The 57,319-nt window shown below is 71.5% G+C and carries 50 protein-coding genes (2 of these 50 running past the window's edge); 20 read left to right on the forward strand and 30 right to left on the reverse strand.

The window, feature by feature from the left end; translation table 11 throughout:
- A protein-coding gene (locus tag IE94_RS0106850) for a heavy metal translocating P-type ATPase (protein ID WP_030179730.1) crosses the window boundary here: on the forward strand, positions 1-1,575 show its 3' portion. The gene continues 702 nt to the left of window position 1, outside the view; 1,575 of the gene's 2,277 nt are visible here — the last part of the coding sequence; its start codon lies beyond the left edge, outside the window; its stop codon occupies positions 1,573-1,575.
- 632 nt (positions 1,576-2,207) lie between these two features.
- Here the strand turns inward: IE94_RS0106850 and IE94_RS0106855 are convergent.
- The gene (locus tag IE94_RS0106855; RefSeq protein WP_030179733.1) at positions 2,208-3,524 is read right to left on the reverse strand and encodes a citrate synthase; all 1,317 of its coding nucleotides are present in this window, start codon (positions 3,522-3,524) and stop codon (positions 2,208-2,210) included.
- 219 nt (positions 3,525-3,743) lie between these two features.
- Entirely contained in the window at positions 3,744-6,005 is a 2,262-nt protein-coding gene (gene recD2, locus IE94_RS0106860; RefSeq protein ID WP_030179735.1) for an SF1B family DNA helicase RecD2, read from the reverse strand.
- 185 nt (positions 6,006-6,190) lie between these two features.
- On the opposite strand from recD2, the gene IE94_RS41680 reads away from it, so the two are divergent.
- Both IE94_RS41680 and IE94_RS0106870 read left to right on the forward strand, forming a co-directional pair.
- Positions 6,191-6,346 (forward strand): hypothetical protein, encoded by a 156-nt coding sequence (locus tag IE94_RS41680; protein ID WP_342450748.1) that lies wholly within the window; start codon positions 6,191-6,193, stop codon positions 6,344-6,346.
- Positions 6,347-6,684: 338 nt separating this feature from the next.
- On the forward strand, positions 6,685-7,236 hold the full coding sequence (locus IE94_RS0106870; RefSeq protein ID WP_037922034.1) for a hypothetical protein: 552 nt from the start codon (positions 6,685-6,687) through the stop codon (positions 7,234-7,236).
- On the opposite strand, the gene IE94_RS0106875 is transcribed toward IE94_RS0106870, so the two are convergent.
- The 3 genes from IE94_RS0106875 to IE94_RS0106885 are packed head-to-tail and all read right to left on the reverse strand — an operon-like array spanning position 7,193 to position 8,431.
- Positions 7,193-7,393: a DUF397 domain-containing protein gene (locus IE94_RS0106875; protein WP_030179741.1), complete on the reverse strand. Its 201-nt coding sequence runs from the start codon at positions 7,391-7,393 to the stop codon at positions 7,193-7,195. The genes IE94_RS0106870 and IE94_RS0106875 overlap by 44 nt on opposite strands.
- The gene (locus IE94_RS0106880) at positions 7,390-7,587 is read right to left on the reverse strand and encodes a DUF397 domain-containing protein (RefSeq protein ID WP_030179743.1); all 198 of its coding nucleotides are present in this window, start codon (positions 7,585-7,587) and stop codon (positions 7,390-7,392) included. The genes IE94_RS0106875 and IE94_RS0106880 overlap by 4 nt, the downstream gene beginning before the upstream one ends.
- Positions 7,588-7,594: 7 nt before the next feature.
- Positions 7,595-8,431: a helix-turn-helix domain-containing protein gene (locus IE94_RS0106885; protein ID WP_030179745.1), complete on the reverse strand. Its 837-nt coding sequence runs from the start codon at positions 8,429-8,431 to the stop codon at positions 7,595-7,597.
- 220 nt (positions 8,432-8,651) lie between these two features.
- Here IE94_RS0106885 and IE94_RS0106890 point away from each other — a divergent pair, with 220 nt between their 5' ends.
- Positions 8,652-9,062, forward strand: a complete 411-nt coding sequence (locus IE94_RS0106890; protein WP_030179746.1) for an ATP-binding protein — start codon at positions 8,652-8,654, stop codon at positions 9,060-9,062.
- A 12-nt stretch (positions 9,063-9,074) separates the two neighbouring features.
- Here IE94_RS0106890 and IE94_RS0106895 read toward each other — a convergent pair whose 3' ends face one another.
- On the reverse strand, positions 9,075-10,010 hold the full coding sequence (locus tag IE94_RS0106895; protein WP_245235192.1) for an RNA polymerase sigma-70 factor: 936 nt from the start codon (positions 10,008-10,010) through the stop codon (positions 9,075-9,077).
- Between the two features lie 174 nt (positions 10,011-10,184).
- Here IE94_RS0106895 and IE94_RS0106900 point away from each other — a divergent pair, with 174 nt between their 5' ends.
- Positions 10,185-10,670, forward strand: a complete 486-nt coding sequence (locus tag IE94_RS0106900; RefSeq protein ID WP_030179751.1) for a carboxymuconolactone decarboxylase family protein — start codon at positions 10,185-10,187, stop codon at positions 10,668-10,670.
- Positions 10,671-10,689: 19 nt separating this feature from the next.
- Here the strand turns inward: IE94_RS0106900 and IE94_RS0106905 are convergent, their stop codons facing one another.
- Positions 10,690-11,040, reverse strand: coding sequence for a hypothetical protein (locus tag IE94_RS0106905; protein ID WP_030179754.1), 351 nt, complete (start codon positions 11,038-11,040; stop codon positions 10,690-10,692).
- A gap of 269 nt (positions 11,041-11,309) precedes the next feature.
- On the opposite strand from IE94_RS0106905, the gene IE94_RS0106910 reads away from it, so the two are divergent.
- The 5 genes from IE94_RS0106910 to rbsD are packed head-to-tail and all read left to right on the forward strand — an operon-like array spanning position 11,310 to position 17,196.
- On the forward strand, positions 11,310-12,353 hold the full coding sequence (locus IE94_RS0106910; protein ID WP_030179757.1) for a LacI family DNA-binding transcriptional regulator: 1,044 nt from the start codon (positions 11,310-11,312) through the stop codon (positions 12,351-12,353).
- The gene (locus tag IE94_RS0106915; protein WP_030179760.1) at positions 12,350-13,885 is read left to right on the forward strand and encodes a sugar ABC transporter ATP-binding protein; all 1,536 of its coding nucleotides are present in this window, start codon (positions 12,350-12,352) and stop codon (positions 13,883-13,885) included. Before IE94_RS0106910 ends, IE94_RS0106915 begins: the two co-directional genes overlap by 4 nt.
- Positions 13,875-15,830 carry an ABC transporter permease/substrate-binding protein gene (locus tag IE94_RS0106920; protein WP_030179762.1) on the forward strand — a complete coding sequence of 652 codons (1,956 nt, stop codon included), beginning with the start codon at positions 13,875-13,877 and terminating at the stop codon, positions 15,828-15,830. The genes IE94_RS0106915 and IE94_RS0106920 overlap by 11 nt, the downstream gene beginning before the upstream one ends.
- Before the next feature lie 59 nt (positions 15,831-15,889).
- Positions 15,890-16,810 carry a ribokinase gene (locus tag IE94_RS0106925; RefSeq protein WP_030179765.1) on the forward strand — a complete coding sequence of 307 codons (921 nt, stop codon included), beginning with the start codon at positions 15,890-15,892 and terminating at the stop codon, positions 16,808-16,810.
- Entirely contained in the window at positions 16,807-17,196 is a 390-nt protein-coding gene (gene rbsD / locus IE94_RS0106930) for a D-ribose pyranase (protein ID WP_030179767.1), read from the forward strand. Before IE94_RS0106925 ends, rbsD begins: the two co-directional genes overlap by 4 nt.
- Positions 17,197-17,382: 186 nt before the next feature.
- On the opposite strand, the gene IE94_RS0106935 is transcribed toward rbsD, so the two are convergent.
- The 3 genes from IE94_RS0106935 to IE94_RS0106945 are packed head-to-tail and all read right to left on the reverse strand — an operon-like array spanning position 17,383 to position 20,557.
- A complete protein-coding gene (locus IE94_RS0106935) occupies positions 17,383-18,207 on the reverse strand; it encodes a sugar phosphate isomerase/epimerase family protein (protein WP_209441043.1) in 825 nt (274 codons plus the stop codon).
- A gap of 38 nt (positions 18,208-18,245) precedes the next feature.
- Positions 18,246-19,409 (reverse strand): dihydrodipicolinate synthase family protein, encoded by a 1,164-nt coding sequence (locus tag IE94_RS0106940; RefSeq protein WP_030179773.1) that lies wholly within the window; start codon positions 19,407-19,409, stop codon positions 18,246-18,248.
- Positions 19,406-20,557 carry a Gfo/Idh/MocA family protein gene (locus IE94_RS0106945; protein ID WP_030179776.1) on the reverse strand — a complete coding sequence of 384 codons (1,152 nt, stop codon included), beginning with the start codon at positions 20,555-20,557 and terminating at the stop codon, positions 19,406-19,408. Before IE94_RS0106945 ends, IE94_RS0106940 begins: the two co-directional genes overlap by 4 nt.
- 204 nt (positions 20,558-20,761) lie before the next feature.
- Between IE94_RS0106945 and IE94_RS0106950 the strand changes: the two genes are divergently transcribed.
- Positions 20,762-21,808, forward strand: coding sequence for a LacI family DNA-binding transcriptional regulator (locus tag IE94_RS0106950; RefSeq protein WP_030179778.1), 1,047 nt, complete (start codon positions 20,762-20,764; stop codon positions 21,806-21,808).
- Between the two features lie 457 nt (positions 21,809-22,265).
- Positions 22,266-23,066, forward strand: coding sequence for a sugar phosphate isomerase/epimerase family protein (locus IE94_RS0106955; protein WP_030179782.1), 801 nt, complete (start codon positions 22,266-22,268; stop codon positions 23,064-23,066).
- Here IE94_RS0106955 and IE94_RS0106960 read toward each other — a convergent pair.
- Entirely contained in the window at positions 23,050-23,697 is a 648-nt protein-coding gene (locus tag IE94_RS0106960) for a GNAT family N-acetyltransferase (RefSeq protein WP_030179784.1), read from the reverse strand. The genes IE94_RS0106955 and IE94_RS0106960 overlap by 17 nt on opposite strands.
- The gene (locus IE94_RS0106965; protein WP_030179789.1) at positions 23,694-24,632 is read right to left on the reverse strand and encodes an EamA family transporter; all 939 of its coding nucleotides are present in this window, start codon (positions 24,630-24,632) and stop codon (positions 23,694-23,696) included. Before IE94_RS0106965 ends, IE94_RS0106960 begins: the two co-directional genes overlap by 4 nt.
- Before the next feature lie 134 nt (positions 24,633-24,766).
- On the opposite strand from IE94_RS0106965, the gene IE94_RS0106970 reads away from it, so the two are divergent.
- The 3 genes from IE94_RS0106970 (at position 24,767) to IE94_RS0106980 (ending at position 28,575) form a co-directional block, all read left to right on the forward strand.
- Entirely contained in the window at positions 24,767-25,708 is a 942-nt protein-coding gene (locus IE94_RS0106970; RefSeq protein ID WP_030179790.1) for a LysR family transcriptional regulator, read from the forward strand.
- A gap of 225 nt (positions 25,709-25,933) precedes the next feature.
- Complete coding sequence (locus IE94_RS0106975; RefSeq protein ID WP_030179791.1) at positions 25,934-27,781, forward strand: glycoside hydrolase family 3 protein; 1,848 nt, start codon at positions 25,934-25,936, stop codon at positions 27,779-27,781.
- 152 nt (positions 27,782-27,933) lie between these two features.
- Complete coding sequence (locus IE94_RS0106980; protein WP_030179792.1) at positions 27,934-28,575, forward strand: hypothetical protein; 642 nt, start codon at positions 27,934-27,936, stop codon at positions 28,573-28,575.
- 37 nt (positions 28,576-28,612) lie between these two features.
- Here IE94_RS0106980 and IE94_RS0106985 read toward each other — a convergent pair whose 3' ends face one another.
- The 4 genes from IE94_RS0106985 to IE94_RS0107000 all read right to left on the reverse strand — a co-directional run bounded on the left by IE94_RS0106985 (position 28,613) and on the right by IE94_RS0107000 (position 35,442).
- Positions 28,613-30,037 carry a S28 family serine protease gene (locus tag IE94_RS0106985; RefSeq protein WP_030179795.1) on the reverse strand — a complete coding sequence of 475 codons (1,425 nt, stop codon included), beginning with the start codon at positions 30,035-30,037 and terminating at the stop codon, positions 28,613-28,615.
- Between the two features lie 64 nt (positions 30,038-30,101).
- Entirely contained in the window at positions 30,102-30,494 is a 393-nt protein-coding gene (locus tag IE94_RS0106990) for a hypothetical protein (protein WP_030179797.1), read from the reverse strand.
- Positions 30,495-30,578: 84 nt separating this feature from the next.
- A complete protein-coding gene (locus tag IE94_RS0106995) occupies positions 30,579-34,319 on the reverse strand; it encodes an ABC transporter ATP-binding protein (RefSeq protein ID WP_030179799.1) in 3,741 nt (1,246 codons plus the stop codon).
- A gap of 100 nt (positions 34,320-34,419) precedes the next feature.
- Positions 34,420-35,442: an esterase-like activity of phytase family protein gene (locus tag IE94_RS0107000; protein ID WP_030179801.1), complete on the reverse strand. Its 1,023-nt coding sequence runs from the start codon at positions 35,440-35,442 to the stop codon at positions 34,420-34,422.
- Positions 35,443-35,532: 90 nt separating this feature from the next.
- Here IE94_RS0107000 and IE94_RS0107005 point away from each other — a divergent pair, with 90 nt between their 5' ends.
- Both IE94_RS0107005 and IE94_RS0107010 read left to right on the forward strand, forming a co-directional pair.
- A complete protein-coding gene (locus IE94_RS0107005) occupies positions 35,533-35,907 on the forward strand; it encodes a hypothetical protein (protein ID WP_030179803.1) in 375 nt (124 codons plus the stop codon).
- Positions 35,908-36,097: 190 nt separating this feature from the next.
- Complete coding sequence (locus tag IE94_RS0107010) at positions 36,098-36,910, forward strand: endonuclease I family protein (RefSeq protein WP_030179805.1); 813 nt, start codon at positions 36,098-36,100, stop codon at positions 36,908-36,910.
- On the opposite strand, the gene IE94_RS0107015 is transcribed toward IE94_RS0107010, so the two are convergent.
- The 6 genes from IE94_RS0107015 to IE94_RS0107045 form a co-directional block, all read right to left on the reverse strand.
- Entirely contained in the window at positions 36,873-39,146 is a 2,274-nt protein-coding gene (locus IE94_RS0107015; RefSeq protein WP_051777335.1) for a tetratricopeptide repeat protein, read from the reverse strand. The genes IE94_RS0107010 and IE94_RS0107015 overlap by 38 nt on opposite strands.
- Positions 39,143-39,562: a hypothetical protein gene (locus tag IE94_RS0107020; RefSeq protein WP_030179810.1), complete on the reverse strand. Its 420-nt coding sequence runs from the start codon at positions 39,560-39,562 to the stop codon at positions 39,143-39,145. The genes IE94_RS0107015 and IE94_RS0107020 overlap by 4 nt, the downstream gene beginning before the upstream one ends.
- A 201-nt stretch (positions 39,563-39,763) precedes the next feature.
- Positions 39,764-40,597, reverse strand: coding sequence for a M48 family metallopeptidase (locus IE94_RS0107030; protein WP_051777338.1), 834 nt, complete (start codon positions 40,595-40,597; stop codon positions 39,764-39,766).
- A gap of 4 nt (positions 40,598-40,601) precedes the next feature.
- A complete protein-coding gene (locus IE94_RS0107035; RefSeq protein WP_030179815.1) occupies positions 40,602-44,162 on the reverse strand; it encodes a type I restriction endonuclease subunit R in 3,561 nt (1,186 codons plus the stop codon).
- Positions 44,163-44,321: 159 nt separating this feature from the next.
- The gene (locus IE94_RS0107040; protein ID WP_030179818.1) at positions 44,322-44,675 is read right to left on the reverse strand and encodes a hypothetical protein; all 354 of its coding nucleotides are present in this window, start codon (positions 44,673-44,675) and stop codon (positions 44,322-44,324) included.
- Positions 44,672-45,133: a hypothetical protein gene (locus tag IE94_RS0107045; RefSeq protein ID WP_030179821.1), complete on the reverse strand. Its 462-nt coding sequence runs from the start codon at positions 45,131-45,133 to the stop codon at positions 44,672-44,674. The genes IE94_RS0107040 and IE94_RS0107045 overlap by 4 nt, the downstream gene beginning before the upstream one ends.
- Positions 45,134-45,228: 95 nt before the next feature.
- On the opposite strand from IE94_RS0107045, the gene IE94_RS0107050 reads away from it, so the two are divergent.
- Positions 45,229-46,023, forward strand: a complete 795-nt coding sequence (locus IE94_RS0107050) for a helix-turn-helix domain-containing protein (RefSeq protein ID WP_030179823.1) — start codon at positions 45,229-45,231, stop codon at positions 46,021-46,023.
- The gene (locus tag IE94_RS37725; protein ID WP_078606417.1) at positions 46,016-46,237 is read left to right on the forward strand and encodes a DUF397 domain-containing protein; all 222 of its coding nucleotides are present in this window, start codon (positions 46,016-46,018) and stop codon (positions 46,235-46,237) included. The genes IE94_RS0107050 and IE94_RS37725 overlap by 8 nt, the downstream gene beginning before the upstream one ends.
- A 60-nt stretch (positions 46,238-46,297) precedes the next feature.
- On the opposite strand, the gene IE94_RS0107055 is transcribed toward IE94_RS37725, so the two are convergent.
- The 6 genes from IE94_RS0107055 to speB all read right to left on the reverse strand — a co-directional run bounded on the left by IE94_RS0107055 (position 46,298) and on the right by speB (position 54,965).
- On the reverse strand, positions 46,298-47,527 hold the full coding sequence (locus tag IE94_RS0107055) for a restriction endonuclease subunit S (RefSeq protein WP_030179826.1): 1,230 nt from the start codon (positions 47,525-47,527) through the stop codon (positions 46,298-46,300).
- On the reverse strand, positions 47,517-50,138 hold the full coding sequence (locus IE94_RS0107060) for a type I restriction-modification system subunit M (RefSeq protein ID WP_030179830.1): 2,622 nt from the start codon (positions 50,136-50,138) through the stop codon (positions 47,517-47,519). The genes IE94_RS0107055 and IE94_RS0107060 overlap by 11 nt, the downstream gene beginning before the upstream one ends.
- Positions 50,139-50,233: 95 nt before the next feature.
- Positions 50,234-50,914 (reverse strand): RloB family protein, encoded by a 681-nt coding sequence (locus tag IE94_RS0107065; protein ID WP_030179833.1) that lies wholly within the window; start codon positions 50,912-50,914, stop codon positions 50,234-50,236.
- A complete protein-coding gene (locus IE94_RS0107070) occupies positions 50,914-52,191 on the reverse strand; it encodes an AAA family ATPase (protein ID WP_030179834.1) in 1,278 nt (425 codons plus the stop codon). Before IE94_RS0107070 ends, IE94_RS0107065 begins: the two co-directional genes overlap by 1 nt.
- A gap of 117 nt (positions 52,192-52,308) precedes the next feature.
- On the reverse strand, positions 52,309-54,000 hold the full coding sequence (locus tag IE94_RS0107075) for a thiamine pyrophosphate-binding protein (RefSeq protein ID WP_030179837.1): 1,692 nt from the start codon (positions 53,998-54,000) through the stop codon (positions 52,309-52,311).
- Positions 53,997-54,965, reverse strand: coding sequence for an agmatinase (speB, locus tag IE94_RS0107080; RefSeq protein WP_030179841.1), 969 nt, complete (start codon positions 54,963-54,965; stop codon positions 53,997-53,999). Before speB ends, IE94_RS0107075 begins: the two co-directional genes overlap by 4 nt.
- A 209-nt stretch (positions 54,966-55,174) precedes the next feature.
- Between speB and IE94_RS0107085 the strand changes: the two genes are divergently transcribed.
- Positions 55,175-55,963: a phosphatase gene (locus IE94_RS0107085; protein WP_030179842.1), complete on the forward strand. Its 789-nt coding sequence runs from the start codon at positions 55,175-55,177 to the stop codon at positions 55,961-55,963.
- 11 nt (positions 55,964-55,974) lie between these two features.
- On the opposite strand, the gene IE94_RS0107090 is transcribed toward IE94_RS0107085, so the two are convergent.
- A complete protein-coding gene (locus tag IE94_RS0107090) occupies positions 55,975-56,949 on the reverse strand; it encodes a cation diffusion facilitator family transporter (RefSeq protein WP_030179845.1) in 975 nt (324 codons plus the stop codon).
- Between the two features lie 5 nt (positions 56,950-56,954).
- Positions 56,955-57,319, reverse strand: partial view of an acyl-CoA thioesterase gene (locus tag IE94_RS0107095; RefSeq protein WP_030179847.1) — the final stretch only. Its footprint extends 508 nt past the window's final position; the window shows 365 of its 873 coding nt (coding positions 509-873); the start codon falls outside the window, past its right edge; its stop codon occupies positions 56,955-56,957.

Raw genomic sequence — 57,319 nt, forward strand, 5'->3', positions numbered from 1 at the left:
CTCCTCCTCGGCCGCTGGCTGGAGGCCCGCTCCAAGCGCCGCGCCGGAGCCGCGCTGCGGGCGCTGATGGAGCTGGGCGCGAAGGACGTCGCGGTCCTGCGGGAGGGGCGCGAGGTGCGGATACCGGTGGCCCGGCTCGCGGTGGGCGACCGGTTCGTCGTACGCCCCGGCGAGAAGATCGCCACCGACGGCACGGTGACCGAGGGCGCCTCGGCCGTCGACGCCTCCCTGCTGACCGGCGAGTCCGTGCCGGTGGACGTCACCGTCGGCGACGGGGTCACCGGTGCCACGGTGAACGCCGGGGGCCGGCTGGTCGTCGAGGCGACCCGGGTCGGCGCGGACACGCAGCTGGCGCGGATGGCGAAGCTGGTGGAGGACGCGCAGAGCGGCAAGGCGCGGGTGCAGCGGCTCGCCGACCGGATCTCCGGCGTCTTCGTGCCGGTCGTCCTGCTGATCGCGGCCGCCACCTTCGGCGGGTGGCTCGGCGCGACCGGCGACACGGTCGCCGCGTTCACCGCGGCCGTAGCCGTACTGATCATCGCCTGCCCCTGCGCCCTGGGGCTCGCCACCCCGACCGCGCTGCTGGTCGGCACCGGGCGCGGCGCCCAGCTCGGCATCCTCATCAAGGGCCCCGAGGCGCTGGAGTCCACGCGGCGCGTCGACACGGTCGTCCTGGACAAGACCGGCACCGTCACCACCGGCCGCATGACCCTGCACGAGGTGTACGCCGCCGAGGGCACCGACGAGGCGGAGCTGCTGCGGCTGGCGGGCGCGGTCGAGCACGCCTCCGAGCACCCCGTGGCCCGCGCGGTCGCGGCCGGCGCCGAGGAGCGGCTGGGCGCGCTGCCGGGCGTCGAGGACTTCGAGAACGTCCCCGGGCGCGGCGTACGCGCCCGCGTGGAGGGCCGCGAGGTGGCCGTGGGGCGCCTCCACGACGTCCTGCCGCCCGAGGTGACCCGGGCCAGGGACGAGGCCGAGCAGCGGGGCCGTACGGCCGTCGTCGTCGGCTGGGACGGCGAGGCGCGCGGGGTCCTCGCCGTGGCGGACGCGGTCCGGGAGACCAGCGCCGAGGCGGTGGCCGGGCTGCGCCGGCTGGGCCTGACCCCCGTCCTGCTGACCGGAGACAACCGCCGGGTGGCCGAGTCGGTCGCGGCGGCCGTCGGCATCGACGAGGTGATCGCCGAGGTGCTGCCCGAGGACAAGGTCGCGGTGGTGCGGCGGCTGCGCGCCGAGGGCCGTACGGTCGCCGTGGTGGGCGACGGCGTCAACGACGCGGCGGCGCTCGCCACCGCCGATCTGGGCCTGGCGATGGGCACGGGGACGGACGCGGCGATCGAGGCGGGCGATCTGACGCTGGTCCGCGGCGACCTGCGGGTGGCGGTGGACGCGATCCGGCTGTCCCGGCGCACCCTGGCCACGATCAAGGGCAACCTCGTGTGGGCCTTCGGCTACAACGTGGCCGCGCTGCCGCTGGCCGCCGCCGGGCTGCTGAACCCGATGATCGCGGGGGCGGCGATGGCCTTCTCCTCGGTCTTCGTGGTCACCAACAGCCTCCGGCTGCGCGCCTTTCGCTAGCCCCGCTCGGGCCCGCCCACTGCTTCGCATTTCACGCAGGTAGAAGGGCTGTGCCTCTGGAGTCCGGCACCGGCCTCACATAAGCTCTTCACAAGGCTCGCGCATCTTCCTTACGCTTGGGTCCCGCGTCCTGCACGGGGCTCTTGCGTACTTAACGGACATTTGCAAGAGACGCAGATCACAGTGATGCGAACGTAACCATCTAAGGGGTTCGAAGGTCTAAGTTGGCGATGTCAGGCAGCGTCTTGGGGGGCGCGACCTGACATCTGGGGATGTCTTGGGGGACTTTCCCAGAGCTGCGTTGCCGGGACACGTACACCGGGAAGCTTTGAGCGGCCCTCCCGGGCGTGCGCTGTCCCGGCAGGCCGCACGGCAAGCACCATCAGCACGACACAGCGAATTCAGGCGCTGTCCTCACAGACGCCCGGCCGGATCCCGTGGGGGGAATCCGCACCGGGACATGGGAAGGCGCCCTGGATCGTCGGCCCGTGGGGGGACCGGCGCCAGGGCGCCTTCTGCTGTTCGCCTCCGCTCTCCCGGCCGCCGCGGCCCGCCGCGCCGACACGGAAAAGTCCCGTACCGCTCAAGGGGGTACGGGACTCACCAGGTGCGCCGCGGGGGTGCCGTGCGGCTCAGCGCTCCTCGACGGGGATGAAGTCGCGCTCGACGACGCCCGTGTAGATCTGGCGCGGGCGGCCGATGCGGGAACCCGGCTCCTTGATCATCTCGTGCCACTGGGCGATCCAGCCCGGCAGCCGGCCGAGGGCGAACAGGACCGTGAACATCTCGGTCGGGAAGCCCATGGCCCGGTAGATCAGGCCGGTGTAGAAGTCGACGTTCGGGTAGAGGCTGCGCGAGACGAAGTAGTCGTCGGAGAGCGCGTGCTCCTCCAGCTTCAGGGCGATGTCCAGCAGCTCGTCGGACTTGCCGAGGGCGGAGAGCACGTCGTGCGCGGCGGCCTTGATGATCTTGGCGCGCGGGTCGAAGTTCTTGTAGACCCGGTGGCCGAAGCCCATCAGGCGGACGCCGTCCTCCTTGTTCTTCACCTTGCGGATGAAGGAGTCGACGTCGCCGCCCGCGTCGCGGATGCCTTCCAGCATCTCCAGCACCGACTGGTTGGCGCCGCCGTGCAGCGGGCCCCACAGGGCGTTGATGCCGGCGGAGATCGAGGCGAACATGTTCGCCTGCGAGGAGCCGACCAGGCGGACCGTGGAGGTCGAGCAGTTCTGCTCGTGGTCCGCGTGCAGGATCAGCAGCTTGTCGAGCGCCGCGACGACCGTCGGGTCCAGCTCGTACTCCTGGGCCGGCACGGAGAACGTCATGCGCAGGAAGTTCTCGACGTAGCCGAGGTCGTTGCGCGGGTAGACGAACGGGTGGCCGATCGACTTCTTGTACGCGTAGGCCGCGATCGTCGGGAGCTTGGCGAGCAGCCGGATCGTGGAGAGGTTGCGCTGCCGCTCGTCGAACGGGTTGTGGCTGTCCTGGTAGAAGGTGGACAGCGCCGAGACCACCGACGACAGCATGGCCATCGGGTGGGCGTCGCGCGGGAAGCCCTTGTAGAAGTTCTTGACGTCCTCGTGCAGCAGGGTGTGCTGCGTGATCTCGTCCTTGAACGCGGACAGCTCGTCGACGGTCGGCAGCTCGCCGTTGATCAGCAGGTAGGCCACCTCCACGAAGGAGGAGCGCTCGGCCAGCTGCTCGATCGGGTAGCCGCGGTACCGGAGGATGCCGGCTTCGCCGTCCAGATAGGTGATGGCGGATTTGTAGGCGGCGGTGTTGCCGTACCCGCTGTCCAGCGTCACCAGACCGGTCTGGGCGCGGAGCTTCCCGATGTCGAAGCCCTTGTCACCGACGGTGCTGTCGATCACCGGGTAGGTGTACTCGCCGTCGCCGTACCGCAGTACTACCGAGTTGTTGGTCTGCTCGCTCACGTCTTCCCTCACCGACATAGTGCCTCATCTTCGAGGTGCCCGGGCTGTCTCTACCATCCCCCACTTGGCTCAGGAGAGTGCACTCGGGGTCGACCATTGGGCCCATTGGCGGCACTCAGTGCCGTCAACTTCCTCATCCTGCCCCCTCCGGGGCGCATCCGGAAGTGCTGTGTGACCTTTCCGACTCGTTTGATCGATCATTTTTTTCACACCGGCCGTGAGGTTTACGGGAAGGTTTCAGGTCCGGGGGCCCGCCAGCCGGAAGTCGAGCGCCGTGCACCGCCGTCCGGCCGACACCGTCCGCACCGCCTGCCCGATCGCCTTGCGCGAACCGACGAGGACGACCAGCCTCTTCGCCCGGGTGACCGCCGTGTACAGCAGGTTCCGCTGGAGCATCATCCAGGCGCCGGTCGTCACCGGGATCACGACGGCCGGGTACTCGCTGCCCTGGGACCGGTGGATGGTGACCGCGTAGGCGTGGGCCAGCTCGTCCAGTTCGTCGAAGTCGTACGGCACTTCCTCGTCCTCGTCCGTCAGCACCGTCAGGCGCTGGTCGACCGGGTCGAGCGAGGTGACGACGCCCACGGTGCCGTTGAAGACGCCGTTCTCGCCCTTCTCGTAATTGTTCCGGATCTGGGTGACCTTGTCGCCGACCCGGAAGACCCGGCCGCCGAACCGCTTCTCGGGCACGTCCGGGCGGCCCGGGGTGACGGCCTGCTGGAGCAGCCCGTTGAGCGTCCCGGCGCCGGCGGGCCCCCGGTGCATGGGGGCCAGGACCTGCACGTCCCGGCGCGGGTCGAGCCCGAACTTCGCGGGGATGCGCCGCGCGGCGACGTCCACGGTGAGCCGCCCCGCCTCCTCGGTGTCGTCCTCGACGAAGAGGAAGAAGTCCTTCATGCCGTCGGTGACGGGATGCTGCCCGGCGTTGATCCGGTGCGCGTTGGTGACCACGCCGGACTGCTGTGCCTGCCGGAAGACGCGGGTGAGACGGACGGCGGGGACAGGGCTGTTGGGCGCCAGCAGATCCCGGAGCACTTCCCCCGCGCCCACGCTCGGCAGTTGGTCGACGTCCCCGACGAGGAGCAGATGGGCGCCCGGGGCGACGGCCTTGGCGAGCTTGTTGGCGAGGAGCAGGTCCAGCATCGACGCCTCGTCCACCACCACCAGGTCGGCGTCCAGCGGCCGCTCCCTGTCGTAGGCCGCGTCGCCGCCGGGCTTCAGCTCCAGCAGCCGGTGCACGGTGGACGCCTCGGCGCCGGTCAGCTCGGCCAGCCGCTTGGCGGCCCGCCCGGTGGGGGCGGCGAGCACCACCTTCGCCTTCCTGGCCCGCGCCAGCTCCACGATCGACCGCACGGTGAAGGACTTGCCGCAGCCGGGCCCGCCGGTGAGGACGGCGACCTTCTCGCTCAGCGCGAGCTTGACGGCCGCCTCCTGCTCGGGCGCGAGATCGGCGCCGGTGCGCCGCTTCAGCCACCCGAGCGCCTTGTCCCAGGCCACGTCCTGGAAGCCGGGCATCCGGTCCTCGTCCGTGTGGAGGAGACGGCGCAGCTGCCCGGCCAGGGCCAGCTCGGCACGGTGGAAGGGGACGAGGTAGACGGCGGTGACGGGATCGCCGCCCTCGGGGCCGGGGACCTTCTCCCGCACCACGCCGGGGTCGCCGTCCGGATCCTCCGGCTCGGCGGCCAGCTCGCCCAGGCACTCGATGACGAGCCCGGTGTCCACCTGGAGCAGCTTCACCGCGTCGGCGATCAGCCTCTCCTCGGGGAGGTAGCAGTGCCCCTGGTCGGTGGCCTGCGAGAGCGCGTACTGGAGCCCCGCCTTCACCCGCTCCGGGCTGTCGTGCGGGATCCCGACGGACTGGGCGATCCTGTCGGCGGTCAGGAAGCCGATGCCCCAGACGTCGGCGGCGAGCCGGTAGGGCTGGTTCTTCACGACGGAGATCGAGGCGTCGCCGTACTTCTTGTAGATGCGGACGGCGATGGAGGTGGACACCTCGACGGTCTGGAGGAAGAGCATGACCTCCTTGATCGCCTTCTGCTCCTCCCAGGCGTCGGCGATCTTCTTGGTCCGCTTGGGTCCGAGGCCGGGCACCTCGATGAGCCGCTTGGGCTCCTCCTCGATGATGGTGAGGGTGTCGAGCCCGAAGTGCTGGGTGATCCGGTCGGCGAAGACCGGTCCGATCCCCTTGACCAGCCCGGACCCGAGGTAGCGCCGGATGCCCTGGACGGTGGCGGGGAGCAGCGTCGTGTAGTTCTCCACGTGGAACTGCTTGCCGTACTGGGCGTGCGACCCCCAGCGCCCCTCCATCCGCAGCGACTCCCCCACCTGCGCACCGAGCAGCGCGCCGACGACGGTCAGCAGGTCGCCGGCGCCTCTGCCGGTGTCGACACGGGCGACGGTGTAGCCGTTCTCCTCATTGGCGTACGTGATCCGCTCCAGGACGCCTTCGAGGGTGGCGAGCCGCCTTTCACCGGGGGCCGCGGAGGACTGGTTGGGCATGATCCGACGGTACCGGTGGGGACTGACAGAGCGGCCGGAGAGACCCCATCTCAGTACTCTGAGCTCATGGACTACGCCAAGATGCGCGCCATCGCCGCGGAACTCGGGGCCTACTCGGGGCCTACTCGGAGCAGCTCGAGGGTTCGTGGAGCGTCGAGATCGGGCCCTCCGGTCCGATTCTGGCGATGATGTGCCCGTCGAAGCGGCACGAGGGCACGGTCCGCCGCATCTGCAAGCAGTTGGACGCGCAACTGCCCGGCACCCACCCCGGCTACATCTGCGCGAACGGCCCCGATATCACCCCGCCATCGGCCGCATGCGCCGCCCGGACGCCGTCGTGATCCCCGAAGCCACCCTCGACGAAGAGGGCCTGGCCGTGGACGCCACGCAGGTGCTGGCTGCCGTCGAGATCGTCTCGCCGTCCAACCCGAGCAACGCCTACGACGAGAAGTTGGCCGACTATCCGGCCATGGGGCATCCCGCACTACATGATCGTCGGCCCGCGCACCGGGACGATCGAGGTGCACTCCGATCCGTGCAAGGGCCGCTACAGCAGCAAGGAGCCGTACATCTTCGGCGACGCGGTGCCGTTCGGGCCGTGGACGGTGGAGACGTCGGAGTTCCGCCGCTACGGCAGGACCAATGAGCGCAAGGTGTCCATGGTCTGGCGCAGGGAAACATGGGGCTCACTTACGGCTACGACATCTACCTGCGTCCCTGGAACGTGGCGGGGGCGCTGGCCGCCGTGGCCGAGTTGGCGGCACCGTCCCGTGACGTGCCACCCCTCCACGTCACGCTGCCCGACGGCGAGCGGATCGCCCTCCCCTTCACGTCCGGCTTCGACAGCGAGCCGGTCGACTGCTCCGGCAGCGAGACACTCGACCTGGACACGTCCCTCATGTTCCCCGTGGACGACGCGGTGCGGGCGTACGGGGAGTCGTACGGACTGCCACCCGAGGAGGACGGACGCGTCCGGATCGGGTACGTCTACCTGACGGTCCGGTTCCGGTCCTTCCTGGACCCCGGGTACACGGCGTTGGAGTTCTGGGCGCCGACGTCGGGCATCAGCCGCCTGTTCGAGCGGTCGGCGAGCATCAGGAAGACCTTCACCGACCTCGCCGCCGCCGTCGGCGCCGAATGCTGCCAGTTCGACGTGGGCGACGGCAGCCCCGGGGAGCTGTGCTGGGTCAGGGGGGAGGCGGGTTTCCCTCCGGCCCCGCCATCACCGTGAGGAAGCGGGTGAAGGCGGCGCGGAGGAAGGTGAGGGTGGCTCGGGCGGGGGCCTTGCTGTCACGGACGGCGACGTGGGTGGGGGAGGTGGCTATCTCCACGCAGTTGTTGCCGCCGCCGGAGTAGGAGGACTTACGCCAGTTGTGCAAGGTGCTCACCACTCCGTTTCCGTTCTCTTGATCCCGCCGACGAACGTCGCGAAGACCTCAGCCGGGACAGTAAGCGTTCCGTACGAGGGCGCCTTGGAGTCGCGGACGGCGACGTGAGTGGTCGAGTTCGCGACCTCCACACACTCGTTGCCGTCGCCCTCGCCTGAGTAAGAGGACTTCCTCCAGTTGCCATGAGTGCTCATGGGTACCTCACAGCTCCTTCGTCAGCTGATGGATGAATTCACGAGACCTGTCGGGCTCAAGAGACACTTCCTCCACCATACGGAAGCGCGTTCTATAGGCGTTGAGTTGCGCCTCGAAATCAATGAAGACCGAACCGTGCGGCGCATCCCGCACGACGGTGTCCAGCTTGGGCAACGGGCCACTCACGTACGTCATGGTGCTGGAGGCTCTGGCGAAGTTGTCCAGGTCGAAGGGGATGACGCGGACGGTGATGTGGTCCGCCTCCGAGAGCGCTGCGAGCCGCGCCAGTTGCGCCCTTGACTTGGCACGGTCACCGACCCTGATCCGGAGTGCGGCCTCATGGATCACCGCTTCGTACGGAATGGCGAACGCCTGACGTGCCTTACGGTGCTGGATCCGCACCTCCAACTCCTCAGCGGCCAGTGTCGGCAACCTGGCCGAGAAGACCGCGCGCGAGTAATCCTCTGTCTGAAGCAGTCCCGGCACGTACAGGATCGCCACGTGCCGGAGGAACCGGGCGTGGTGCTCCAGCTCGGACAGGTCGAGGAACGACGTGGGGAGCAAGCCTCGGTACTCCTCCCACCAGCCGCGTGTCCGGTCGGTCGCCATCTCCACCAAGGCGCGGACGAACTCTTCGTTGTCACAGGCGTAATGAGACGCCAAGCGTCGAAGCCTCTGCTCGCTCACCCCCGACAACCCGGACTCGATCTGGCTGATCTGCACGTTGCTCACACCCAGCATGGCCGCAGCCTGCCGAGCGGTGAGGCCGGCCGCCTCGCGCAGTCTGCGCAGTTCCACCGCCAGGCGCAGTTGTCGCGCCGTTGGTTCGCGCCTCGTGGGCAATGGCCGCTCCTCACCTCAACGCGTCTGCCGACACGACTCGTTCGGGTTGAAGATTACGCGACCGACTCGCTCCGCCGAAACTTTCAGGTCTACCGTCGGTGACGCGACGCACACCCTGTGAAACCGGTCACCGGAAGCGCACCGCCCCGTCCTGCCATGACGGCTGCGGCAATGACACCGGACCCACCCGTCATCCCACCGCCCTCCGCGAGGAGTCCGCATGCCTGAAAACGAAGCCTGGGAGTACTCCCTCCACATCCCCAACGACCTGCGCGCCGTCACCATCAGTCGCCGCACCCTCCGTCTGGTCCTCACCATGCACGGGCTGATCCGCCTCGTCGACGTCGCCGAGCTGCTCGCCACGGAGCTGGTCTCCAACGCCGTACGGCACACCAAGGGCCCCGCCGCCCTCCGCATCCGCTGGTCGCCGCCGGGCACCCTGCGGATCGGGGCGTGGGACGCGGACCCCGAACCGCCCGAGCCGCCCGCGAGGTTCGAGGGGGCAACGGAGCTGGAGGAGGGGCGGGGGCTGGCGCTCGTGCGGGCCTGCGCCGACGTGGGGGGCTGGCATCCGCTGGCCAGACACGGCAACCGGGGCAAGTTCATTTGGTGCGAGCTGGCGGCGGCCTGAAGGGCGTGCAGTTCAGCGGCTCAGGGCCGTCTCCTCGCGCATGTGCGACAGCTTCTCCGGGTTGCGTACGGCGTACAGGCCGGTGATGCGGCCCTCGTCGAAGCGGACCGCCACCACGGTGTCCAACTCGCCGTCCAGCTGGACGATCAGCGCCGGGTAGCCGTTGACCTGGGTCGGTGCCATCGACATCGGCACGGACAGCTTGCCCAGGCCGCCCAGCATCAGGCGGGCCACCTTGTCGGCGCCGACGACGGGTCGCAGCACGGCCTGCTTGATGCCGCCGCCGTCGCCGAGCAGCACGACGTCCGGGGAGAGGACGTCCAGCAGCCCTTGCAGGTCGCCGGTCTCCACGGCCCGCCGGAACGCGGCGAGCGCCTTACGGGACTCGGTCGCCGAGACCTCCCCGCGCGGGCGGCGGGCCGCGACGTGCGCGCGGGCCCGGTGCGCGATCTGGCGGACGGCGGCGGGGCTCTTCTCCACCGCCTCGGCGATCTCGTCGTAGCCGAGGTCGAACACCTCGCGCAGGACGAACACCGCCCGCTCGACCGGCGCCAGGGTCTCCAGGACCAGCATCATCGCCATCGACACGCTGTCCGCCAGTTCGACGTCCTCGGCCACGTCGGGCGTGGTGAGCAGCGGCTCGGGCAGCCAGGAGCCTACGTAGGACTCCTTGCGGCGGCCGAGCGTACGCAGCCGGTTCAGGGCCTGGCGGGTGGTGATGCGGACCAGGTAGGCGCGGTGGTCGCGCACCGTGCCGAGGTCGACCCCCGCCCACTTCAGCCAGGTCTCCTGGAGCACGTCCTCGGCGTCGGCGGCCGAGCCGAGCATCTCGTAGGCGACCGTGAAGAGCAGGTTGCGGTGCGCGACGAAGTCCTCGGTGGCCGCGTCCACGGCCGTGCTCTCGCCGGTCGCGTCGTCCTGTTCGCGGCCGCTGTTCTCGCTGGTCACCAGCTTCTCCCGTTCGTTCGGTCCGGCGGGTCTCACGCACGGGACACCGGTCGCCGGGGTTCTGTGACACCCCTCGGCGGTGTCCTGGGTCACGTCCGCGTCCTGTCACAGGGTGCGGGGCGGCGGCGTCTTGTGTTCGTCACCGAGGCACCGAGAGCGAGCGAGGACGAGATCATGGACACCCGATTCAACCTGTTCGAGAACGAGTTCGGCGGCAGGTTCGCGAAGCGGTTCGCGGGCGCCGGGATGCTGGTCCACCAGTCGGCGCTGCCGCCGTCCACGCAGGAGCTGGTGTCGCTGCGGGCCAGCCAGATCAACGGCTGCGGCCACTGCATCGACATGCACGTCAAGGAGGCCGCGGCGGCCGGGGAGAGCGCGGTGCGGCTGCACCTGGTCGCCGCCTGGCGCGAGTCCACGGTCTTCACCGAGGCCGAGCAGGCGGCGCTGGCCCTCGCCGAGGAGGGCACCCGGCTCGCCGACGCGCACGAGGGCGTGTCCGACCAGACGTGGGAGCTGGTGCGCAAGCACTACGACGACGACCAGGTCGCCGCGCTGGTCTGCCTGGTCGCCCTGATCAACGCGGCCAACCGTCTCGCCGTGATCACGCACCAGAAGGGCGGCTCGTACGAGGCGGGGATGTTCGCAGCCGCCGTGGGCTGAGCGGCGCGAGGGGTACGACTCAGGACCGCGGGAGGGCGCCGACGACGAGTTCCACGTCGGCGCCCTCCCGCACGACCAGGTCCCCAACCCGCCACGCCCGCGCGTCGGTCCGGGTCCCGGCGGCCGTGGTGTGGGCGGGGACGGCCAGCACCAGGGGCGGCCCCTCCCCCGGCTCCGTGAGCAGCCGCGCCGCCACCATCACCCCGTCGGAGAACCGCAGGTCCACGTCGAGCGGCCGGGGCACGGCCACGAACGCGTCCGGGTCCGGGAGTCTTTTGACGCGGCAGCGCGCGCCCGGGAAGAGGTGCGTGTACCCGCACAGCGCCGGAAAGGTGTCGCTTCCGGTCGGTCCGCCGGAGGGGTGGGCCATGCGCGTGCTCCCGGGTCGGCGGCGGGGCGGGGACGCCGCCGTGCGCCCTGGGACCGCCTGCCGCCGTCCTCCCGTTCCTACCGCCTCACCTGCCCGGACGGTACTCGGACGGCCCGTTCGTGGCGGTGGGCCGGTGTCGGACGGCGGTCCACCCCCGCACACGGGCCAGGTCACGATGTGGTCTCGGCCGGACCACAGCCCTTGATTCCCGCCCGTGTAATCGTTTCCAATCCTTCGTGTAATCGATTCCACGAGGAGGTGGAACGACGATGGCGAGCATCAAGGACGTCGCCGCCGAGGCGGGCGTGTCCGTCGCGACGGTCTCGCGGGCGCTCAACGGCCACCCGTCGGTCAGCGCCACCGCACGCACCCGCGTGCTGGCCGCCGTCGAGACCCTGGGCTACCGCCCGAACGCCGTCGCCCGGTCGCTGCGCACGGACCAGACCCGCACCCTCGGCCTGGTCATCAGCGACGTCATGAACCCGTACTTCACCGAGCTGGCCCGTTCCGTCGAGGAGGAGGCCCGCGCGCTCGGCTACAGCGTCATCATCGGCAACGCCGACGAGCGGCCCGACCTCCAGGACCACCACGTCACCACACTGCTGGACCGGCGGATCGACGGGCTGCTCGTCTCCCCCACCGACGGCGGCTCCCCGCGGATGCTGGACGCCGCGCGGGCCGGGACGCCGATGGTCTTCGTCGACCGCTGGATCCCCGGGGTGGACGTGCCCGTGGTGCGGTCGGACGGGCGGGGCGCGGTGCGGGACCTGGTCGCGCATCTGCACGGGCTCGGGCACCGGCGGCTCGCGATCATCGCCGGGCCCGCCGCCACGACCACCGGCCGCGAGCGCGTCGACGCCTTCCGCGAGGCGCTCGCCGCGTACGGGCTCCCCCTCCCGGACGCCTACATCGGCCAGGGCGACTTCCAGGCCGGCAGCGGGCGCCGGGTCACCGAGGGCTTCCTCGACCTGCCCGAGCCGCCCGAGGTCGTCTTCGCCGCCGACAACCTGATGGCGCTCGGCGCGCTCGACGCCTTACGCGCGCGTGGACTGCGCGTCCCCGAGGACATCGCGCTCGCCGCGTTCGACGACATCCCGTGGTTCGTGCACACCGATCCGCCGGTCACCGCGATCGCCCAGCCCACCCGCGACCTCGGGCGGGCGGCCGTACGCGCCCTCGTCGAGCGGATCGCCGGGCGGACCGGTGAGTCCGTGACCCTTCCGGCGCGCCTGGTCGTACGCCGCTCCTGCGGTGAGCCGCCCTCCGCACCACACCCCCCGTCCCCGTCCCCCGTACGAAGGAGTACGCCGTGAGCAGCCGCAGTCCGGACGAGTTGCTGCGCATCGAGGGCATCCGCAAGACCTTCCCCGGCGTGGTCGCCCTCGACAGCGTCGACTTCGACCTGCGCCGGGGCGAGGTGCACGTGCTCCTCGGTGAGAACGGCGCGGGCAAGAGCACGCTGATCAAGATGCTCTCCGGCGCCTACACGCCCGACGCCGGGCGGATCCTGGCCGGCGACGAGGAGGTGCGCATCCACGGTGCGCAGGACTCCGAGCGCCTCGGGATCGCCACCATCTACCAGGAGTTCAACCTCGTCCCCGACCTGACGGTCGCCGAGAACATCTTCCTGGGGCGCCAGCCCCGCCGGCTCGGCATGATCGACCGGAAGCGGATGGACGCCGACGCCGAGGTGCTGCTGAAGCGCGTGGGGGTCAACGTGTCCCCCCGTACGCGGGTGCGTGAACTCGGCATCGCCCGGCTCCAGATGGTCGAGATCGCCAAGGCGCTCAGCCTGGACGCGCGGGTGCTCATCATGGACGAGCCGACCGCCGTGCTCACCTCCGACGAGGTCGAGAAGCTGTTCGCCATCGTGCGGCGGCTGCGCGAGGACGGTGTCGGCATCGTCTTCATCACCCATCACCTGGAGGAGATCGCCGCGCTCGGCGACCGGGTCACCGTCATCCGGGACGGCAGGAGCGTGGGCCAGGTGCCCGCCTCCACGCCGGAGGACGAACTGGTCCGGCTCATGGTCGGGCGTTCGATCGACCAGCAGTACCCGCGCGAGCGCACCGACGCCGGTGAGGCGCTGCTCAAGGTGGAGGGGCTCACCCGGGACGGTGTCTTCCACGACGTCGGCTTCGAGGTGCGGGCCGGTGAGGTCGTCGGCATCGCGGGGCTGGTCGGGGCCGGGCGGACTGAGGTGGTGCGGGCGGTGTTCGGCGCCGACCCGTACGACGCCGGAACCGTGCACGTCGCGGGGGCGCCGCTGCGCCCGCACGACGTGAACGCCGCCATGGCCGCCGGGATCGGGCTCGTCCCCGAGGACCGCAAGGGGCAGGGGCTGGTGCTCGACGCGTCCGTCGAGGAGAACCTCGGGCTCGTCACGCTGCGGTCCACCGCCCGCGCCGGACTGGTCGACCTCAAGGGCCAGCACGCCGCGGCGGAGCGGATCGCCGGTCAGCTCGGGGTGCGGATGGCCGGGCTCGGCCAGCACGTGCGCACGCTGTCCGGCGGCAACCAGCAGAAGGTCGTCATCGGCAAGTGGCTGCTGGCGAACACCAAGGTGCTGATCCTCGACGAGCCGACGCGCGGCATCGACGTCGGCGCCAAGGTCGAGATCTACCAGCTCATCAACGAACTGACGGCCGCCGGTGCCGCCGTGCTCATGATCTCCAGCGATCTGCCGGAGGTGCTCGGCATGAGCGACCGCGTGGTCGTCATGGCCCAGGGGCGCGTCGCGGGTGAACTCAGCGCCGAACAGGCCACCCAGGACTCCGTGATGGCGCTCGCCGTCAGCACGCACACCAACGGAACGGACGGAACGGAGGCCTCCCGTGGCCACTGACACGCTCAAGAGCAAGCCGGGCGCGCAGGGCGCCACGAGCGGGCTGCGCCGCCTGCTGCTCGACAACGGCGCGCTGACCGCGCTGATCGTCCTCGTCATCGCCATGTCGGCGCTGTCCGGGGACTTCCTGACCGCCGACAACCTCCTCAACGTCGGCGTCCAGGCCGCCGTCACCGCGATCCTCGCGTTCGGCGTCACCTTCGTCATCGTCTCGGCGGGCATCGACCTGTCGGTCGGCTCGGTCGCCGCGCTGTCGGCCACCGTGCTGGCCTGGAGCGCCACCGAGGCCGGGATCCCGGTGGCGCTCGCGGTACTGCTGTCCGTCCTGACGGGCATCGCGTGCGGTCTGGTGAACGGCTTCCTCATCTCCTACGGGAAGCTGCCGCCGTTCATCGCGACGCTCGCCATGCTGTCGGTGGGCCGCGGTCTGTCGCTGGTCATCTCCCAGGGCTCGCCGATCGCCTTCCCGGACTCGGTCTCGCACCTCGGTGACACCCTCGGCGGCTGGCTGCCGGTGCCGGTGCTCGTGATGATCGTGATGGGTCTGATCACGGCGTTCGTCCTCGGGCGGACCTACATCGGCCGCTCCATGTACGCCATCGGCGGCAACGAGGAGGCCGCGCGGCTGTCCGGTCTGCGCGTGAAGCGGCAGAAGATCGCCATCTACGCCTTCTCCGGCCTGTTCGCCGCCGCCGCGGGCATCGTGCTCGCCTCCCGGCTCTCCTCCGCGCAGCCGCAGGCCGCGCAGGGCTACGAGCTGGACGCCATCGCCGCCGTGGTGATCGGCGGCGCCTCGCTGGCGGGCGGTACCGGCAAGGCCTCGGGGACGCTGATCGGCGCGCTGATCCTCGCGGTGCTGCGCAACGGCCTCAACCTGCTGTCCGTCTCCGCGTTCTGGCAGCAGGTCGTCATCGGTGTCGTCATCGCGCTCGCGGTGCTCTTCGACACGCTGCGCCGCAAGGCGGGCGCGGTGACCCCGGCGGCCGGGGCGTCCGGCGGCGGCAACCGGGGCAAGCAGGCGCTCACCTATGTGATCGCGGCCGTGGTCGCGGTGGCCGTCGTCGGCGCCACCTCGCTGCTGCACAACGGTTCCTCGGACGGCAGGAGCCAGAAGATAGGGCTGTCGCTGTCCACGCTCAACAACCCGTTCTTCGTGCAGATCAGGAACGGCGCGCAGGCGGAGGCGAAGAAGCTGGGCGTGGACCTGACGGTCACGGACGCCCAGAACGACGCCTCGCAGCAGGCCAACCAGTTGCAGAACTTCGTCAGCGGGCGCCTGTCCGCGGTCGTCGTCAACCCGGTGGACTCCGACGCGGCCGGTCCCTCGGTGCGCTCCGCGAACAAGGACGACATCCCCGTCATCGCCGTGGACCGCGGTGTCAACAAGGCGCAGACGTCCGCGCTGGTCGCCTCCGACAACATCGAGGGCGGCAAGCTGGGCGCCCGGGCGCTCGCCGAGAAGCTCGGCGGCAAGGGCACCATCGTCATCCTCCAGGGCCAGGCCGGCACCTCCGCCAGCCGGGAGCGCGGGGCGGGCTTCGCGGCCGGGCTGAAGGAGTACCCGGGCATCAAGGTCGTCGCCAAGCAGCCCGCGGACTTCGACCGCACCAAGGGCCTGGACGTGATGACGAACCTGCTCCAGGCGCACCCGGACGTCGACGGCGTCTTCGCGGAGAACGACGAGATGGCGCTGGGCGCGATCAAGGCGCTCGGTTCCAAGGCCGGCAAGTCGGTCCAGGTCGTCGGCTTCGACGGCACCCCGGACGGGCTGAAGGCGGTCCAGGACGGCACGCTGTACGCGTCCGTGGCGCAGCAGCCGAAGGAACTGGGCAGGATCGCCGTACAGAACGCGCTGCGGGCTGCCGAGGACAAGAAGGTGGAGCAGACGGTGAAGGTGCCCGTGAAGGTCGTCACCCAGGAGAACGTGGCCGGCTTCGAGGGCTGAGACCGGCCGTCCGGACCCGGCGGAAACCAGCGGGAATCACTCGAATCGGAGAACGACTGATGTACGACTACGACCTGCTGGTCGTCGGGTCGGCCAACGCCGACCTGGTGATCGGTGTCGAGCGGCGGCCCGGGGCGGGCGAGACGGTGCTCGGCTCCGACCTCGCCGTCCACCCGGGCGGCAAGGGCGGCAACCAGGCCGTCGCCGCCGCCCGGCTCGGTGCCCGTACGGCGCTGCTGGCCCGGGTCGGGGACGACGACTACGGCCGGCTGCTGCTGGATTCGCAGCGGGCGGCCGGCGTCGACACGGTCGGCGTGCTGGTGGGCGGCGCCCCGACCGGCGTCGCGCTGATCACCGTCGACCCGTCCGGGGACAACAGCATCGTGGTCTCGCCGGGCGCCAACGGCCGGCTGGCACCGGGCGACGTCCGCGCCGCCGCGAGCCTCTTCCACGCCTCCCGGGTGGTCTCCACGCAGTTGGAGATCCCGCTGGAGACGGTCGTGGAGGTGGTCCGCTCGCTCGCGCCGGACAGCCGTTTCGTGCTGAACCCGTCGCCGCCGCGTCCCCTCCCGCAGGAGGTGCTGGCCGCCTGCGACCCGCTGATCGTCAACGAGCACGAGGCGAAGGTGCTCCTCGGGGACGCGCCGGTCGGCGAGCGCCCCGAGGACTGGGCCCGCGTCCTGCTGGCCAAGGGCCCGCGCTCGGTGGTCGTGACCCTGGGCGCCGAGGGCGCGCTGGTCGCCTCGGCCGCCGAGGGCGTGGTCCGGGTGCCGTCCGTGAGGGTGGAGGCCGTGGACACGACGGGCGCGGGCGACGCGTTCACCGCGGCGCTGGCGTGGCGGCTGGGCACCGGCGAGTCGCTGGCCGGGGCGGCGGCGTACGCGGCCCGGGTGGGCGCGGCGGCGGTCACGAAGGCCGGGGCGCAGGAGTCGTACCCGACGGCGGCCGAGGCCGAGGCGCTGGAGGCCGGTGCGCTGTGAAGAAGGCCGGGATACTCAACCGCCACCTCTCCGGCGCCCTGGCCGAACTCGGCCACGGGGACGGCGTCCTGGTGTGCGACGCGGGCATGCCCGTGCCGGACGGGCCGCGCGTCGTCGACCTGGCCTTCCGGGCCGGGGTGCCGTCCTTCTCCGAGGTGCTGGACGGCCTGCTGGCCGAGTTGGTCGTCGAGGGCGCCACGGCGGCGACGGAGGTCCGGGAGGCGAACCCGGAGTGCGCCACGCTGCTCGACGGGCTCTTCCCCGCCCTCGGGCTCGTCCCGCACGAACGGCTCAAGGAGTTGTCGGCGGGCGCGCGGCTGATCGTGCGCACCGGGGAGGCGCGGCCGTACGCCAACGTGCTGCTGCGGTGCGGGGTCTTCTTCTGAGGGCCCCGGCCGGCAGGTCCGGGAGACGGTGGTGAGACGTTTGAGAGGGCCCGGTCGACGACCGGGCCCTCTCGGGTCCCCACCCCTTCGGAGCTCCGTGGATTTTCCCCCCCGGGTACCCCCACGGGTGTTCCGATGCCAGGTACGACCCGCCGGGGGGCGGAAGGGTTGCACGGGTCGCCGGGATTATTTTCCGGGCCGCGGGTCCGCGCAGTCTCCCACGTGCTCGGCGAACCGGGCCGCCGTCTCGGCGAGCACCTCCCGCCCGTCCCGCGCCCACAGCCCCTCGTTGAACAGCTCGACCTCGATGGCGCCGGTGTACCCGGCCGCCTCGACGTACCCCTTCCACTCCCGCATGTCGATCGCGCCGTCCCCGATCTGGCCGCGGCCGTTGAGGACGCCCGCGGGCAGCGGCGTCGTCCAGTCGGCGAGCTGGAAGGTGTGGATGCGGCCGCCCGCGCCGGCCCGGGCGATCTGCTCGGGCGCCCGGTCGTCCCACCAGAGGTGGTACGTGTCGACGGTGACGCCGACCTGGTGGGCCGGGAAGCGTTCGGCGAGGTCCAGGGCCTGGGCCAGCGTCGACACCACGCAGCGGTCCGCCGCGTACATCGGGTGCAGGGGCTCGATCGCCAGGCGGACGCCGTGCCGCTCGGCGTACGGGCCCAGCTCGGCCAGCGCGTCGGCGATCCGTTCCCGGGCGCCGTGCAGGTCCTTGGACCCGGCGGGCAGGCCGCCGGAGACCAGGACCAGGGTGTCCGTGCCGAGGGTCGCCGCCTCCTCGATCGCCCTGCGGTTGTCGTCCAGCGCACTGGAACGCTCCTGCGGATCGATCGCCGTGAGGAAACCGCCCCGGCACAGGGTCGTGACCGTCAGGCCGGCGTCGCGGACCAGTGTGGCGGTCGCCCCGACACCGTACGACTGGACCGGCTCCCGCCACAGGCCCACGTTCGTGACGCCCGACTCGGCGCAGGCGTCCGCCAGTTCCGGCAGGGGCAGCTGCTTGACCGTCATCTGGTTGATGGAGAAGCGGGAAAGGTCTCCGGTCGCCGTCACTGGTTCACCCCGTACAGGCTCAGCAGGTTCCTCATGCGCTCCTCCGCCAGCTTCGGGTCCGGGAACAGGCCCAGACCGTCCGCCAGTTCGTATGCGCGCGCCAAGTGCGGGAGGGAGCGGGCCGACTGGAGGCCGCCGACCATCGTGAAGTGGCTCTGGTGGCCCGCCAGCCACGCCAGGTACACCACTCCCGTCTTGTAGAAGCGGGTGGGGGCCCGGAAGAGGTGACGGGACAACTCGACCGTGGGGTCGAGGAGTTCCCGGAAGCCGTCGGCGTTCCCGGTGTCCAGGACACGGACCGCTTCCGCCGCCAGCGGGCCCAGCGGGTCGAAGATGCCGAGCAGGGCGTGGCTGAAGCCCTTCTCGTCGCCCGCGATCAGCTCGGGGTAGTTGAAGTCGTCGCCGGTGTAGCAGCGGACGCCCTGCGGAAGGCGGCGGCGGATGTCGATCTCGCGCCGGGCCTCCAGGAGGGAGACCTTGATGCCGTCGACCTTGTCGGGGTGCGCCGTGATGACCTCCAGGAAGGTGTCCGTTGCCGCGTCCAGGTCGGACGAACCCCAGTAGCCCTCCAGCGCCGGGTCGAACATCGGGCCCAGCCAGTGCAGGACGACCGGCTCGGACGCCTGCCGGAGCAGGTGGCCGTAGACCTCCAGGTAGTCCTCGGGGCCACGGGCCGCGGCGGCCAGCGCCCGCGAGGCCATCAGGATGGCCTTCGCGCCGGACCCCTCCACGAGGGCGAGCTGCTCCTCGTACGCCGCCCGGACCTCGGCCAGGGTCGCCGGGCCGGTGAGCTGGTCGGTGCCGACGCCGCAGGCGATGAGTCCGCCGACCGCCTTCGCCTCGGCGGCGCTGCGGCGGATCAGCTCGGCCGCGCCCGCCCAGTCCAGGCCCATGCCGCGCTGGGCGGTGTCCATCGCCTCGGCGACACCGAGGCCGTGGGACCACAGGTGGCGGCGGAAGGCGAGGGTGGCGTCCCAGTCGACGGCGGCGGGAGAGTCGGGGGTGGTGTCGGCGTACGGGTCGGCGACGACGTGCGCGGCCGAGAAGACCGTACGGGAGGTGAAAGCGCTTCCCGTGCCGGAGCGGACGGCGGGCAGGGGCTCGGTGCGCGGTTCGTGGGCGCGCAGGGTGCCGTGCGCGTCGGGAAGGTGCAGGGTCACAGCCCGACCTCCGGTACGTCGAGGCGGCGGCCCTCGGCCGAGGACTTCAGGCCCAGCTCGGCGAGCTGGACGCCGCGGGCGCCGGCCAGCAGGTCCCAGTGGTAGGGGGCGTCGGCGTAGACGTGCTTGAGGAACAGCTCCCACTGGGCCTTGAAGCCGTTGTCGAACTCGCCGTTGTCCGGGACCTCCTGCCACTGGTCGCGGAAGACCTCGGTGGCGGGGATGTCCGGGTTCCAGACGGGCTTCGGGGTGGCCGAGCGGTGCTGGACCCGGCAGCTCCGCAGTCCCGCGACCGCGGAGCCCTCGGTGCCGTCGACCTGGAACTCGACCAGTTCGTCGCGGTGGACGCGGACCGCCCAGGAGGAGTTGATCTGCGCGATCGCGCCGCCGTCGAGCTCGAAGACGCCGTAGGCCGCGTCGTCGGCGGTGGCGTCGTAGGGCTTGCCCTTCTCGTCCCAGCGCTCGGGGATGTGGGTGGCGGTGAGGGCCTGGACGGTCCTCACGCGGCCGAACAGCTCGTGCAGGACGTACTCCCAGTGCGGGAACATGTCGACGACGATGCCGCCGCCGTCCTCGCTGCGGTAGTTCCAGGACGGGCGCTGCGCCTCCTGCCAGTCGCCCTCGAAGACCCAGTAGCCGAACTCGCCGCGCACCGACAGGATCCGGCCGAAGAAGCCGCCGTCGATGAGGCGCTTCAGCTTGAGCAGGCCCGGCAGGAAGAGCTTGTCCTGGACGACGCCGTGCTTGATGCCGGCCGCGTTCGCCAGGCGGGCGAGCTCCAGGGCGCCGTCGAGGCCGGTGGCCGTCGGCTTCTCGGTGTAGACGTGCTTGCCCGCGGCGATCGCCTTCTTGATCGCCTCTTCGCGGGCCGAGGTCACCTGGGCGTCGAAGTAGATGTCGATGGTGTCGTCGGCGAGGACCGCGTCCAGGTCCGTGGAGACGTGGTCGAGTCCGTGGCGCTGCGCCAGCGTCCTGAGCGCGTGCTCGCGGCGGCCGACCAGCACCGGTTCCGGCCACAGCACGGTGCCGTCGCCGAGGTCGAGGCCGCCCTGTTCGCGCAGGGCCAGGATCGAGCGGACGAGGTGCTGGCGGTAGCCCATGCGCCCGGTCACACCGTTCATGGCGATACGCACCGTCTTGCGTGTCACGTCATTCCCTTCGTACGACCGTGCGGCACATCCTCCGAGCCGCACAGCAAGCGCTTTCTATGTAGAACGAAGCTAGCCTGTGAACGGTGGTCTGGACAAGACCGCGACCGGGGCGAGTTGTTCGAGGGGACGAACACCGGCGGGCGGTGGCCGTAAGGTCACCCGGGACGGCGTTCGCACACGCGCGAGGCGGAGGACGAGGACATGACGGTGACACTGGCGGACGTGGCGGCCCGCGCCCAGGTCTCCCCCGCGACGGTGTCGCGCGTACTGAACGGCAACTACCCGGTGGCCGCCTCCACCCGGGAGCGGGTGCTCAAGGCCGTCGACGAGCTGGACTACGTGCTCAACGGCCCCGCGAGCGCGCTGGCGGCGGCCACGTCCGACCTGGTCGGCATCCTCGTCAACGACATCGCCGACCCCTTCTTCGGCATCATGGCCGGCGCCGTCCAGTCCGAGATCGGCGGGCCGGGCGGCCGGGCGGGCGGCGAGAGACTCGCCGTGGTCTGCAACACCGGCGGCACCCCGGAGCGCGAGCTGACCTACCTCACGCTGCTGCAACGCCAGCGCGCGGCGGCGGTCGTGCTGACCGGCGGCGCGATGGAGGACGAGGCCCACCAGACGGCGGTGGCGGCGAAGCTGCGCAGGCTCACCGAGGCGGGGACGCGGGTGGTGCTGTGCGGGCGGCCGCCGGCGCCGGACACCGGGGCGATCGCGCTCACCTTCGACAACCGCGGCGGCGGGCGGGAGCTGACCGAGCATCTGATCGGGCTCGGGCACCGGCGGCTCGGCTATATCGCGGGCCCCCGGGAGCGGACCACGACCCGACACCGGCTGGAGGGCCACCGCGCCGCGCTCGCCGCGCACGGCATCGAGGAGGACCCCCGCTGGACGGTCCACGGCCGCTACGACCGGCAGGCCGGGTACGAGGCCACGCTGGAGCTGATGCGCAGGGATCCGACGCTGACCGCGGTCGTCGCCGCGAACGACACCGTCGCGCTGGGCGCGTGCGCGGCGCTGCGCGACTCGGGGCTGCGGATTCCGGACGACGTGTCCGTGGCCGGCTTCGACGACCTGCCGTTCAGCATCGACGCGGTGCCCGCGCTGACGACCGTGCGGCTGCCGCTGGCGGAGGCGGGGGCGCGGGCGGGGCGGGTCGCGATGGGGCGGGAGGAGGCGCCGGTGGGCGGGATCGCGACGGTGCGGGGGGAGTTGATGGTGCGGGGGTCCTCCGGAGGGCCGCGGTCTTGAACGGACCGTTGGTGTCGCGGTGGCCCGCGTCGCAGTGGGCGCTGCTGGGGGCTGCCGCCCCCAGACCCCGGCTTCGGCCTGGACGGCCTCGTCCTCAAACGCCGGACGGGCTGGATGTGCCGACCCGCGTCGACAGGTGACCGGAGGGGCTGGATGCACCGCCCCCGTCGGCAGGTGACCGGAGGGGCCGGATGCACCGCCCCCATCGGCAGGCGACCGGACACGCCGGATGCACCGCCCGCGACCACAAGCGACCAGACAGGCCGGATGCATCGCCCCGTCGACAGGTGACCGGACAGGCCGGATGCACCGCCCCCCTCGGCAAGCGACCGGACACGCCGGATGCACCGCCCGCGTCCACAGGCGGCGGGGGGACGGGGCGGGGGACGGGGGACGGGCCGGATTCACCGCCCGCGTCGGCGGGTGAAGGCGGTGATCGCGGGTACGCTCCGTGGGCATGAAGCTGGCGTTCTCCACTCTCGGTGTTCCCGGACTGCCCCTGGCCGACGTGCTGGGGCTCGCGACCGCGCACGGCTACCACGGTGTCGAGTTGCGCGCCCACCCGGAGGAACCGGTCCACCCGGGCCTGGGTCCGGACGAACGGGCCGCGGTGGCCGCCGAGTTCAAGGCGGCCGGCGTCGAGCCGCTGGGGGTCGCGGGGTACGCGCGGGTCGCCGCGCCCGGTGCCGACGAGGCCGTGATCGCCGAGGTGCGCGGCCTGCTCGACCTCGCCCGTGATCTGGGCGCCCCCTACGTCCGGGTCTTCCCCGGCGGCGGCACCGAGCAGAGCGCCGAGGAGGCCGACGCGGTGGCCGCGCGGCGGCTGGGCACGGCCGCCGAGTACGCCGCCGAGCTGGGCGTGCGCATCCTGCTGGAGACCCACGACTCGCACCGTACGGGCGCCGACGCGATGCGCGTCCTCGGGCTGGTGGGGCACCGGCAGGTGGGCGCCCTGTGGGACGTGATGCACACCTGGCTGGGCGGGGAGCAGCCCTCCGACACGTATGCGGCGCTCTCCCCGCACCTGGGCTACGTCCAGGTCAAGGACATCGCCTCCGCCGAGGACACCACCCCGCTGCCGCTGGGCACCGGGGTGCTGCCGCTCACCGAGGTGGTGGACGTGCTGTCCCGGCACGGCTGGGAGGGCTGGCTGTGCTGGGAGTACGAGAAGCGGTGGTACGAGTCGGCGGCGCCGCTGCCCGGGCTGCTGGGGCAGGGCCGCAAGCACCTGGCCCGGCTGCTCACGGACGCGGCGTGAGGGCGGGCGGCACCGCAGCGGACCGCACCCGGTGCTCCAGCCGCTCCCGGCACCCGGGCCACTCCGCCGCCGTGATCGAGTAGATCGCGGAGTCGCGCAGCCGGCCCTCCTCGCCCGGCACGTAGGAGCGGGACCAGTTGCGCAGGACGCCCTCGAGGCGGGCGCCGGTCTTCTCGATCGCGGCGCGGGAGCGCCCGTTGCGGGCGTCGGTCTTGAGGTCGACGCGGCAGACGCCCCAGACCTCGAAGGCGTGGCGGAACAGCAGCAGCTTGGCCTCGGCGTTGACGCCCGTGCCCTGGGTGGACCGGGCCAGCCAGGTGAAGCCGACCTCGACGGCGTCGAGCGCGTCGTCGCCGAGCCAGGAGCGGGGTTCCCAGTAGGCGGTGGCGCCGACCGCGCGGCCGGTGGCGAGGGAGACCTGCGCGTAGGGCGCGAGCCGTCCGGTGGCCGCCGTGGCCAGGTGGGCGTCGATGTAGGAGCCGACCTCGCCGGGCGCCGGCACGGAGGTGAAGCCGTAGGTGTCGCGGTCCTCCTCCGCCGCCACCGCCAGGTCGGCCGCGTGCTGATGGCCCAGCGGCTCCAGTCGTACCAGCGTGCCTTCGAGGACCGGGGCGTTCAGAGTGAATGTCACCGGACGGATTCTTCAGCCGGCACGGGGGGCCGTCCAGCGAATTGCGGGGAGGTGCGGACGGTCACCCCCGGCACGCGCCGGCGGGCGGGGCCGAACGTGGTCAGTGCCACGCCGCCCACCAGCAGGGCCGCCGCGCACCAGCGCAGGGGTGTCACCGACTCGCCGAGGAAGAGGGCCGCCGACGACATGCCGAAGACCGGGACCAGGAGGGAGAACGGCGCGACCGTCGAGGCGGGGTGACGGCGCAGCAGCCAGCCCCAGGCGCCGAAGCCGAAGACGGTCGAGACCCAGGCGACGAAGAGGATCGTGCCCGTCCCCTGCCAGTCCAGGGCGCGCAGGGCCGCGAGGTCCTCGGCGGGGCCCTCGGTGAGCAGGGAGAGGGCCAGCAGGGGCAGCACGGGGACGGTGGAGACCCACACCATGAAGTTCAGCGCGTCGGGCGGGGACGCCTTGCGGGTCAGGACGTTGGACACGCCCCACGCCGCCGCCGCGCCGACGACCATCAGGAACGCGCCGAGGGGTCCCGAGGTGCCCTCGTCGAGCGCCGCCACGCCGATGCCGACCAGCGCGACCAGCATGCCGAGGGCCTGGACGCGGGAGGGGCGTTCCCGTAGGACCGCGGCGGCGATCACCGCGGTGAACACCGCCTGGATCTGAAGGACGAGGGAGGACAGGCCGGCCGGCATGCCCGCGTCCATGCCCACGAAGACCAGCCCGAACTTGGCCACGCCGAGGACCAGTCCCACGGCCACGATCCACTTCCAGGCCACCTTGGGGCGGCCCACCAGGAAGACGGCGGGCAGCGCGGCCGCCAGGAAGCGCAGGGCGGAGAACAGGAGCGGCGGGAAGTGGTCGAGGCCGATCTCGATGACCGTGAAGTTCACGCCCCAGACGGCGGCCACGAGCACGGCGAGGAGGAGGTGGGAAGGTCGCATGCGTCGAGGGTCGGCCGGAAGGACCGTGCAGCACCAGCGATGATTGCTGCATGGTTGGATGAAGCATCACTGAATTGTTGCCGCCGCCCGCCCTCTCATACCGTCGCCCGCCCCTCCTACCCCCGGGAGCCGTCATGCTCGACCTCCAGCGTCTGCGCGCCCTGCACGCCGTGTCCGTGCACGGGACGGTCGGGGCGGCGGCCGCCGCGCTCGGTTTCACCCCCTCCGCCGTGTCGCAGCAGATCGCCAAGCTGGAGCGGGAGACCAGGACGGTGCTGCTGGAGCGGGAGGGGCGCGGGGTGCGGCTCACCGACGAGGCATGGCATCTGGTCGGCGTGGCGGGTGAGTTGCTGGCCCTGGTGGAGCGGGCGGAGACCCGGCTGGAGGAGCGGCGCGGGGTGCCGTCGGGGCGGCTGACCATCGCCGCGTTCGCGTCGGCGGCGCGCGGGCTGCTGCCGTTGGTGCTGGCCGACCTGGCGGTACGCCACCCGGCGTTGGACGCGCGGCTCACGGAGGTCGACCCGCACCTGTCCGTGGACCTGGTGGCCAAGGGGGCGGTCGATCTGGTGGTGGCGCACGACTGGGACATCGCCCCGCTGCCGGCGCCGGCCGGGGTGGAGCAGGCGCCGATCGGGGAGGACCTGTGCGACCTGCTGGTGCCCGAGGGGCACCGGTTCGCGGGGCGGGCGGCGGTGCGGCGGGACGAGCTGGGCGGGGAGCGGTGGATCTGCCAGCCGCCCGGGCGGGTCTGCCACGACTGGCTGCTGCGGACGCTGCGGGGTGCCGGGCACGAGCCGGACATCGTCCACCAGGCGGACGAGAACCCGACGCTCGTCGCGCTGGTCGCCGCCGGTCTCGGCGTCGCCCTCATCCCCCGCCTGGGACGGGGCCCGCTGCCGCCCGGCGTGGTGGAGGTCCCCCTCGACCCGATGCCGGTACGGCGCCTGTACGCCCTGTGGCGCACGGGCGCGGCCCGCCGCCCGGCCATCGCGGAAACGGTCCGCACCCTGCGCACCCACTGGCCGGCCGCCGCGTCCCACACCACCGCGCCGCTCCGGCCCGCCGCCGGAGCCTGACCGGCCCCCGGCCCCGCGCCGGGGGTGGCGTCGCCCCGTGGTGCCGGGCTTGCCGGGGCCGTTTCGGGGAGCCTCGGCGGGCCGGGTGTCGCCGTCGGTGCGGCTCCGCCGGGGGGCGCAGCTCGCGTCGGGCGACTCCTGTGCGGTCCCTTGACTGGCAGAAACTTCCCGGATATTGGTGACTCCTTGGCAGTTTCCTTCACCAGCCCTCCGGAAGGAGCGCACGTGCACCACAGCAGCACGGCCGGCACGGGAAGCACCGCACAGCCCTCCAGACGTACCGTCCTGGCCGCCACGGCGGTCGTCACCGCGGCCCTCGCGGCCGGGGGCGGCACGGCGTACGCCGACGCACGCAGGCCCGACGACGACAAGCTCCGTGGCCTGATCTCCCGCATGACGCTGGAGGAGAAGGTCGGCCAGCTCTTCGTCATGCGGGTCTACGGCCACTCCGCCACCGACCCCGACCAGGCCGACATCGACGCCAACCTCAAGGAGATCGGCGTCCGCACCGCGGCCGAGCTGGTCGCCAGGTACCGGGTCGGCGGCATCATCTACTTCGCCTGGGCGCACAACACCCGCGACCCGCACCAGATCGCCGACCTGTCCAACGGCATCCAGAAGGCCTCCCTGGAGCAGCCGCGCGGTCTGCCCGTGCTCATCTCCACCGACCAGGAGCACGGCATAGTGGCCCGCGTGGGCGCGCCCGCCACCCTCTTCCCCGGCGCGATGGCCGTCGGGGCCGGCGGGTCGCGGTCCGACGCCCGCACCCTCGGCCGGCTCGCGGGCGCCGAGCTGCACGCCCTGGGCATCCGCCAGGACTACTCCCCCGTGGCCGACGTCAACGTCAACCCGGCCAACCCCGTGATCGGCGTACGGTCCTTCGGCGCCGAGCCGGCGGCCGTGGCGGGGCTGGTGGCCGCCGAGGTGACGGGGTACCAGCAGTCCGGCGTCGCCGCGTGCGCCAAGCACTTCCCGGGGCACGGGGACACCGCCACCGACAGCCACACCGGCTTCCCGGTCATCACGCACAGCCGCGAGCAGTGGGAGGAGCTGGACGCGCCGCCCTTCCGCGCCGCGATCGGGGCCGGCATCGACGCGATCATGACCGCGCACCTGATGGTCCCCGCGCTCGATGACTCCGGCGACCCGGCCACCCTCTCCCGCCCCATCCTCACCGGCATCCTGCGCGAGGAGCTGGGCTACGACGGGGTCGTGGTCACCGACTCCCTCGGCATGGAGGGCGTGCGGACGAAGTACGGCGACGAGCGGGTGCCGGTGCTGGCGCTGAAGGCGGGGGTCGACCAGCTGCTCAACCCGCCCGACCTGCCGCTCGCCTGGAACGCCGTCCTGACCGCCGTACGGGAGGGCGAGCTGACCGAGGCGCGGCTCGACGAATCGATCCTGCGCGTGCTGCGGCTGAAGGCCAAACTGGGGCTGTTCCAGGAGGCGTACACCAGCCGCCGGGACGTCGACCGGATCGTCGGCACCCGGGCGCACCTGGCCGCGGCCGACCGGATCGCCGAGCGGACCACCACGCTGCTGGTCAACGAGGGCGGCCTGCTGCCGCTCTCGCGCCGGGAGCACCGCAGGCTGCTGGTGGTGGGCGCCGACCCCGCCTCGCCGTCGGGCACGACCGGGCCGCCCACCGGCGTGCTCGCGGGCGCGCTGACGGAGCTGGGCTTCTCGGCCACCGCCCTGTCCACCGGCACCGCGCCCTCCGCCGCCGCGATCGACGGCGCCGTGGCGGCGGCCGGGGACGCCGACGCGGTGGTCGTCGCCACGTACAACGTGACCGCGGGCAGCGGCCAACGCACCCTGGTCACGCGGCTGCTGGAGACCGGGAAGCCGGTCGTCGCGGTCGCCGTCCGCAATCCCTACGACGTCGCCCAGCTGCCCGGCGTCCCCGCCTTCCTCGCCGCCTACTCCTGGACCGACGTGGAGGTGCGGGCGGCGGCCCGGGTGATCGCCGGGCGGGTGCGGCCGCGCGGGAAGCTGCCGGTGCCGGTGGTGCGGGCGGACGCGCCGGACACGGTGCTCCTGCCGGTCGGGCACGGGCTGACCTATCGGTCCTAGCCGGGGGTCGCGGGCCGGTCGCCGCCGGTCGTAGCGCGGTCCACGACACGCGCCGGGGGCGCTTCGGGCGCCCGTGCCCGAAGCCTCCCGCGCGTCTGGCGTGCGCCCGCTTTGGCGGGCCACGCTGGACCGGGGGATCCGGGGGGACGGCGATGCCTGAGCGAGGGACCGCGGGGGTGCACGCCCTGCTGTGCGCCGTGCTGCTTTCCGTGCTGTGTGCCGGGGTCCAGACGGGCTGCCACGGTCCGTCGGGCGAGGGCGGGGTGACGGATTCCGCGGCGGCCGGGGCGCGGCCGTCCGAGGCCGGATCGGTGTTCCTGGCGGTCGGCGAGTGCAGCTCGTTCGGCGCCGTCGACCCGACCGAGGTGCCCTGCGACAGCGCGCGGGCGGCGGCGAGGGTGGTGGCCCGGGAGGACGGCCGCGCGAGCGACGGCCCGCCGTGCCCCGCGACCACCGACTTCGTCCTGCACATCAGCGAGCGGCGGCCGTCCGCCGACGAGGACGGCGACGGGACCGTGCCCCGCGGTTACGCCTGCATGCGCGGGCTCCGGCCGCCGCACCCCGGGGACCCCGGCGGCGGGGGCGGCCCGCGCACGATCGTCGGCGACTGTGTCCGCGAGACCGGCGGCGGCAGGGTCCGCGAGACCGTGTGCGACGACGGGAGCGGCAGCGGGCGCGAACCGCGGTTCAAGGTGGTCGACGCGGTCGCCGACCGGGCGGACTGCCCCGCCTCGACCGGTCTGTACGTCCGGATCGGCGGCGAGCGCCCGGTGGGCTGTGCCCGGCCGCTGTGAACGGCCGGGCACGGTCACCGCGGCGCGGCGGACGCCGCTACGGGCGCAGCGCCGGCTCGCGTTCGACGTCCCGCTTGTCCAGCTTGGCGTCGAACGCCGCCAGCGGCCTGGCCGCCGACGGGCTCTCCCGCACCTCGGCGGAGGCGACGCCCGCCCACTCCAGGATGCGGGCCGTGGCCCGGGCCTTCTGGTCGGGCACCAGACCGGCCACGTTGGCACCGTGGTTCATGCCGGGCGCGGTCATGACGTAGGAGTCGCGCGCGCCGTGGCCGAGCCGGAAGGGCTCGGCACCCCACGGGTCGTTCTCGCCGTACACGAACAGCATGTGCCGGGCGTGGTGCTTCACCCAGGTGTCGACGTCCCGCATCGCCCGCGGCTCGAACTTCATCGGGATCGAGCGGGGCACGAAGTTGCGCGGCGGCTGGTAGCCGTAGCGGATGTACTTCTTCTCGATGTGCGGGAAGTTGATCGTCGGCGCGCCCAGCTGGGTGCCCGCCTGGTAGTAGTACGGCGTGTAGGTCTCAAGGCCCTGGTCGGTGTAGGCGGAGAAGCCGGAGATCGTGTCGACGGAGTCCCAGATCGCCTCGTCGGTGGCGTTCTCGGCGTCGGCCGGGATGTCCGCGCAGTCGGCGAGGGTGCTGTACTGCCAGAAGCCCCACACGTAGTCGAGGACGACGGCCTCGTAGGCGCGGTCGAGGCTGCCGATGGTGTCGAAGGTGTAGCCGTTCCCGGCCGCGTAGGCCGCGTACTTCTGCTCCAGCGGAGCCCGGCGCACCAGCGCCTCGCGCTGCACCCCGTTCAGCCTGTCGCGGCACTCCTCGGTGCCGACCCGGGCGAAGAAGCGGTCGTAGGCCGAGTCCTCGTTGTTCACCACGTCGTTGGGGGCGACGTAGGCGACGACGCCGTCCATGTCACGCGGGTAGAAGCGCTCGTAGTAGGTGGCGGTCATGCCGCCCTTGGAGCCGCCGGTGGAGATCCAGTTCTGCGGGTAGAGCGGCTTCAGGGCCTCGAAGATGCGGTGCTGGTCGCTGGCGGCCTGCCAGATGTCCAGCTTGGACCAGTCGGCCGGGGCGGGCCGGGACGGCGTGAAGTAGCGGTACTCCATGGAGACCTGGTTGCCGTCCACGATCTGGGTCGGCTCGCGCCGGCCGGGGTTCGTGGAGACGTTGTAGCCGCCGGTGTAGAAGACCGTCGGCCGGTTCACGTCCTTGTGCAGCACGGTGATCCGCTGCTGGAACGTGCCCCTGGACGGGTGCCGGTGGTCCACCGGCTGGGTGTAGTTGAGGACGAAGAAGCGGTAGCCGGTGTACGGCTTCTCCTCGATCAGGCTCATGCCCGGTACGGACAGCAGCCGGTCCTTGATGTCGACGGCCTTCGGCTCGGCGGCGGTGGCCGCCCCCGCCGTGCTGACGGTGCCTATGAGCACCACCAGCGCCAGCAGCCATCTGAGCGCCTTGCGCATGCACCCTCCCTGTGAAACCGGTGTCCGCCGGAAGCTATCGGAGCAACTCCCGCGAGCACCAGGGTCAGCAGAGGATCCACCCGGAGCTGACCGAGGACCCGGACACCCTGCCGGTCACCCACACGCAGCGTTTCCCGGCGTGCACGGTCACCGGTCCGGCGAGGTGGGCGAAGCGGCCCGAGTCCACCACCGCCCGGCCGCCGCGGGCCCGTACGCCCACGGACATCTGCCGCTTCGTACCGGCCTTCCTGGGGACGGTGACGGCGCAGACGTAGCCGCCGCGCTTGTGGACGAGGACGGATCCGGTGCTGAAGTGGAGGGTGCGGACCTTGCGGCCGGCGCACCCCGTGGCCGCCTGCGCCTCCTGCGGCATCGCGACGGCGAGCAGCGCGGTGGCGCTCAGCACGGCCGTGCCGAGCGCCAGCCGACGGCGCGTTGCGGAACCGGCCCGGCCCACTGGCGGTCCCCTTCCCTGGGGCGATCACTGACGACGTACGGATGTACGGACGCAGGACACGTGTCGCACGGTTGCGCGAACGCGTCAGTGCAGCGCGCCGACCGGCTCCTCGGGCTCGGACGCGCCGGTGAAGGTCCGCCACAGCCGCGCGTACCGCCCGTCGAGGGCCAGCAGTTCGTCGTGCGTGCCGTCCTCGGCGACCCGCCCGCCGTCCATGACGACGACCCGGTCCGCGCGGGCGGCCGTGGTCAGCCGGTGCGCGACGACGAGCGTGGTACGGCGTCCCGCGACGCGGTCGGTGGCCTGGTTGACCTGCGCCTCGGTGGCCAGGTCCAGGGCCGCCGTGGCCTCGTCGAGCAGCAGCACGTCCGGGTCGACCAGCTCGGCGCGGGCCAGCGCGATCAACTGGCGCTGCCCGGCGGAGAGGTTGCGGCCCCGCTCGGCGACCTCGTGCAGGTAGCCGCCGCTGAGCGTGGCGATCATCTCGTGCGCGCCGACCGCCCGCGCCGCCGCCTCCACCTCGGCGTCGGTGGCGTCCGGACGGCCGTAGGCGATGGCGTCCCGGACGGTGCCGGGGAAGAGGTACGCCTCCTGCGGGACGACGCCCAGGCGGTGCCGGTAGGAGGTGAGGTCGAGGCCGCGCAGGTCCTGCCCGTCGACGGTGACCCGGCCGCCGGTCGGGTCGTAGAACCGGGCCACCAGCTTCACCAGCGTCGACTTGCCGGCGCCGGTCTCGCCGACGAAGGCGACGGTCTGCCCGGCCGGGATGCGCAGGTCGATGCCGGTGAGTGCGGCCTCCGCGTCGTCGCCGCCGCCGTAGCTGAAGCGCACGTCCTCGAAGGCGATCTCGCCGCGCAGTTCGGTGACCTCGGCCGGCTTGTCGGCGGCCCGGGTCGAGGTCGGCTCCCGCAGCAGTTCCTGGATGCGGCCCAGCGACACGGACGCCTGCTGGTAGCCGTCGAAGACCTGGGAGAGCTGCTGGACCGGGGCGAAGAACAGGTCGATGTAGAGCAGGTACGCCACCAGCGCTCCGGTCGTCAGCGTGGCGTCGTCGATCCGCCCGCCGCCCACGACCAGCACGGCCGCGGCGGCGGCCGACGACAGCAGCTGCACGAACGGGAAGTAGACCGAGATCAGCCACTGGCCGCGGATGCGGGCCTGCCGGTAGCTGTCGCTGCGCTCGGCGAACCGCCGTCCGCCGTCCCGCTCGCGCCGGAAGGCCTGCACGATCCGCAGCCCGGCCACGGACTCCTGGAGGTCGGCGTTGACCGTGGACACCCGCTCGCGGGCGAGTTCGTAGGCCTTCACGCTGGCCCGACGGAAGAAGTAGGTGGCGACGACCAGCGGCGGCAGGGTGATGAAGACGATCAGCGCGAGCTGCACGTCGATCACCAGCAGGGCGACCATGATGCCGAAGAAGGTGACGACCGAGACGAAGGCGGTGACGAGTCCCGTCTGCAGGAACGTCGACAGCGCGTCCACGTCCGTCGTCATCCGGGTCATGATCCGGCCGGTCAGCTCGCGCTCGTAGTAGTCGAGGCCGAGCCGCTGGAGCTGGGCGAAGATCTTCAGGCGGAGCGCGTACAGGATCCGCTCGCCGGTCCGGCCGGTCATCCGGATCTCGCCGGTCTGCGCCGCCCACTGGGCCAGGACGGCGAGCAGTCCGAGCAGCGAGGACGCCCAGACCGCGCCGAGGGCGACCCGGGTGACGCCGTCGTCGATGCCGTTGCGGATCAGCACCGGCAGCAGCAGGCCCATGCCCGCGTCCACGGCCACCAGGGCGAGGCTGATCAGCAGCGGCGCGCGGAAGCCGCGCAGCAGACGCCGCAGGCCGTACGACGACTCGGGCCGCACGGCCCGTGCCTCGTCGATGTCCGGGGTGCCGTCGGCCGGGGGCAGCGCGTCGACCTGGGCGAGCAGCTCGGGGGTGGCCGGGGTGCCGGCCAGCGCGGTGTCCTTGGGCGTGCGGTCGCCGGTCCACAGCCGGGGCGTGACCCCGCGCTCGGCGTCGAACTCGGCGTCCAGCTCGTCCCGTACGGAGGTGTCCTCGGCCTTCAGGGCGGGACGGACGTGGCCCGGCGACACCCCGCCCAGCTCGTCGGGGTCGGTGAGCAGCCGCCGGTAGAGGGCGGAGCGCTCCTGGAGCTCCTCGTGGGTGCCGACGTCGGCGAGGCGGCCCCGGTCGAGGACGGCGATGCGGTCGGCGAGGCCCAGGGTGGAGCGGCGGTGGGCGATCAGGAGGGTGGTGCGGCCCCGCATGACCTGCTTCAGCGCCTCGTGGATCTCGTGCTCCACCCGGGCGTCCACGGCGGACGTGGCGTCGTCGAGGACGAGCAGCCGGGGGTCGGTGAGGATCGCCCGGGCGAGCGCGACGCGCTGGCGCTGGCCGCCGGAGAGGGTCAGTCCGTGCTCGCCGACGGCCGTGTCGTAGCCCTCGGGCAGCTCGGTGATGAACCCGTGGGCCTGCGCGGCCCGCGCGGCGGTCTCGATCTCCTCGTCGGTGGCGTCCGGGCGGCCGTAGGCGATGTTGGCGCGGACGGTGTCGGAGAAGAGGAAGGAGTCCTCGGGCACCAGGCCGACGGCGGCCCTGAGCGAGTCGAGGGTCAGTTCGCGCACGTCGTGGCCGCCGACCAGGACGGCGCCGCGCGTCACGTCGTAGAAGCGCGGCAGGAGCAGCGAGACGGTGGACTTGCCGGAGCCGGAGGAGCCGACGACGGCGAGGGTCTCCCCGGCGCGGATCTCGAAGGAGAGGCCGTCCAGGACGGGCCGCGGCTCCCCCTCGCCGGTGTCGTAGCCGAAGGCGACGTCGTCGAACTCGACGGTGGCGGGCGCGTTCGCCGGCAGGGTCCTGGTGCCGTCCTCGATGGCCGGCTCGGTGTCGATCAGCTCCAGGACGCGCTCGGTGCCGGCGCGGGCCTGCTGGGCGACGGTGAGCACCACGGCGAGCATGCGGACCGGGCCGACCAGCTGGGCGAGGTAGGTGGAGAAGGCGACGAAGGTGCCGAGGGTGATGTGCCCGCCCACGGCCAGCCAGCCGCCGAGGGCGAGCATGGCGACCTGTCCGAGCGCGGGTACGGACTGGAGGGCCGGGGTGTAGGTGGCGTTCAGCTTGATCGTGCGCAGCCGCCCGGCGAAGAGCCTGCGTCCGACCTCCCGGAGTTTCCCGGTCTCCTGCTCCTCCTGCCCGAAGCCCTTCACCACGCGCACACCGCTCACCGAGCCGTCGACCACCCCGGCGACGGCGGCGGCCTGCGCCTGGGCGTACCAGGTGGCGGGGTGCAGCCGGGTGCGGCTGCGCCGGGCGATGAACCACAGGGCGGGGGCGACGGCCAGCGCGACCAGGGTGAGCGGCAGCGACAGCCACGCCATGATCACCAGGGATATCAGGAAGAGCAGGACGTTCCCGATGGTCATCGGGAGCATGAAGAGCAGGCCCTGGATCAGCTGGAGGTCGCTGGTCGCCCGCCCGACCACCTGCCCCGTGGACAGCTCGTCCTGCCGCCGGCCGTCGAGCCGGGTGATCGTCCCGTACATGTCGGTGCGCAGGTCGTGCTGGACGTCGAGGGCGAGCCGGCCGCCGTAGTAGCGGCGGATGTAGGTCAGGACGTAGACGACGAGCGCGGCACCGACGAGCAGTCCGGCCCAGACGGCCATGTCCCGGGACTTGTCGCCGATCACGTCGTCGATGATGACCTTGGTGATCAGCGGCACGAACGCCATGACGGCCATGCCGCCCAGCGAGGCCCCGAGGGCGAGGACGACGTCCTTGGGATACCGCCAGGCGTAGCCCGCCAGTCGTCGCACCCAGCCCCGCTGCGCTTCCACGCCGTGCCCTCCGGTCGGTCGTCCTGCTCACCTGATCTACCGGAAGGCACCAACGCCCGCGAGCGGGGATTTCATCCCGCCGCAACAATCGGCCGGGTGGTCAGACGCGCACGCGGAGCCTGAGGAAGCGGGTGGTCTGTACGGCGTTCTGGTTGTCGTCGCTGACGACGAGGACGTCCGTACGCCCGCCGGAGCGGCCGGTCACGGCCATCCCCTCGAAGTTGTCGAGGAGGGGGTTGGGCTGGGGCTGCCGGGCCGTGGCGCCGAGGTCGGGGCAGTCGGCGAGGTCGGCGAGGAGCCGCTTGTGGAGTGCGGTGCCGCGGCCGGGCCGGTCGGCCAGGTGGAGGCGGACGGTGTTGCCGACGCCGGCGGTGAAGCCGCGCTCCAGGACCAGGAGCCGCCCCTCGGGGGTCGCGGTGACCTCGGAGACGCCGAGGCCGGGGTCGGTCCGGTAGGTGTAGCGGGCCCCGGGCCGGAAGTCGCCGTGCCGCGTCCGCTGCCAGGTCTGGAAGCGGACCAGGTCGGCGGGGTCGCCGTCGAGCGGGTACTCCATGGAGGCGAGCAGGGTGTGCCCGCCGGGAAGGAGCGTGAGCCCCTCGAAGCTGCCGTTGGCCCGGGCCCCGCCCGCGGGTGCGGTGCGCAGGTCGTCCGGCACGGGCAGGCGGCCGAGCAGCTCGCCGGTCGGGGAGTAGCGGCGGACGGACGGCTCGGTCTCGGAGGAGACGAGGAACGTGCCGTCCCGGTCGGCGACCAGGCCCTCGGAGTCGAGCGCGGCGCCCTTCTCGTCGGCGAGCGTGACCACACCGCGCGGCTCCAGGGTCCGCGCGTCCAGCCGGAACAGCTCCGACCGGTCGGAGAGGGCGGAGAGGCCGGCCAGGGTGCCGCGCCGGGCGGGCGGCGCGAGGGCGGAGAGGTTGCCGACGTAGGTGCCGTCGTACGTCGTCTTGTCGAGGGCGTCGAAGAAGCCGGAGAGGGAGACGGAGGGCGAGCAGGCGTTCGCCGGGGGCCGCTGCCGCGCGGGCTGCTGCGCGGCGGTGGCCGGTACGGCGGCGGTCAGGCAGCCGGCCGCGGTGAGGCTCGCGGTGAGGGCGGCGAGGGCGGTACGGAAGGTTCTCGGGCGCATGCCGGTCACCCTAGGGCGGGGGGATGGACGGGAGTTGACCGCTTTTCGAAAGCTGGGATGCGGGGGCGTCCGGCTGGCAAGTAATGCCTCATGCCAGAGCAGAGGGAAAGCGGTCAGAGGCTGGCCGGGCGGCTGTACGCGACGCTGCGGGTGCTCAAGTTCATCGCGGATCCCGGCGGCAGTCCCAAGCCGACCGTGCGGGACGAGTTCAAGGACAAGGACAGTCCGCGCAGGCGCATCCAGGCCCTGAAGCTCGACCTCTTCGAGGACCTGGTGACCGCCGTCCAGAAGGGCCGGCACGCGGCGGCGATGGCCGAGGTGTTCGGTGCGATGCCGGCCATGGTGCCGTTGAAGGAGGGCGATCTGGGACACAACCTCGGGGTGCGCGAACTGGCCGAGTTCAACGCGGGGTACCGCGCCCAGCTGACGGTCCTCAAGGAGGCGCTGCCCCGGCTGCTCGGCTGACCACAGCGCCGCGCGGGCGGGCGGCGGGGCCCGGACGGCAGGGCCCGGGCGGCGGCTCCTCCCTCGGACGTGGGCGACCCGCGGCACGACCACCGTCACGCAATCGACACGCTCCGTACACCCCGCCTCCCACATGTCCATGTCACGCTCGTGGGACCACAACTCCACACGCGTAGATCGGACACCCCACATGCTCGCGATACGCACCCGGCGCCGGAAGGCAGTCGTCCTCGCCACGGCCGCCGTGCTCGCCGGACTCTCGTCCCCCTCCCTGACGGCGAGTCCGGCCACGGCGACCACGACGGCGCACACGGACTACGACTCGACGTACTACAAGGCCGCGATCGGCAAGACGGGCGCGAGCCTCAAGGCGTCCCTCCACACGATCGTCAGCGACCAGACGAAGCTCTCGTACTCGGCGGTCTGGGACGCGCTGAAGGCCACCGACGAGGACCCGGCCGACAGCGGCAACGTGATCCTGCTCTACTCGGGCCTCTCCCGCAGCAAGTCGCTCAACGGCGGTGACACCGGCGACTGGAACCGCGAGCACGTGTGGGCCAAGTCCCACGGCGACTTCGGCACCGCCACCGGCCCCGGTACCGACCTGCACCACCTGCGGCCCGAGGACGTCCGGGTCAACGGCGTGCGGGGCAACAAGGACTTCGACGACGGCGGCAGCGCCGTCAGCGGGGGCGGCGGCAGCCTCACCGACTCCGACTCCTTCGAGCCCCGCGACGCGGTCAAGGGCGACGTGGCCCGCATGATCTTCTACATGGCGGTCCGCTACGAGGGCGGCGACGGCTTCGCCGACCTGGAGGTCAACGGCCAGGTCGGCAACGGCAGCGCCCCGTACATCGGCAAGCTCTCCGTGCTGAAGACCTGGAACGACGAGGACCCGCCGGACGCCTTCGAGGAGCACCGCAACCAGGTCGTCTACGACGACTACCAGCACAACCGCAACCCGTTCATCGACCACCCGGAGTGGGTGGAGTCGATCTGGTAGGCGGTCGGTCCACGAGGCCGTCCGGAGCGGGCGGGGCCGTGCGGACCTCGGTGTACCAGGCGCGGGCCGCGACGGTCTCGGGGTGGTCCTCGCCCAGGACCCGGGCCCGCCCCTCGGCCACCTCGCGCGCGCTCCCGGCGGCCTGCTCGCGCTTGCCCTGCGCGTACTGGGCCCGGCTGAGCTGGATGAGCACCCCGAGGACCAGGGGGTGCTCGTTGCCGTATCCCGCCCGTTGTCCGGCCAGCACCCGTTCGAAGAGCTCCTCGGCCTCGGCGCCCCGGCCGGCGCGCAGCAGCCCTCGCGCCAACGCGTCGCGCGCCCACACGGTCACCAGGTGGTCGGGGCCGAGACGGCGTTCGCAGTCCTGCGCCAGCTCCTCGGCCGCCGTGGTGTATCCGTCGAACTCGTCCTGGGCGAGGCGGAGTTCCAGCATCTCGCAGCGGGTCTTGAAGGTGGCGACGTGGTCCTCGCCCAGCACGTGGCGCCGGCCGTCCAGGACGGCCTCCAGCAGCGTACGGGCCCGGGTCAGATCGCCCAGGCGGTGCAGCACCCGCTGCAGTTCGTAGGCCGCGTCCAGGGTGCGCGCGTCATGGGGGCCGAGCGTGCGCAGCGCCTCCTGGTGGACCGACCGCAGCAGGTCGGCGGCTTCGGCGTACCGGCCGAGCCTGAACAGGACGGGGCCCTGGCCCGACCGGGCCTCGACGGTGGCCGGGTGCGCGTCCCCCAGGTGTGCCGCGGCCGTCCTCGCGGCGGTGGCGGCCAGGTCCAGCGCGGCGGTCCAGTCCCCCGCCTCGTACACCAGCCGCGCGAGGCGGACCGCGATCCCCACGGATTCCGCCGTCACCAGGTCGTGGCGGCGGGACCGGTGCAGCAGGCCGGCCGCGTGCGGGGCGAGGAGCCGCACCAGGGAGCGGGCCCGCGGCGAGGCGGCACCCTCCTGCGGCAGTGCCGCCCGCAGCAGCCGGCCCGCCGCCGCCGACAGGAGTGCGCGCTCCGCGTCGGGCACGCCCGCGGCGACACTGTCCAGCAGGACGCCGTGGGCCTTCACACAGCGGTGCCCGTCCGTCTCCACCTGTTCGATCAGCGAGTGGTCGAGGAGCGCGCGCAGCGCCGGTTCGACCCGGGACGGGACCAGCGGCGGGCTGAGGTGCTGGAGGCCGGCCCCGTCCTGAGCCGCCGGCACCAGCAGGGACAGCGGCACGGGGCCCGCCGTCCAGCAGGACAGCAGCCGCAGCAGGGCCGTCGCCTCCGGCAGGCCGCCGTCCGCCAGGCCGTCCAGGGACAACTGCCAGGTGCGGCCGACGAGATGGCGGGACTGCCCGCCGCCGGTGGCCGACGCCCCCCGGTCGACCAGGGCCGTCGACTCCTCGGTCAGTTTCCGGTCGTACTCGTCCAGGGACCACGACTCCAGCACCTGGTGGGCCAGGTGCGCCCCGGCCAGGGTCAGCGCCAGGGGCAGGCAGCCCAGGCGCCGGGCGACCTTACGGGCGGACTCCCGCGTGCCCGCGTCCGGGGCCAGGTCGCTCAGGACCAAGGCCGCGTCCTCCAGCGGAAGCACGCCGAGCCGGTGGCTGCTCGCCCCCGGGGTGCGCCACAGCGCGGAGGTCGCGTGGCGGGTGGTGACCAGCACCGTCCCCGAGGGGCTCGTGCGCAGCCAGCCGCCCTCCTCCAGGACGGCGGGGTCGTCGGCGTTGTCGAGGACCAGCAGCCAGGGGTGCGCCGAGCGGTCCAGGTAGTGCCAGACCAGGTCGGCCGCGGCGCGCCGGCCGCCGGCGGCGGCGGCCAGTTCGCCGGCGCCGGCACCCCGGTCACCGGCGACGGCGAGCATGCCGGCGCGCAGCGAGACGCGTTCGGAGGCGTTGACCCACAGGCCGACCCGGCCGTGGTCCCGCACGGCCTCGGTGAACAGGGCCTGGGCGACGGCCGTCTTGCCGCAACCGCCCATGCCGAGCAGGACCTGGATGTCGCCGCCGGGTCCGGCCACGGCGGCCCGCAGACGCGCCATCAGGTCGGTGCGGTCCCGCAGGACCCCGGGCGCGCGGCCGACCAGGGGCATGCGGACGGAGTCGGGAGCGGCCTCGCGGGGCCCGGCCGGGCCCGTCCACGGGGGCCCGAACAGCGGGGCCGAGCCCGGGGCGTAGTGGTGGACGTGTTCCTCGATGTACTGGTCGCCACCGCTCTGGTGGACGCGGGCACTGCCCGAGGCACGGCCCTCCATCGGCGTCGGGGCGCTCACCGTTCGGTGATGTGCTGGTCGCGCCCGGCCTGGTAGATCCGGGCGCTGCCCGTCGCGTGGGCCCGCAGGTGGATGTGGCGCTCCTGCGGCTCCTCCGGAAGCACGGAGGCCAACTCGTCCAGGAGGGTGCGCAGTTCGTCGGCGACCTCCGGCCGGGCGAGGAGCAGGCGCCGTACGCGTCCCTGCCATTCGGCGGCCAGCCCGGCCTCGGCCTCGTCGTCGCCCGCCTGCCGCGCCAGGAGCAGCTCCTCGCGGCCCGCTTCCAGCTCCTCGCCGACGCTCTCGGCCCTGGCGGGCTGGACCCGTCGCCACAGGGCGACCAGGCCGTCCCGCGCCGATTCCCAGGCGTTCGTGACCATCAACGTGACGACGGTCGTACCCGCCGTCCCCGCCAGTGCGGCGATCTCCGGATCCATGGTCCCCCCTCGGGCCGGTTCCCGATCCTAGGGCCACGGGCCGTCGGCGGCACGGGGTTTCACGCCGTGTGCGTGGACGCGAACATCCGCAGGGCGACGGGCAGCACGACCACCGACGGGCCGGGTGCGGCCAGGGCCTTCGCGAGGTCCCGTTCCAGGGTCTCAGGGCTGCTCCTCAAGCCCGCTCGGGACGCCACCCGTTCATCGATCACTCGGAGTGGGTGAAGTCGGCCTGGTAGACCCTTCCTGTCCGGCTTGCCGGACAGTACCCATCCACAGCCGACGCCCAAGCTCGTCAAGATCCGCGCGCAGCTCCTCGTACTCGGGCAACGCGGTCCGCAGCAGCCGCCAGAAGTCCTCCCGGTGCCCGGACACCTTCACGTGGGCAAGTTCATGGGCGATGACGTAGTCGATCAGATGCATGGGCAACTGGAAGAGCGGCCACCCGAGACTCATCAGGCCCTTGGCACCCGCCCCTGCCTGTGGCGGCCGGTACGAACCCCATCGGTCCCCCAAGTCCCGCACGTCGAGTTCCGGCTCAGTCACCCCCATACGGGCCGCCCACGGCTGAAGCCGTTGCCCCGTCCACCTCCGGCCGGCCCGGCAGTACCAGTCGACCAGCGCCGCCCGACCCGCCTGCGGCTCCGCCGCCAGATCCGGGCCCATGACGAGGCGCCCCGCGATCAGCCGGACCCCTCCGTCCGCCCCGTCCGCCCCGGACACAGCCAGCCGATACGTCCGCCCCAGATAGCGGAAGACCTCTCCGTCGACGAGCTGCTTGACGGGGCTGAGCAGACGTGTGCGTTCCCGCTCCCTCCGTTTGGTCAGCAGCCAGTCCCGGTGCGCGCGGACGAACTGCTCCGCCTCGGCCGTCGAGCGCCCGACCGGGGTGTGCAGGGTGAGGGTCGCGTCGGTCTCGACGGTCAGGGCGAATCGTTTCCTGCGGGCGCTGGCACGTACCCGCAGGGACAGTCCGTCCACGGTGAGGAGGGCTTCGGGGGCGGAACACGTCGAGGGGTCGGCCGGAGCGGTCACCCGCCTATTCTCCCCTCGCCCTGCTCCGGAACTGCCGCAGGTTGTTCTGTGCGAAGGTCGCCAGGCGCTGGGCCGCGTTCTCCAACGACTGCCAGTCCCCCTTCACAGGCCGGACGTGACCACTGAGCAGGACGTCCTGTAGGTCTCCGGCCAGCGCGTTGATGTCCTGGTGCTGCCCCTGGTACGACGCCTTGGCCATGACGCTGGTGGCCACGTCGCACACCTTGCCCGTGAGCCGCCTGACATCTCCGCCATCGGCGAGCCTGATCCCGGGTGTGTCCTCCAGGATCTGTTCCACGAGCCGGTACGCCCGCTGTTCGAGCGGCGTGAGACCGGCGAGTTCCGGAGACTCCTCCTGCTCCTGAGCGGCATCTTCGAGCATCGGGCCGAACAGCTTGATCTGCTCCTCGAAGCGCCCCGGCATCGTGCGCAGGATCTCCTCCAGGCGCTTGGAGAGCCGCTCGTACTTCGCGGGGTCCTCCCGCTTCGTCCGCTCCTCCAGGTGGAAACGGAGCGCGTGGCCCATTTCCGCTGCGGCCTCCTGCGGCGGCAGCCTCCGCACGGCGTCGTCGAAGGTGAGGGCGGTGAGCGAGACCGGCGGGATGACCCGGTCGATCTCCGGACCCTCGAGGTGGTCGGCAATCATGGCCCGGACCTTGCGCCCGTATCGGCGCAGCGTGAACGTGCCGCCCTCGGCGTCCCGGTACAGTCGCCGCACCCGCTTCTGGAGCAGGCTCCAGCGCCGGGCGTCCGCCACGTAGTCCAGGGCCTCCTCGTGCGGAAGGACGCGTTCGAGGGTGGCGAGGAACGCGTGCAGCACCTCGTCGAAATCGAACCGCAAGTCCTCAGGTTGCAGGGCGAGGGCCGCGGGCCCCAGCTTGGCGAGCTGGTCGAGCTGTGCGTCGTCGATGCCGTTGCGCCGCAGGAAGTCGCGGACCTCCTGGGCGGCGGGGCCGAGCTTGTCCACCTCGTAGGACAGTTCGCGCATGGTGTCGGTGACGTCGGCGTTGCGGTACCCGGCGAGTGCGCTGGAGAGGTGCTCGAAGACACCGTAGTAGTCGACGACGTAACCGACCTCCTTGCCGGGCGAGGTGCGGTTGACTCGCGCGACGGCCTGGAGCAGCTCAGCGTCGCGGATCGGCCGGTCCAGGTAGAGCACCTGCTCGCGCGGGGCGTCGAACCCTGTGAGCAACATGGACTTCACGATCAGGAACGCGATGGGGCTGTCGGGGTGCACGGGGTCGGGCACCGAGGTGGGGAGCGGCGGCGGTTCGCTGTTCGCCGCCTCGGACCACGGGGCGTTCAGACCGAGGGTGGAGGTCGGGGCCTGCGGCGGGTTGAAGGGGGTCACCGCGACCCACTCCGGATCGGGCGCCAGCTCGGGGAACGCCTTCTGGAAGCGCTCGGTGTACGCCTCCTGGTGGCCGGCGTCGGTCCACTCCCGCCATTCCCCGCGCTTGTGGCCGGCACCCGGGGAGATGACGGGAACGAAGTCGATCCGCCGCAGCAGCGCCCGGAACCGGTAGGCCTGGTGGAGATACCTCTGTCTGGCGGACAACTTCTCCAGCGGTGTCCCCGCCACCGACTCCGGGTCGAACTCGGCCAACTGCGCCAGCAGTTCGTCACGGGCCTCGCGCAGGGCGTGATGGTACTGCACGGCCGCCTTCCGGCTGACGGCCGCGACCTGGGCCTTGAAGCCGCCGGGCAGCACGGTGGTCACCCAGTGTTCCAGCATGTCCGCGGCCTTCGCCTCGATCATGGGGACGGACTCGGCGACATCCCGCTCGCTGGGCCACTTCTCGAGGAGTGCGGCCCGCTCCTCCAGGGTGCGGTCCCGGACGAGGTCGTCGAACCCCCTGTCGAGGACCTCCCCGTCACGGATCTCGCCCTCCCCCGTCCGCCCCTCGTAGCGGATGCGGACGACGACGCCGTCGTGCTCGGCGTCCTCCATCCGGTACTCGTCGAGGAAGCCCCGCGGCGAGTCGCCCCGCCCGAAGATCCGCCGCGTGTCCTCCTCGCGCCCGGTGATGACCGGCGTACCCGTGAACCCGATCTTGGCAGCGTTCGGGATCGCCTTGCGCAGGGCGGCGTGCAGGACGCTGGTGTGGGAGCGGTGCGCCTCGTCGACGAGGACGAGGATGTCCGGTGAGGTGTTGCACTCGGGGAAGTCCGTTACGAGGCCGGGGCTTTCGTCCTCGCCCCCGCCCGTTCCCTCTCCCGTCAGATCCCGGTCGTCCCCGCTGCCTTCCGCCTCCCCGGCAAAGGTGAACCCGGTCCCGTACTTCTGGATCATGCCGAAGACGACGCGCCGCCCGCCGTCGCGCAGCAGCCCCTCCATCTGCGTCCGGGTCTCCGCCGTCTCGACGTCGGACTCGCTGAGCTTCAGCGACCGTGAGAGCTGGGTCTGCAACTGGGTGCGGTCGGTGACCACGACCACCATGAACTCACTGAGCCGGGGGTGCAGATGCACGCGTCGTACCAGGAACGTCATGGTCAGCGACTTGCCGGAGCCCTGCGTGTGCCAGATGACACCGCCGCGCTCGTCCTCGGTGTCACGCCCGGCGCGGGCCCACCCGGTCAGCAGCCTGCGTACGGCCTTCTCGGCGGCCCGGTACTGCTGGTGCCGAGCGACGGCCTTCACGGTCCGCACGGCACCACCGTCCGCATCCGACTCGACGGCCATCGGGATCACGTAGTGCCGTACGACGTTGAGCAGGGCGGTCGGCCGCAGCACCACACCGACGAGCTTCTGCTGCTCGCCGAGCGGCGGGGGCGCGGCCGGGTCGGGGCCGTCCGCGAGGAGACCGGCGGTACGCAGCTCCCGCCGCAGCGTGCTCTCCTCCTCCGGTTCGACGCTGCGCCACGGATGGAAGTGATCGGGCTCGGAGCTGACGGTACCCAGGTGGGCGGTTCCACCAGTCGCGGCGACGAGGAGCTGCACAGTCCGGAACAGTTCCGGCACACCGGCGGGGACAGGGGCCCCGGCGGCGTCGAGATCCAGTACAGGATTACCGGCGTAGTGCCGGAGGTCGAGCACGGCGCTGCGGACGGGCTCGGCGAGATCGGGGCTCTTGCACTCGACGGCCACGAGCGGGATGCCGTTCACGAAGAGGACGACGTCGAGTATCGACAGCTCGCCGGAACGGCTGCGCACGCGGAGCTGGTCGACGACGGTGAAGGTGTTGCGCACGACGAGGTCCGGATGCCACTCGACGTACTGCACGGTGGCGGACGGACCGCCGTGCGCGGCGGAGGGCGAGGGAAGTGTCCAGCCGTGGAGCAGCATGTCGGTGGCGGCCAGGTTCGCCTGCACGACGCCGCTGCCGAGGGAGAGAGAAGCAAGCTCGCAGACCGCCCGCCGGACGTCGTCCTCACCCATCCAGGGCTGGCCGTCACTGCCCCGGCGGTTGATCCGCCGCAGCGCCGGCCCGAGTTGGTCGACGAGCAGCGGCACGGCCGCGTCGAGCGTGTCCAGCTCCACGCCCGGGACGTGCGTCCACCCCATGGCCTCCAGTTGGGCCACTAACGGCCGCTCCACCTCGTCCCGCTCGACGTGCACCACCACAGCCCCGCGCCTCTCCGTACGTCCCGCTGTTCCCCAGAGATCCATTCTGCGCCGAGGGGGTGGGCTGAGAGAAAGGGATGCAGGGAGTACGTGGCAGATCGTGCGGACGTAGGGGGGCTTTACGCCGGTACGTCCGCACGATTGGCGGAGGCGGGTGGGTCAGGTGCCGGGGTCCTCCTCACGAGCTTCGTCGTCATCGTCCGGGACAGGGAGGCGGGCGCCCCGACTGCGAGCGATGCGGTGCACGTCGTGCAGGGATTCGGCCAATCGGGCCGCAAGGAAGCGGAGTTGAGGCTCAGTGGTCTTGATGTCGGCAAGGAGATCGGCGGCATGGTCGAGAAGGTCCCCGGCCATGCCGAGCTGGACGGCCTCGACGTTGTCGGCGACACGGGAGAGAAAACCGGTGCTGGAGGCGTCGGCCACGAGGTAGCAGGGGTTGCCGTCGGGGTTGGACCACGGGAGGAGGCGGAGGCGCGTGGCTGTGGAGGCGACGTCGTGGCTCTTGTAGATCATGCGGCGGCCACCTCGTTGCCCCGGGTCCGGCGTGAGCCGACCTCGACACCGTGGATGTGCCGTGGCCCCACATCGATGCCGTGCACAGCGAGCCAGAGGGTTCGACGACGGACGCGCTGCTGCCTGGCCTGTACGCGCTGTTCGTGGGCGAGGAGGTAGGGACGGACGAGCGGGGAGTCCTCGCCACGGATGAGGGCCTCGTGCGGGGAGGGGTGGCGGCGGGGGGCGGCGGCTCCCGGTGCGGGGGTGGGCCGCACCCTTCCCTCGGCACAGTGCCGGTTCTGGTGCCGGTGGCACCCGGAGGCGGGCAACAGGAGCCGCAGCAGCGGCTCAAGGAGGCAGGCAATAGGGTTCAACACGTCTTCAGATCCGTTGCGGTTGAGGGCCATGCCCCCGGGCCGTCGGTAGCGGTCGCGGGGGTCTTCCGTGCCCGAGGACAGGTCGACATGCATGGACATCGCTGTGTAGCGATCCACTCACAGAGTGAGACCGGCCGGGCTAGGCTCGCCAGGGGGTTGGAAGTGACAACGCATCTGTCACATGGGAGTTGACGATGAGCAACATCTATGGGGAGTGGTTGAAGGCGCAGCGCGAGGCGGCCAGGCTGACGCAACAGGAGCTGGCGACGGCCGCCGTCATGACGCGTTCGCACATCGCGCACATCGAGGCGGGCCGGCGCACCCCGTCCAAGGAGGACGCGAGACGCCTCGACAGGGCGCTGAACACGGGCGACGTGCTGAGCAGCTTCCTTCCGGACGACGACACCGCCGTCGCGGGGTACTTCGAGGCGGCCCTTCAGCTCGAACAGCAGGCGACGATGATCCGGGAGTTCGCCCTGTCGTTCATCCCCGGCATCCTCCAGACGGAGAGGTACGCACGTGCGGTTCTGAGCACGTCGTTCCCTCCCGTGGGTGAAGCGGAATGTGACAGGCTCGTTGTCACACACCTTGAGCGGGCGAAGATCCTGGAAGACCCGGTGACGCCCGTAGTCTGGGCGCTGCTTGACGAGGCTGTGCTGCGGCGGGTGGTGGGTGGACCTGAGGTCATGGCGGAACAACTCCGCCACATCGTGAAGCTGGCGGAATCAGGACGCGTACGCGTCCACGTGTTGCCCTTCGGGCTGGGGGTCCATCCCCTCATGCAGAGCATGCTCACCTTGCTCAAGTTCGAGGACCAGCCGCCGGTGGCGTACTCCGAAGGCATCCAGGTGGGCAAGATCCACGACTCCCCCGCCATGGTCGACCGCCTTGAAGGCACCTACGATCTCGCGCTAGGCGACGCAATGCCGCTCAAGGACTCACTGACCCTGTTGAGGGCGACAGCAAAGGACTACGAACACCGTGAATGAACCCATCATCCCCAACGCCTCATCCCTGGGCGGCTGGCGCAAGTCGACGTACAGCGGCAACGAAGGCGGCAGCTGCCTCGAGGTCTTGGACGGCTACCCGACCGGCGTCCCGGTCCGCGACTCCAAGAACACCCAAGGGCCCGCGCTGGTGTTCCCACCGGCCAGTTGGTCATCGTTCGTTACAGCAGTCAAGGACAGCCGCCTATCCGCCTGACCACTTAGCGCCACGACCCATCCGGCCCGCACGTCTCGGGCGGGCCGGACACCGGTTCCCTCAAGCCGCCACACCAGAGGCTGTGACTCGCCCCGACAGCAGATCGTCCACAAGCCCTTGCTTGAGCTGACGAAGTTTGTTCAGCTCTTCTTCCTCACGCCCAATCTGCTCGTCACAGACCTCTAGTGTGGCTACGATGCGCCGCTGTTCTGCCAGATCAACCGGGAGATCAATCTCCAACTCCCTCAGCCGGGATGGATTGACATTCACCTGTTGCACCGCAACCGTCGAAATCGACCGCACCCGCTGGCGAATGAGAGGGTGCATCAGCCATTCGACAAGGTACTCCGGTGTCACGCGTTGCAGATCCGGGACGATGCGCACCAGGTACGACGCGAAGGTTGCACCCCGCAACTCTTCACGCCACATGGCAGCCTTGCCGATGTGTTCCATACTGTTGGTCCTATTGAACAGGACGTCTCCGCGCCGGAGAAACAACCTCGAAGGAACCGGAACCGGGCAATAGCGAAGCTCACTCGCATCGATTCTGGCACTCTGAATATTGTTCATACGCAGCACTGGTACGCCACTAGAATCTCTGTCAAGGGCTTCAGAGATCCCGTACTCGAGCGATGGAACAACGTCTTTCAGCGGCACGCGATTCCAGCCTGCCGTTGGCTGAGCACTTGCTACAGACTTCATGGAATCGAGTAGGAGCCCCTGGCGCAAGCTGTGGAACGCGGCAATCGACGCCTCGATGCCACGCTCCAGCTCCGTGACACTGTTGAGTACATCAACGATCCGCCGCTGCGCAGCCAACGGAATCAAAGGAAACAAAAGCGCCCCGAACCTGCTCCCACCCAGATGCGAAATGCTTGTCTTCTCGGCGATACCTGCGAAAACCGCATTTGCACGCCACCAGACAAACACGGCTTGCGCGAACTCAGGAAGAACAGCCGGACCGGGCCGGAAGCGAATCAGCGTGTTCTGGAAGCAATACTTGCCGGGAGCGCCGTCATACAGCGCGCTCCGCCCGACCATCATCAGGTTCTCCTGCCCTTCGTTGAGCAGGATGTCGCCCGGCATGAGCCCATACGTCTCGCGTTCCACAGCCGAGAACGCCATGAGGTTCACGTCCGAGTAATCGATACGCCCCTCATACACATTCGCAACCCGAAGGTAGGGCCATTGCCCTGCACCCGTCCGGCTCGCCGGTGAGAGCTGCTTGCCCATGCGGACATCGCCGAGATCCTTGACAGGAACCCAGGAGACAGATGACTCACTCCGCATAGCCCAGCTCCTTCAGAAACCCATCGAGCGCGTCCGCCGCCTGCTCTCGCCCCGCCCGAATCGCCTGCAACGACACCGCGTACTTCTGCTCCCACGTCTCATAGGACGCCGCCAGCTCCCGCTGCCACCGCACCACATGCCCGTCCAGCTTCGCCGCCAGGTCGTCCCGCAGCAGGTCGAGCACCACTCGACGCTCTCCCTCCGCGTCCAACTCCTCCCGCACTCGGAACAGCCGCGGCGACTCCTCCCCCAGCGTGGGCGGGTCGCTCGGGTACGGATAGCGGTGGAAGTCCGTCTCAAGGCGCTTGATGTCCGCGTTCGCCTTCGTGCGCGCCTTCTTCACCCGCGCCAGCTCAGCTGTCAGCTCGGCCAGCTCTTCCACACTCAGAGCGACTTCCTCCGAGTCACCCTCACCGTCGGTCGACTCACCATCGGCCTCCGATTCCTCCCCGCCCCCCGACAGCCGTGCGCTCAGCTCCTTGATCCGTGCGTCCGCCTCTGCCTTGCGCGCGTCCGCCTCCACCAGCTCCTCCAAGAACCCGGGAGCGATCGCGGCGACCACCTTGTGGTCATACGCCTGGCGCCGCTCCGCCGCCGTCCTCGTCCGCAGCTTCTTCGTCCGCGCGTCCTGCTCGGGCGAGAGCATCGAGTCGACGTTCTCGACCCACCCATCGACGACACTCCCGAACCCGTTCTCCGACAACGCGAGCAGGTCGTACTTGGCGTCGTACCACCACCCCGCGACCGCTCCCGCCAGCGCGTACCGGTCCAGCAGTCCGACCCGTCCCAGCCGCTCCCCGAACGACTTCATCAGCTGGCCCCGCACCGCCATCAGCGCGGCCTTGCGCTCGGAGGACGTGGAAGCAGCGAGGGCTTCGGGCGTGGCCGCCACCGCCTCCAGCCGACAGACGGCCGATTCCTCCCACCACTTGCCGAACTCCGCCCGCAGCGCCTCCTCCCGGGGCCGGGCCAGCTCGCCCAGATCGGGACGACCGCCCGCCGCCTCGTCCCGGAAGTCGACGTACGCCGGGTCCGCCGGCTTCCGCTCCACGAACAGATCGGTCACGCCGATCCCGTACGAGTCGAGCAGCGGCTTCTTCGCCTCGATCTCGGCGCGCGGGACGCCGCCCACCAGGTGCGCCCGCACGTCCTGCGGCTCGGGCGGGGGCGTGTTGTCGACGTACCGGCGGATGTTGAGGTTGTCGTCGTTGGCGGCGAGTTCCTTGCGGGTCACGATCCGCGAGAAACCGGGCACCTCCTCGTACGCGTGGAACGTCGAGACGATCTTCTCGGCGTGCTCAGGCAGCAGCACGTTCTGTGCCCGCTCCGTGTGGAACTCGCGGTCGGCGTTGATGAACAGCACCTTGCCCTCACGCGCCCGGTCCTTCCGGCCCGGCGGGCGGAGTACCAGGATGCAGGCCGGGATGCCGGTCCCGTAGAAAAGGTTCGGGGCGAGGCCGATGACCGCCTCGATGGTGTCCTTCTCCAGCAGCTCCGTACGGATCGTCTTCTCACCGCCGCCACGGAACAGCACCCCGTGCGGCATGACCGTGATCACCATGCCGCCGCGGGGGCCCTCACGCTTGGCCTCCCACAGCATGTGCTGGAGGAACATCAGGTCGGCCTTGCCGCGCTCGCTCGTCGCCCCGTACTTGGCACGCTCGGCCGGGTACGCCAGGTCCGCAAGGGTGTAGTCCAATGAGAACGGGGGGTTGCTCAGTACTCCGTCGAAGCGGTCCTCGTCGGAGCGCGGAACGTGCACCGGCTGCGAGAGCGTGTCCCCGGTGCGCAGGTCGAAGCTGCGCACTCCGTGCAGGACCATGTTCATCGTCGACATGATCCAAGAACCGGAATTTGCATCCTGGCCGGCGAAGAACATCGATGACGAGTCGCCGCCGTGCTCCTCTACGTACTCGGCCGCGTGGATGAGCATGCCGCCCGAGCCGACGCACGGGTCGTAGATCCTCATGTCCTCGGTGGGGGCCAGGAGCTCGACCATCATGCGCACCACGGCGCGCGGGGTGTAGAACTCGCCGCCCTTGCGTCCGGCCGTGTCCGCGAACTCCTTGATCAGGTACTCGTACGCGGCACCGATCAGGTCGGGGAACTCGAAGTCCTCCGTGCGCAGCCGGATCCGCCCGAAGTGGGCGATGAGGAGCTTGAGGCGTTGGTCGGCCAGCTTCGCCGTACTGGACGCTGCGCCCGATCCACCGATGCGATTGAAGTCGAGGTGATCAAAGAGGCCTCTGAGCTTCGCGTTCTGCCCCTCAAGTTCCTGTAGTGCGGGACGCAGGAACATCTCGTTAATGTTGGAGGTTGCAGCGGAGATTCTGTGCCATCGAGCCTTCTCCGGCACGTACAGCACATCGCGCGTGCTGTAGGGGCCCGGCAGCTCCAGATAGCCGGGTACGTCCTCGTCTGCGAGCTTCAGCTCCTCGACGGCGTACCGCCTGATCCGTTCCCTGGCCGCCTCGAACTCGTCGTTGGCCCGCTTCAGGAAGAGCAGCCCGAAGATGTAGTCCTTGTACTCGGAGGCGTCCATCGTGCCGCGCAGAATGTCCGCGGCGGCCCACAGATGCCGTTCCAGCTGGGCGAGCGTGAGCTTGGCCACGTACGACTCCCTATGACCCGACCTGAGATGACGGAGAGACCCTATGACCCCCCCGGGGTCATACTGAAATCGCTCGTGATCATGACCGAGAGGGGTCAGTAGCTGTCGATGTGCAGCGCCTTCTCCACGAACTCGTGTACGTCCGTGTAAGGGTCCTTGTCGCATCTGTCCAGATGTGCCGCATGCTGGCCATTCATCCGCTCGGCGTTCTTTCGCGCCGTCTTGTAGCGGCCCAGGATCTGGTGCGGCAGGACAACCTTGGGAGTCGCGACGTCCTGAGAGCCCTTCTGGAACGGGAGCCGCTCGGCCGCTCCGTCGCACACCCCGGCGAACGAGCCGCTGACCGGCTTGTAGTGGGCGAGGCGCCACACCTCGAAGCACGGATGCGAGAAGGCGACGCCGATGCCTGCCTTCTCCGCCTGCTTCAGCGCGTCGCGGATGTACTTGTAGTTGTCGTGGTCGAACAGGCACCAGACCTGGGGCAGGTACTCCTCCCCCAGCTTGGCCCGTTTCGCCTTGCGGTCCTCTTCACGCTTCAGCCTCACCGCCTGCTCGACGAGGTCGAGCGGCTTGCGCCCGCTGTCCGCCCTGCGATTGGCGATGTGCATCTCCACCGGTACCTCGTCGGCGAGTGGAACGCCCTGGTCCTTGAGGATGTCGAGATAGGAGGGCTCGGTCACCTTGCCCTCGGTGAAGATGAAAACCTGGCGCTTGCGCTGCCCGCCTCGCCGGACCGGACGCTCCCACGAGTCCCTGCCCTTCTGCGCCCGCCCCATCAGTCGCGCCCCGCTCGGTCCGCTCGCTCGCCTGTCTCGTCGTAGGTGCCCGCCTCACGCACCACCAGTAGCCGCCGCGCAATCTGCCCCTCCAGGAGAGCCGGAACCCCGCCGAAGGCCCCCGCGAGATAGGACTGCGTGAGGTCCTCGTCCTCGCCCGGCTCGGCGTCGGTGAGCGGATACAGCTCGGTCGCCCCGTCCTTGTCCTTCTCCGTCAGCCACACCTGCGCCGGGTCAAGGAGCCGCTCGCCGCTCGGGGTCGTGAGCACCGTCGCGTCGTGAGAAGTGAAGACCAGTTGGGCGCCTTTGGGGTTCGCATACGGGTCGTGGAAGAGCCGGACCACCTCGGCCGCGAATCGGGAGTGCAGGCTGGCGTCGATCTCGTCGACGAGGAGGACCGCGCCTTCGTCGAGGGCTAGGAGCAGGGGGCCCAGGAGGGCGAACCAGGACCGGGTGCCGTAGGACTCCTCCTGCCAGTCGAAGGACACGTCCCCGGCAGCAGAGTGGTGTGTCAGCTTCACATCGTCCCGCCCCGGGCCGTCCTGGACGACCGTCGCTCCGGTGATGCCGAGGTCGGCGACTCTCAGCAGCTCCTGGATCCTGGTGGCCCTCGGACCGGACAGTTCCTTCGTGGTGTACCGCGCGCGCTCGTCCCGCTCGACCTCCGGGCTGATCATCCAGAAGTTGCGGCGAAACCAATGGAAGAGCGGGGAGAGCTGCGGATGGTTGTCCGTGCCGGCCGTGGAGAGCAGCAGTGCGTTCGGCCGCGTACGCCGTACGAGCTGGGCCCGGTCCTTGACACGTCCGCCGGGCCACTTGAAGACGTCTGTCCGGGAGGCGTCGCGGTCGAGCCATTCCTGACGGCGACCGCGCGGGTAGCTGTGCAGCCATTCGGACTCGACGCGGCTGGCGCCGAGCTCGAAGCCGTACGTCCAGCGGACCTCGTCGATGACGACGTCGACCTCGAAGAAGGAGGGTTCGCTCTCGCTTTTGGGGTCCAGGGAGAAGACCTGGCGGGGGATGCCGTCGTAGGAGGCCCAGTGCGCATAGGAGTTGAGGACCGCGTTGCGCATGTCCGTCATCGCGGTCAGCACGTTCGACTTGCCGGAGGCGTTGGCTCCGAAAATGCCGATCAGCGGGAAGACAGAGACGGATCCGCCGCCTGCGAGATCCACCGGGTTCGCCGATCCACCCTGTCCCTCGCCGGGCGCGACGAAGGACAGCTCCTGTTCGTCTCGCAGGGACCGTACGTTCGCGACGCGGAACCTCAGCAGCACGCTGCCCTCCTCTCCCGGGTCAGGGTAATGGCCGCATACGACATCGGCCCGGCCGGGACGCCCACGACCTCACGGAAGATATCCCGCGGAGGTCAGCACGAACAGTCGATCGGGCGATCAGCCCGAGCCCAGGTGCGTCGGGGCGAACATGCGCAGTACGGCCGGCAGCACGACCACCGACGGGCCGGGTGCGGCCAGGGCCTTCGCGAGGTCGGCCTCCAGCGCGTCCGGCGACGTCCGCACCCCCGGCACGCCGAACGACTCCGCCAGGGCGACGAAGTCGGGCCCCGGAAGGTCCGTCGCCGTGGGCCGGCCGTAGGCGTCGGTCATGTACTGGCGCAGGATGCCGTAGCCGCCGTCGTCGACGATCAGCCAGGTGACGTTCAGGTCGTACTGGCGGGCGGTGGCCAGCTCGGCGACCGAGTACAGCGCGCCGCCGTCGCCGGAGACGGCCAGCACCGGGTGGGTGGGGTCGGCGACCGCCGCGCCCAGGGCCGCCGGGAGGGCGTAGCCGAGGCCGCCGGCGCCCTGGGCGGAGTGCATGGTGCCCGGGGCCTTCGCGTCGAAGGCGGACCAGGCCCAGTAGGCCAGGACGGTCATGTCCCAGAAGGAGGGGGCGCGGGGCGGCAGCGCCTTACGTACGGCGGCGAGGACGTCCTGCTCCAGGGCGAGTTCCTGGGCGGCGACGCGCTCGCGGACCTTGTCCAGCACCTCGCGCACCCGCTCGGGGGCGGCCGGGTCGGTGCGCTCCCCCACCGTCTCCAGCAGGGCCTGGAGGGCGAGGCGGGCGTCGGCGTGGATGCCGAGGGCCGGGTGGTTGGACTCCAGCTTGCCGAGGTCGGCCTCGATCTGGATCACCCGGCCGCGGGGCCGGAACGTGTGGTAGTTCGAGGAGAGTTCGCCGAGGCCGGAGCCGATCACGAGGAGGACGTCGGCGTCCTCCAGGAAGTCCGTCGTGTGGCGGTCCTCCAGCCAGGACTGGAGGGAGAGGGGATGCGTCCAGGGGAAGGCGCCCTTGCCGCCGAAGGTGGTGACGACGGGGGCCTGGAGCCGCTCGGCCAGCTGCCGCAGCTTCTTCGACGCGTCCGCGCGGACCACTCCCCCGCCCGCGATGATCGCCGGGCGCTCGGCACGCGCCAGCAGGTCGGCCGCCACCGCCGTCAGTTCGGGGCGCGGGGGCAGCTCCTCGGGGAAGGTGTCGCCGCCCGTCACCACGGGGATCGAGGTCTCGGCCACGAGGACGTCCTGCGGGATCTCCACCCACACGGGGCCGTGCGGGACGGTCAGCGCCGACGTCCACGCCTCGGCGATCGCGGACGGGATCTGGGACTGGCTGCGGACGGTGTGCACGGACTTGACCACGCCCCGGAAGGAGGCGGCCTGGTCGGGGAGTTCGTGCAGGTAGCCGTGGCGCCCGCCGCCGAGGCCCGCCGCGGGGACCTGGCTGCTGATCGCCAGGACGGGCGCGGAGGCCGCCCGCGCCTCCTGGAGCGCGGCCAGGGAGGTGAGCGCGCCGGGGCCGGTCGACAGCAGCAGGGGTGCTGCCTCGCCGGTGATCCGGCCGTAGGCGTCGGCGGCGAACCCGGCGTTGTTCTCCACCCGCAGGCCGATGCAGCGCAGGTCGGAGCGGCCCAGGGCGTCGAACACGGCGAGTGCGTGCTGGCCGGGCAGGCCGAAGACGGTGGTCGCCCCGAGTGCGGCCAGGGACTCCACGACCAGGTCCCCGCCGGTGCGCCCGGGGGGCGGGTTCAGCGCGGCCTCCGTCTGGGCGGGGGTCGGACGGAGCACCAGGTCGTGGTCGTGGGTCACTGCGAACGGGCCTCGGCGATCTGGCGGGACATGATGGTGGTCAGTTCGTAGGCGGTGTGGGACGCGGCCACCGACGTGATCTCGGCGTGGTCGTAGGCCGGGGCGACCTCGACGACGTCGGCCGACACCAGGTTGCAGGAGGCCAGGCCGCGCAGGATCTCCAGCAGTTCGCGGGAAGTCATGCCGCCGGCCTCGGGGGTGCCGGTGCCGGGGGCGTGGGCGGGGTCGAGGCAGTCGATGTCGATGGAGATGTACAGCGGGCGGTCCCCGATGCGCTGTCTGAGCTGGTCGGCGATCTCGTCGGCGCCGCGGCGGTAGACGTCCGCCGACGTCACGATGCCGAAGCCCATCTTCTCGTCGTCGGTGAGGTCCTTCTTGCCGTACAGGGGGCCGCGGGTGCCGACGTGGGAGAGCGCGGAGGTGTCGAGGACGCCCTCCTCCACGGCCCGGCGGAAGGGGGTGCCGTGCGTGTACTCGGCGCCGAAGTAGGTGTCCCAGGTGTCCAGGTGGGCGTCGAAGTGCAGCAGGGCGACCGGGCCGTGCTTCCTGGCGACCGAGCGGAGCAGCGGGAGGGCGATGGTGTGGTCGCCGCCCAGGGTCATCAGGCGGGCGCCGGTGCCCAGGAGGTCGTCGGCGGCGGCCTCGATCGTCTCGACGGCCTCGTGGATGTTGAACGGGTTCACGGCGATGTCGCCGCCGTCCGCGACCTGGGCGAGGGCGAAGGGGGAGGCGTCCTGCGCCGGGTTGTAGGGGCGCAGCAGGCGGGAGGCCTCGCGGATGGCGTTGCCGCCGAAGCGGGCGCCGGGCCGGTAGGAGACGCCCGAGTCGAACGGCACGCCGACGACGGCGACGTCGGCGGCGCCGACCTCGTCCAGGCGCGGGAGCCGGGCGAAGGTGGCGGGCCCGGCGTAGCGCGGGATCCGGGAGGAGTCGACGGGACCGCGGGGCGTCTCGTTGCTGCTCATGCACTGCCTTCCTTCTTGCGCTGCGTCGCGCATGTACTGCTGCCGTACGACTGTACTGGTGGGCCGGACAGCCGGCCGTCGCAGACTAAATGCCCCACCTGAGCCTGCGAAATGTACATTCCGTCCATATCCGCTCCCGGGACTGGCGGAAACGGCTGTCCCGCCCGGACCGGCTGCTGCCCCGAGGCGGGCTGCCCCACAATGGAGCCATGCCGATACCCGGGACACCCAGCCGCGCCGAACTCGCCGAGCACCTCGTCAGGACGCGTATCGCGGGCGACGTCGCCACGCCCCGCGAGAACAACCTCTCCCACTACCGGAAACTGGCCAACGGCGACCGGGGCTTCTGGCTCGGTCTGGAGCTGGGCGACCGCTGGAGCGACGAGCAGGACGTGCTCGCGGTGATGGCGGAGCGGGTCGGCGTCAACGACGATCCCGAGCACCGCTACGGCCAGGACACCATCGACCCCGAGCTGACCGTTTCGGCGCTGGAGCGGATGGCGGGGCGGCTGCGCAAGGCGGCCGACGGCGGGCAGCGGGTGCTGTTCGCGACCGGTCACCCCGGCGGGCTGCTCGACGTGCACCGGGCCACGGCCGCCGCGCTGCGGGCCGCGGGCTGCGAGATCGTGGTGATCCCGGAGGGGCTGACGACGGAGGAGGGCTACGTCCAGCAGTTCGCGGACGTCTCGGTGCTCGAACACGGGGCCTCGCTGTGGCACACCCACTCGGGCGAGCCGATGAAGGCGATCCTGACCGGCCTGGAGCGCGAGGGCCGTCCGCTGCCCGACCTGGTGGTCGCCGACCACGGCTGGGCCGGTTACGCCGCCCAGCACGGCGTGGACTCGGTCGGCTACGCGGACTGCAACGACCCGGCCCTCTTCCTCGCCGAGTCCGAGGGCACCCTCCAGGTGGCGGTGCCGCTGGACGATCACGTGGTCAGCCCGCGCCACTACGACCCGATGACGGCGTATCTGCTGACGGAGGCCGGGCTGAAGTAGCCCGCGCGCCTCTACGGCCAGGGGTTCAGCCCCTCCGAGCGGCGCTGCGCGAAGCCCGGCGTCGGGTCCAGGTAGACCCGGCGCACGTTCGGGAACTCCTCGCGCAGCCGCTGCTCGGCCTGTTCGCAGGCCCACTCGATCTGCGCCGCCGTCGACACGTCCCGGAAGTCGACCTTGGCGGCGACCAGCGCCTCGCTCGGTCCCTGTACGAGGGTGGTCAGCTCCAGCACGGCCTCGATGTGCTCGACGGCCACCAGCTCCGCCCGGATCCGGTCCCGGACGGTGCGCGGCAGCGGGCGGCCGACGAGGAACTCGACGTTGGAGCGGCCCAGCACCCAGGCGACGTACAGCAGCAGGGCGCCGATGCACAGGGAGGCGACGCCGTCCCAGACGCCGGAGCCGGTGAGCTGTCCGCCGAGCAGCCCGCCCGCGGCCAGCAGCAGGCCGGCCAGCGCGGCGGAGTCCTCCATGACGACGGCCTTGACGGCGGTGTCGGGGGTGCGGCGCAGGTAGCGGCCGAAGGACACCCGGTGGTGGACGGCCTCGTCGCGGACCTGCCGCAGGCCGGTGCGCAGCGAGTAGCCCTCCAGGACGAAGGCCACGGCCAGGACGACGTACGACACCAGCGGGTCGCCGAGGTCCTCGCCGTGGGTGAGCGTGTGGATGCCGTCGTAGAGGGAGAAGACGGCGCCGCCGACGAAGGTGGCGACGGCGGCGAGCAGCGCCCAGAGGTAGCGCTCGGGGCCGTGGCCGAGGGGGTGGTCCTCGTCGGCGGGGCGGACGCTGCGTTTGAGGGAGGTCAGCAGCAGTACCTCGGTGACGGTGTCCGCGACCGAGTGCGCCGCCTCGGACAGCATGGCGCTGGAGCCGCTGATCACGCCGGCCACCGCCTTGGCGACGGCGATGCCCAGATTGGCGAAGGCGGCGACGAGCACCGTGAAGGTGCTGTCGCCGCCGCCGTTCCTCGCGTGCTCCGTGTCCGCCATGCCCCTCAGTGTTCCCGAGGGACGCGGACCACGCCCTCCTGGACGACCGATACGGCGAGCCGCCCGTCCTGGGTGTGGATGCGGGCCTGGCCGAGGCCCCGGCCGCCGGACGCGGACGGCGACTGCTGGTCGTACAGCAGCCATTCGTCGGCGCGGAAGGGCCGGTGGAACCACATGGCGTGGTCGAGCGAGGCGCCGACGACGTCGCCGACGGCCCAGCCGCCGCGGCCGTGCGCGAGCAGGACCGAGTCGAGCAGGGTCATGTCGGAGACGTAGGTGGCGAGGACGACGTGCAGCAGGGGGTCGTCCGCGAGTTTGCCGTTGGTGCGGAACCACACCTGGGAGTGCGGCTCGCGCGGGGTGCCGAAGT

Source organism: Streptomyces violaceorubidus (assembly GCF_000717995.1).
Taxonomy (GTDB): Bacteria; Actinomycetota; Actinomycetes; order Streptomycetales; family Streptomycetaceae; genus Streptomyces; species Streptomyces violaceorubidus.

Bases quoted from the DNA above. Each gene is read 5' to 3' on its own strand.
- IE94_RS0107065 (WP_030179833.1), bottom strand. From the start codon at position 50,914: ATGGGGCGGGCGCAGAAGGGCAGGGACTCGTGGGAGCGTCCGGTCCGG.
- IE94_RS0106925 (WP_030179765.1), top strand. From the start codon at position 15,890: ATGTACGACTACGACCTGCTGGTCGTCGGGTCGGCCAACGCCGACCTG.
- IE94_RS0106870 (WP_037922034.1), top strand. From the start codon at position 6,685: ATGGGGCTCACTTACGGCTACGACATCTACCTGCGTCCCTGGAACGTG.
- IE94_RS41680 (WP_342450748.1), top strand. From the start codon at position 6,191: ATGATGTGCCCGTCGAAGCGGCACGAGGGCACGGTCCGCCGCATCTGC.
- IE94_RS0106880 (WP_030179743.1), bottom strand. From the start codon at position 7,587: ATGAGCACTCATGGCAACTGGAGGAAGTCCTCTTACTCAGGCGAGGGC.
- IE94_RS0107010 (WP_030179805.1), top strand. From the start codon at position 36,098: ATGCTCGCGATACGCACCCGGCGCCGGAAGGCAGTCGTCCTCGCCACG.
- IE94_RS0106965 (WP_030179789.1), bottom strand. From the start codon at position 24,632: ATGCGACCTTCCCACCTCCTCCTCGCCGTGCTCGTGGCCGCCGTCTGG.
- IE94_RS0106935 (WP_209441043.1), bottom strand. From the start codon at position 18,207: ATGACGGTCAAGCAGCTGCCCCTGCCGGAACTGGCGGACGCCTGCGCC.
- IE94_RS0106985 (WP_030179795.1), bottom strand. From the start codon at position 30,037: ATGCGCAAGGCGCTCAGATGGCTGCTGGCGCTGGTGGTGCTCATAGGC.
- IE94_RS0107045 (WP_030179821.1), bottom strand. From the start codon at position 45,133: ATGTCCATGCATGTCGACCTGTCCTCGGGCACGGAAGACCCCCGCGAC.
- IE94_RS0106855 (WP_030179733.1), bottom strand. From the start codon at position 3,524: ATGTCGGTGAGGGAAGACGTGAGCGAGCAGACCAACAACTCGGTAGTA.
- speB (WP_030179841.1), bottom strand. From the start codon at position 54,965: ATGAGCAGCAACGAGACGCCCCGCGGTCCCGTCGACTCCTCCCGGATC.
- IE94_RS0107050 (WP_030179823.1), top strand. From the start codon at position 45,229: ATGAGCAACATCTATGGGGAGTGGTTGAAGGCGCAGCGCGAGGCGGCC.
- IE94_RS0107085 (WP_030179842.1), top strand. From the start codon at position 55,175: ATGCCGATACCCGGGACACCCAGCCGCGCCGAACTCGCCGAGCACCTC.
- IE94_RS0107040 (WP_030179818.1), bottom strand. From the start codon at position 44,675: ATGATCTACAAGAGCCACGACGTCGCCTCCACAGCCACGCGCCTCCGC.
- IE94_RS0107005 (WP_030179803.1), top strand. From the start codon at position 35,533: ATGCCAGAGCAGAGGGAAAGCGGTCAGAGGCTGGCCGGGCGGCTGTAC.
- recD2 (WP_030179735.1), bottom strand. From the start codon at position 6,005: ATGCCCAACCAGTCCTCCGCGGCCCCCGGTGAAAGGCGGCTCGCCACC.
- IE94_RS0107020 (WP_030179810.1), bottom strand. From the start codon at position 39,562: ATGGATCCGGAGATCGCCGCACTGGCGGGGACGGCGGGTACGACCGTC.
- IE94_RS0106980 (WP_030179792.1), top strand. From the start codon at position 27,934: ATGCCTGAGCGAGGGACCGCGGGGGTGCACGCCCTGCTGTGCGCCGTG.
- IE94_RS0106950 (WP_030179778.1), top strand. From the start codon at position 20,762: ATGACGGTGACACTGGCGGACGTGGCGGCCCGCGCCCAGGTCTCCCCC.
- IE94_RS0106955 (WP_030179782.1), top strand. From the start codon at position 22,266: ATGAAGCTGGCGTTCTCCACTCTCGGTGTTCCCGGACTGCCCCTGGCC.
- IE94_RS0107090 (WP_030179845.1), bottom strand. From the start codon at position 56,949: ATGGCGGACACGGAGCACGCGAGGAACGGCGGCGGCGACAGCACCTTC.
- IE94_RS0106900 (WP_030179751.1), top strand. From the start codon at position 10,185: ATGGACACCCGATTCAACCTGTTCGAGAACGAGTTCGGCGGCAGGTTC.
- IE94_RS0106970 (WP_030179790.1), top strand. From the start codon at position 24,767: ATGCTCGACCTCCAGCGTCTGCGCGCCCTGCACGCCGTGTCCGTGCAC.
- IE94_RS0107000 (WP_030179801.1), bottom strand. From the start codon at position 35,442: ATGCGCCCGAGAACCTTCCGTACCGCCCTCGCCGCCCTCACCGCGAGC.
- IE94_RS0106910 (WP_030179757.1), top strand. From the start codon at position 11,310: ATGGCGAGCATCAAGGACGTCGCCGCCGAGGCGGGCGTGTCCGTCGCG.
- IE94_RS0107055 (WP_030179826.1), bottom strand. From the start codon at position 47,527: ATGCGGAGTGAGTCATCTGTCTCCTGGGTTCCTGTCAAGGATCTCGGC.
- IE94_RS0106890 (WP_030179746.1), top strand. From the start codon at position 8,652: ATGCCTGAAAACGAAGCCTGGGAGTACTCCCTCCACATCCCCAACGAC.
- IE94_RS0106905 (WP_030179754.1), bottom strand. From the start codon at position 11,040: ATGGCCCACCCCTCCGGCGGACCGACCGGAAGCGACACCTTTCCGGCG.